General features: G+C 54.6%; 52 protein-coding genes and 2 riboswitches (1 of these 54 running past the window's edge). Of the genes, 39 read left to right on the forward strand and 13 right to left on the reverse strand.

Annotated features, from left to right (window positions below):
- Window positions 1–92: 92 nt before the first annotated feature.
- On the reverse strand, window positions 93–1,874 hold the full coding sequence (thiC, locus tag GQS10_RS16385) for a phosphomethylpyrimidine synthase ThiC (RefSeq protein ID WP_166244131.1): 1,782 nt from the start codon (window positions 1,872–1,874) through the stop codon (window positions 93–95).
- A gap of 240 nt (window positions 1,875–2,114) precedes the next feature.
- Window positions 2,115–2,225, reverse strand: a riboswitch (TPP riboswitch).
- A gap of 242 nt (window positions 2,226–2,467) precedes the next feature.
- On the opposite strand from thiC, the gene GQS10_RS16390 reads away from it, so the two are divergent.
- Window positions 2,468–4,180 carry a methyl-accepting chemotaxis protein gene (locus tag GQS10_RS16390; protein WP_166244133.1) on the forward strand — a complete coding sequence of 571 codons (1,713 nt, stop codon included), beginning with the start codon at window positions 2,468–2,470 and terminating at the stop codon, window positions 4,178–4,180.
- A 144-nt stretch (window positions 4,181–4,324) separates the two neighbouring features.
- Here GQS10_RS16390 and GQS10_RS16395 read toward each other — a convergent pair whose 3' ends face one another.
- On the reverse strand, window positions 4,325–4,870 hold the full coding sequence (locus GQS10_RS16395) for a pyridoxamine 5'-phosphate oxidase family protein (RefSeq protein ID WP_207952311.1): 546 nt from the start codon (window positions 4,868–4,870) through the stop codon (window positions 4,325–4,327).
- A gap of 194 nt (window positions 4,871–5,064) precedes the next feature.
- On the opposite strand from GQS10_RS16395, the gene pdxR (GQS10_RS16400) reads away from it, so the two are divergent.
- From pdxR (GQS10_RS16400) to hrpB, 11 genes are all read left to right on the forward strand, one after another.
- A complete protein-coding gene (gene pdxR / locus GQS10_RS16400) occupies window positions 5,065–6,537 on the forward strand; it encodes a MocR-like pyridoxine biosynthesis transcription factor PdxR (protein ID WP_166244135.1) in 1,473 nt (490 codons plus the stop codon).
- A gap of 126 nt (window positions 6,538–6,663) precedes the next feature.
- A complete protein-coding gene (locus tag GQS10_RS16405) occupies window positions 6,664–7,404 on the forward strand; it encodes a Na-translocating system protein MpsC family protein (protein WP_243735219.1) in 741 nt (246 codons plus the stop codon).
- A gap of 105 nt (window positions 7,405–7,509) precedes the next feature.
- Window positions 7,510–8,436 (forward strand): ATP-binding protein, encoded by a 927-nt coding sequence (locus tag GQS10_RS16410; protein ID WP_166244137.1) that lies wholly within the window; start codon window positions 7,510–7,512, stop codon window positions 8,434–8,436.
- 122 nt (window positions 8,437–8,558) lie between these two features.
- The gene (locus GQS10_RS16415; RefSeq protein WP_341805087.1) at window positions 8,559–9,356 is read left to right on the forward strand and encodes a Na-translocating system protein MpsC family protein; all 798 of its coding nucleotides are present in this window, start codon (window positions 8,559–8,561) and stop codon (window positions 9,354–9,356) included.
- A 77-nt stretch (window positions 9,357–9,433) separates the two neighbouring features.
- The gene (locus tag GQS10_RS16420; RefSeq protein WP_166244139.1) at window positions 9,434–9,895 is read left to right on the forward strand and encodes a 2-hydroxyacyl-CoA dehydratase; all 462 of its coding nucleotides are present in this window, start codon (window positions 9,434–9,436) and stop codon (window positions 9,893–9,895) included.
- 151 nt (window positions 9,896–10,046) lie between these two features.
- Window positions 10,047–10,237, forward strand: a riboswitch (cobalamin riboswitch).
- Between the two features lie 158 nt (window positions 10,238–10,395).
- On the forward strand, window positions 10,396–11,160 hold the full coding sequence (locus GQS10_RS16425) for an energy-coupling factor ABC transporter permease (protein WP_166244141.1): 765 nt from the start codon (window positions 10,396–10,398) through the stop codon (window positions 11,158–11,160).
- Entirely contained in the window at window positions 11,160–11,444 is a 285-nt protein-coding gene (locus GQS10_RS16430) for an energy-coupling factor ABC transporter substrate-binding protein (RefSeq protein ID WP_166244143.1), read from the forward strand. Before GQS10_RS16425 ends, GQS10_RS16430 begins: the two co-directional genes overlap by 1 nt.
- Window positions 11,441–12,262, forward strand: a complete 822-nt coding sequence (gene cbiQ / locus GQS10_RS16435; RefSeq protein ID WP_166244145.1) for a cobalt ECF transporter T component CbiQ — start codon at window positions 11,441–11,443, stop codon at window positions 12,260–12,262. Before GQS10_RS16430 ends, cbiQ begins: the two co-directional genes overlap by 4 nt.
- Window positions 12,247–13,083 carry an energy-coupling factor ABC transporter ATP-binding protein gene (locus GQS10_RS16440; RefSeq protein WP_166244147.1) on the forward strand — a complete coding sequence of 279 codons (837 nt, stop codon included), beginning with the start codon at window positions 12,247–12,249 and terminating at the stop codon, window positions 13,081–13,083. The genes cbiQ and GQS10_RS16440 overlap by 16 nt, the downstream gene beginning before the upstream one ends.
- A 154-nt stretch (window positions 13,084–13,237) precedes the next feature.
- Window positions 13,238–13,735: a DUF3052 domain-containing protein gene (locus tag GQS10_RS16445; protein ID WP_166244149.1), complete on the forward strand. Its 498-nt coding sequence runs from the start codon at window positions 13,238–13,240 to the stop codon at window positions 13,733–13,735.
- Window positions 13,732–16,224: an ATP-dependent helicase HrpB gene (gene hrpB / locus GQS10_RS16450; protein WP_166244151.1), complete on the forward strand. Its 2,493-nt coding sequence runs from the start codon at window positions 13,732–13,734 to the stop codon at window positions 16,222–16,224. Before GQS10_RS16445 ends, hrpB begins: the two co-directional genes overlap by 4 nt.
- 240 nt (window positions 16,225–16,464) lie before the next feature.
- Here the strand turns inward: hrpB and GQS10_RS16455 are convergent, their stop codons facing one another.
- On the reverse strand, window positions 16,465–17,760 hold the full coding sequence (locus tag GQS10_RS16455) for an L-lactate MFS transporter (protein ID WP_166244153.1): 1,296 nt from the start codon (window positions 17,758–17,760) through the stop codon (window positions 16,465–16,467).
- A gap of 324 nt (window positions 17,761–18,084) precedes the next feature.
- Between GQS10_RS16455 and GQS10_RS16460 the strand changes: the two genes are divergently transcribed.
- Genes GQS10_RS16460 through GQS10_RS16470 form a run of 3 tightly spaced genes read left to right on the forward strand, consistent with a single transcriptional unit; the run spans window position 18,085 to window position 20,043 of the window.
- The gene (locus tag GQS10_RS16460) at window positions 18,085–18,783 is read left to right on the forward strand and encodes a pirin family protein (protein ID WP_166244155.1); all 699 of its coding nucleotides are present in this window, start codon (window positions 18,085–18,087) and stop codon (window positions 18,781–18,783) included.
- 28 nt (window positions 18,784–18,811) lie between these two features.
- Window positions 18,812–19,141: a hypothetical protein gene (locus GQS10_RS16465; protein WP_166244157.1), complete on the forward strand. Its 330-nt coding sequence runs from the start codon at window positions 18,812–18,814 to the stop codon at window positions 19,139–19,141.
- Complete coding sequence (locus GQS10_RS16470) at window positions 19,141–20,043, forward strand: aromatic acid exporter family protein (protein ID WP_166244159.1); 903 nt, start codon at window positions 19,141–19,143, stop codon at window positions 20,041–20,043. The genes GQS10_RS16465 and GQS10_RS16470 overlap by 1 nt, the downstream gene beginning before the upstream one ends.
- A 169-nt stretch (window positions 20,044–20,212) precedes the next feature.
- On the opposite strand, the gene GQS10_RS16475 is transcribed toward GQS10_RS16470, so the two are convergent.
- Together GQS10_RS16475 and GQS10_RS16480 are read right to left on the reverse strand one after the other, a co-directional pair.
- Complete coding sequence (locus GQS10_RS16475) at window positions 20,213–21,535, reverse strand: hypothetical protein (RefSeq protein WP_166244161.1); 1,323 nt, start codon at window positions 21,533–21,535, stop codon at window positions 20,213–20,215.
- Window positions 21,516–21,947, reverse strand: a complete 432-nt coding sequence (locus GQS10_RS16480; protein WP_166244163.1) for a hypothetical protein — start codon at window positions 21,945–21,947, stop codon at window positions 21,516–21,518. The genes GQS10_RS16475 and GQS10_RS16480 overlap by 20 nt, the downstream gene beginning before the upstream one ends.
- Before the next feature lie 210 nt (window positions 21,948–22,157).
- Between GQS10_RS16480 and GQS10_RS16485 the strand changes: the two genes are divergently transcribed.
- A complete protein-coding gene (locus GQS10_RS16485; protein WP_166244165.1) occupies window positions 22,158–23,453 on the forward strand; it encodes a hypothetical protein in 1,296 nt (431 codons plus the stop codon).
- A gap of 153 nt (window positions 23,454–23,606) precedes the next feature.
- Here the strand turns inward: GQS10_RS16485 and GQS10_RS16490 are convergent, their stop codons facing one another.
- On the reverse strand, window positions 23,607–25,148 hold the full coding sequence (locus tag GQS10_RS16490; RefSeq protein ID WP_166244166.1) for an MGH1-like glycoside hydrolase domain-containing protein: 1,542 nt from the start codon (window positions 25,146–25,148) through the stop codon (window positions 23,607–23,609).
- 240 nt (window positions 25,149–25,388) lie between these two features.
- Here GQS10_RS16490 and GQS10_RS16495 point away from each other — a divergent pair, with 240 nt between their 5' ends.
- Window positions 25,389–26,288 (forward strand): AraC family transcriptional regulator, encoded by a 900-nt coding sequence (locus tag GQS10_RS16495; RefSeq protein ID WP_341805088.1) that lies wholly within the window; start codon window positions 25,389–25,391, stop codon window positions 26,286–26,288.
- A gap of 154 nt (window positions 26,289–26,442) precedes the next feature.
- Here the strand turns inward: GQS10_RS16495 and GQS10_RS16500 are convergent, their stop codons facing one another.
- Both GQS10_RS16500 and GQS10_RS16505 read right to left on the reverse strand, forming a co-directional pair.
- Window positions 26,443–27,540, reverse strand: coding sequence for a sensor histidine kinase (locus GQS10_RS16500; protein ID WP_166244170.1), 1,098 nt, complete (start codon window positions 27,538–27,540; stop codon window positions 26,443–26,445).
- Window positions 27,533–28,228, reverse strand: a complete 696-nt coding sequence (locus tag GQS10_RS16505) for a response regulator (protein WP_166244172.1) — start codon at window positions 28,226–28,228, stop codon at window positions 27,533–27,535. Before GQS10_RS16505 ends, GQS10_RS16500 begins: the two co-directional genes overlap by 8 nt.
- Before the next feature lie 322 nt (window positions 28,229–28,550).
- Between GQS10_RS16505 and GQS10_RS16510 the strand changes: the two genes are divergently transcribed.
- The 11 genes from GQS10_RS16510 (at window position 28,551) to GQS10_RS16560 (ending at window position 39,430) form a co-directional block, all read left to right on the forward strand.
- On the forward strand, window positions 28,551–28,916 hold the full coding sequence (locus GQS10_RS16510) for a P-II family nitrogen regulator (protein ID WP_166244174.1): 366 nt from the start codon (window positions 28,551–28,553) through the stop codon (window positions 28,914–28,916).
- Between the two features lie 2 nt (window positions 28,917–28,918).
- On the forward strand, window positions 28,919–30,223 hold the full coding sequence (locus GQS10_RS16515) for an ammonium transporter (RefSeq protein ID WP_166244176.1): 1,305 nt from the start codon (window positions 28,919–28,921) through the stop codon (window positions 30,221–30,223).
- Window positions 30,224–30,362: 139 nt separating this feature from the next.
- Window positions 30,363–30,638, forward strand: a complete 276-nt coding sequence (locus GQS10_RS16520; protein ID WP_166244178.1) for a hypothetical protein — start codon at window positions 30,363–30,365, stop codon at window positions 30,636–30,638.
- A gap of 286 nt (window positions 30,639–30,924) precedes the next feature.
- On the forward strand, window positions 30,925–31,233 hold the full coding sequence (locus GQS10_RS16525; protein WP_166244180.1) for a hypothetical protein: 309 nt from the start codon (window positions 30,925–30,927) through the stop codon (window positions 31,231–31,233).
- A gap of 9 nt (window positions 31,234–31,242) precedes the next feature.
- Window positions 31,243–32,088 carry a DUF72 domain-containing protein gene (locus tag GQS10_RS16530; protein WP_166244182.1) on the forward strand — a complete coding sequence of 282 codons (846 nt, stop codon included), beginning with the start codon at window positions 31,243–31,245 and terminating at the stop codon, window positions 32,086–32,088.
- 178 nt (window positions 32,089–32,266) lie between these two features.
- Entirely contained in the window at window positions 32,267–32,995 is a 729-nt protein-coding gene (locus tag GQS10_RS16535) for a hypothetical protein (RefSeq protein WP_166244184.1), read from the forward strand.
- A 268-nt stretch (window positions 32,996–33,263) separates the two neighbouring features.
- Window positions 33,264–34,283 (forward strand): 2-oxoacid:acceptor oxidoreductase family protein, encoded by a 1,020-nt coding sequence (locus GQS10_RS16540; RefSeq protein WP_166244186.1) that lies wholly within the window; start codon window positions 33,264–33,266, stop codon window positions 34,281–34,283.
- The gene (locus GQS10_RS16545; protein WP_207952313.1) at window positions 34,283–36,586 is read left to right on the forward strand and encodes a thiamine pyrophosphate-dependent enzyme; all 2,304 of its coding nucleotides are present in this window, start codon (window positions 34,283–34,285) and stop codon (window positions 36,584–36,586) included. Before GQS10_RS16540 ends, GQS10_RS16545 begins: the two co-directional genes overlap by 1 nt.
- A 16-nt stretch (window positions 36,587–36,602) precedes the next feature.
- The gene (gene hcp, locus GQS10_RS16550) at window positions 36,603–38,288 is read left to right on the forward strand and encodes a hydroxylamine reductase (protein ID WP_243735221.1); all 1,686 of its coding nucleotides are present in this window, start codon (window positions 36,603–36,605) and stop codon (window positions 38,286–38,288) included.
- Window positions 38,289–38,441: 153 nt separating this feature from the next.
- The gene (locus tag GQS10_RS16555; protein WP_166244188.1) at window positions 38,442–38,960 is read left to right on the forward strand and encodes a C40 family peptidase; all 519 of its coding nucleotides are present in this window, start codon (window positions 38,442–38,444) and stop codon (window positions 38,958–38,960) included.
- Between the two features lie 200 nt (window positions 38,961–39,160).
- Window positions 39,161–39,430, forward strand: coding sequence for a hypothetical protein (locus GQS10_RS16560; protein WP_166244190.1), 270 nt, complete (start codon window positions 39,161–39,163; stop codon window positions 39,428–39,430).
- Between the two features lie 137 nt (window positions 39,431–39,567).
- Here GQS10_RS16560 and GQS10_RS16565 read toward each other — a convergent pair whose 3' ends face one another.
- On the reverse strand, window positions 39,568–39,741 hold the full coding sequence (locus GQS10_RS16565) for a hypothetical protein (protein WP_166244192.1): 174 nt from the start codon (window positions 39,739–39,741) through the stop codon (window positions 39,568–39,570).
- Window positions 39,742–39,907: 166 nt separating this feature from the next.
- Here GQS10_RS16565 and GQS10_RS16570 point away from each other — a divergent pair, with 166 nt between their 5' ends.
- On the forward strand, window positions 39,908–40,318 hold the full coding sequence (locus GQS10_RS16570) for an immunity 22 family protein (protein WP_166244194.1): 411 nt from the start codon (window positions 39,908–39,910) through the stop codon (window positions 40,316–40,318).
- 90 nt (window positions 40,319–40,408) lie between these two features.
- Here GQS10_RS16570 and GQS10_RS16575 read toward each other — a convergent pair whose 3' ends face one another.
- On the reverse strand, window positions 40,409–40,963 hold the full coding sequence (locus GQS10_RS16575) for a GNAT family N-acetyltransferase (RefSeq protein WP_166244196.1): 555 nt from the start codon (window positions 40,961–40,963) through the stop codon (window positions 40,409–40,411).
- Between the two features lie 108 nt (window positions 40,964–41,071).
- On the opposite strand from GQS10_RS16575, the gene pdxR (GQS10_RS16580) reads away from it, so the two are divergent.
- The 7 genes from pdxR (GQS10_RS16580) (at window position 41,072) to GQS10_RS16610 (ending at window position 50,528) form a co-directional block, all read left to right on the forward strand.
- Window positions 41,072–42,520, forward strand: coding sequence for a MocR-like pyridoxine biosynthesis transcription factor PdxR (pdxR, locus tag GQS10_RS16580; RefSeq protein WP_166244198.1), 1,449 nt, complete (start codon window positions 41,072–41,074; stop codon window positions 42,518–42,520).
- Between the two features lie 66 nt (window positions 42,521–42,586).
- On the forward strand, window positions 42,587–43,456 hold the full coding sequence (locus GQS10_RS16585; protein ID WP_166244200.1) for a M23 family metallopeptidase: 870 nt from the start codon (window positions 42,587–42,589) through the stop codon (window positions 43,454–43,456).
- A 112-nt stretch (window positions 43,457–43,568) separates the two neighbouring features.
- Complete coding sequence (locus GQS10_RS16590; RefSeq protein WP_166244202.1) at window positions 43,569–44,399, forward strand: aldo/keto reductase; 831 nt, start codon at window positions 43,569–43,571, stop codon at window positions 44,397–44,399.
- A 152-nt stretch (window positions 44,400–44,551) separates the two neighbouring features.
- Window positions 44,552–45,691, forward strand: coding sequence for a Gfo/Idh/MocA family protein (locus tag GQS10_RS16595; protein ID WP_166244204.1), 1,140 nt, complete (start codon window positions 44,552–44,554; stop codon window positions 45,689–45,691).
- A gap of 87 nt (window positions 45,692–45,778) precedes the next feature.
- Window positions 45,779–46,852 (forward strand): Gfo/Idh/MocA family protein, encoded by a 1,074-nt coding sequence (locus GQS10_RS16600; RefSeq protein WP_166244206.1) that lies wholly within the window; start codon window positions 45,779–45,781, stop codon window positions 46,850–46,852.
- Between the two features lie 21 nt (window positions 46,853–46,873).
- On the forward strand, window positions 46,874–47,728 hold the full coding sequence (locus GQS10_RS16605) for a sugar phosphate isomerase/epimerase family protein (protein ID WP_166244208.1): 855 nt from the start codon (window positions 46,874–46,876) through the stop codon (window positions 47,726–47,728).
- 304 nt (window positions 47,729–48,032) lie between these two features.
- Complete coding sequence (locus GQS10_RS16610; RefSeq protein WP_166244210.1) at window positions 48,033–50,528, forward strand: S1C family serine protease; 2,496 nt, start codon at window positions 48,033–48,035, stop codon at window positions 50,526–50,528.
- Window positions 50,529–50,760: 232 nt separating this feature from the next.
- On the opposite strand, the gene GQS10_RS16615 is transcribed toward GQS10_RS16610, so the two are convergent.
- Entirely contained in the window at window positions 50,761–51,264 is a 504-nt protein-coding gene (locus GQS10_RS16615) for a hypothetical protein (protein ID WP_166244212.1), read from the reverse strand.
- Between GQS10_RS16615 and GQS10_RS16620 the strand changes: the two genes are divergently transcribed.
- On the forward strand, window positions 51,248–51,730 hold the full coding sequence (locus GQS10_RS16620; RefSeq protein ID WP_166244214.1) for a hypothetical protein: 483 nt from the start codon (window positions 51,248–51,250) through the stop codon (window positions 51,728–51,730). The genes GQS10_RS16615 and GQS10_RS16620 overlap by 17 nt on opposite strands.
- Window positions 51,731–51,866: 136 nt before the next feature.
- Here the strand turns inward: GQS10_RS16620 and GQS10_RS16625 are convergent, their stop codons facing one another.
- The gene (locus GQS10_RS16625; protein WP_424991798.1) at window positions 51,867–53,258 is read right to left on the reverse strand and encodes an aldehyde dehydrogenase; all 1,392 of its coding nucleotides are present in this window, start codon (window positions 53,256–53,258) and stop codon (window positions 51,867–51,869) included.
- Between the two features lie 141 nt (window positions 53,259–53,399).
- Between GQS10_RS16625 and GQS10_RS16630 the strand changes: the two genes are divergently transcribed.
- Window positions 53,400–55,226, forward strand: a complete 1,827-nt coding sequence (locus GQS10_RS16630) for an ABC transporter transmembrane domain-containing protein (RefSeq protein WP_166244216.1) — start codon at window positions 53,400–53,402, stop codon at window positions 55,224–55,226.
- Window positions 55,227–55,243: 17 nt separating this feature from the next.
- Window positions 55,244–57,382 (forward strand): ABC transporter ATP-binding protein, encoded by a 2,139-nt coding sequence (locus tag GQS10_RS16635; RefSeq protein ID WP_166244218.1) that lies wholly within the window; start codon window positions 55,244–55,246, stop codon window positions 57,380–57,382.
- Between the two features lie 27 nt (window positions 57,383–57,409).
- Here GQS10_RS16635 and GQS10_RS16640 read toward each other — a convergent pair whose 3' ends face one another.
- Window positions 57,410–57,671, reverse strand: partial view of a TetR/AcrR family transcriptional regulator gene (locus GQS10_RS16640; protein ID WP_166244220.1) — the 3' portion only. 317 nt of this gene lie beyond the right edge of the window; only the last 262 of its 579 coding nucleotides appear in the window; its start codon lies off the right edge, out of view; it ends in the stop codon at window positions 57,410–57,412.

The raw sequence follows: 57,671 nt of genomic DNA on the forward strand, positions 1-57,671 counted from the left end.
TGAAAACTTATACATTCTTTATCGTTAAAAAAAGCAGCCTTCTGTTTGGAAGACTGCTCTCAATATAAGTATAGAAACGTAGAATTTCGATTTTACACGTAGATACCGAGTCCGTTGTCTTTAAACTGCTGGGATTTTTCCTCCATGCCTTGCTGCATCGCCGATTCCTCGTCAAGGCCGTTGGTACGGGCATATTCGCGGATATCCTGCGTAATTTTCATGCTGCAAAATTTCGGCCCGCACATGGAGCAGAAATGTGCAGTTTTCGCCCCTTCTGCCGGCAGCGTCTCGTCGTGGTATTCCATAGCGCGCTCCGGATCGAGCGAAAGGTTAAACTGGTCGCGCCAGCGGAACTCAAAGCGCGCCTTGGACAGTGCGTTGTCGCGAACCTGCGCCCCCGGATGGCCTTTGGCAAGGTCGGCCGCATGGGCGGCGATTTTATAGGCGATAACGCCTTCGCGCACGTCGTTTTTATTCGGCAGACCGAGATGCTCTTTCGGTGTAACGTAGCAGAGCATGGCCGTTCCGAAGGAGCCGATCATCGCTGCGCCGATCGCCGAAGTAATGTGGTCGTAGCCGGGAGCGATATCGGTGGTCAGCGGGCCGAGCGTGTAGAACGGCGCCTCTTGGCACACTTCCATCTGCCGGTCGACGTTCTCTTTAATCAGGTGCATCGGCACATGGCCCGGACCTTCGATGATGACCTGCACATCATGCTTCCAAGCGATTTTCGTCAGCTCGCCCAAGGTATCCAGCTCAGCGAACTGCGCTTCGTCGTTGGCGTCGGCAATTGAGCCGGGACGCAGGCCGTCTCCTAAGGAGAAGGTAACATCGTAGGCTTTCATAATTTCGCAAATTTCCTCGAAGTGCGTGTAGAGGAAGTTTTCCTTGTGGTGCGCCAGGCACCATGCCGCCATAATCGAGCCGCCGCGGGAAACGATGCCTGTCGTTCTCTTTGCCGTCATCGGCACGTAACGCAGCAGCACGCCGGCATGAATCGTGAAGTAATCCACGCCCTGCTCTGCCTGCTCGATCAACGTATCGCGGAAAATTTCCCACGACAGCTCCTCAGCTTTGCCGCCGACCTTTTCCAGCGCCTGATAAATCGGTACCGTACCGACCGGCACAGGACAATTTCGCACAATCCATTCGCGTGTCGTATGTATGTTTTTTCCGGTGGATAAATCCATGATCGTATCGGATCCCCAGCGGATCGCCCAAGTCATCTTTTCAACTTCTTCTTCGATCGATGATGTGACAGCCGAATTGCCGATATTGGCATTCACCTTCACAAGGAAGTTGCGCCCGATAATCATCGGCTCGCTTTCCGGGTGATTAATGTTAGCCGGAATGACGGCGCGGCCAGCTGCCACCTCACTGCGCACGAACTCCGGGGTCACATTCTCGCGGATCGCGATATATTCCATCTCCGGTGTAATGATCCCTTTGCGCGCATAGTGCATCTGCGTCACGTTCTGACCCGGCTTCGCCCGGCGAGGCTTACGCTTCACTTGAAACCATTCCTGATGGTTTACGCTTGCCGCTTCGGAGGATTTGTAGCCGTTATCCTCCGGAAGAATTTGACGGCCCTCGTACTCTTCGGTATCGCCGCGCTCCAATACCCATGAATCGCGGTTGGCTGGAAGGCCTTCACGAATGTTGATTGAAACGCTAGGATCGGTATACGGCCCGCTCGTATCGTACACATCAACCGGTTCGTTATCTTCGATCCCCTGCGGGCTTTCCGTCTGCGAAAGCTGAATCCGGCGGACGGGAACGCGCACGTCCGGTCTGGTCCCCTCCAAGTATACCTTGCTGCTGCCAGGGAAAGGCTGAATGCCGCTGATTTGCGGCTGTTCATTGATTGATTTCATTGAAATCCTCCTTGTCTTGGTAAGGCTTTGGCCAAATGGCGCGCTTGTTCACAAGAACCAGGGTTGCTGCACAATCGAGAGCAGCTCATCTCATGCGGCCAGAGACAGAGGCCGGCATGAACGCTATGCAGGGAGGTATACAAGTAAAAAAGACCGCTTCGGGTTAGAAGCGGTCCTCTCAAACAAAGTCCGGACGAACACGAAGCGCAGCACGCAAAAATAGCGTCCGAATGCTAGTGTCGTAGACGATGAAGAAATTCCTCCGCTGGCATTACCCAGTTCAGGTTCAACGGTCGAGGACTCCAAGTCCTCCTCTCAGCCCGGTGCATCCGAGCTCCCGCTTTGCAAGATATTCCATTATATGTTACTCAGGGACGATTATAACAGGGGAAGCAGGGGGTGTCTACCCAAACGATCAAAATTTTTAACCAAGCAGCTTCTTCCTCCCTCTCTGGTGTCGTTTTATTTATGACCTTAACGAATTCGGGTGCTCTTTGTATGACATTGTCCTGGGCGGGCGAAATGTAATCTAAACAATAAGACGCGTTTTTCCGAAATAATAGAAGACCTATATTATTCTTGGGAGGACATCAATGGGAGTACTACGTAATTTAAAGGTCGTGCAAAAGCTGTTTATTATTATTTGCATGGCGGTCGTCTTTTTGGCGTTTGTAGGCGGGACGGGTTTTTTCTATCTTAATCAAAATAACAGTGAACTGAATGAGATGTACGAGGAAGGCTTGCTGCCCGTCAAATGGATAAACGCAGCTCGCGCGCACTCCCGCGCAATCGAAGCGCAGACATTCCGAATGATGCTGGCGGATGAAAAGGATGACCGTCAAAAGGCGATCAATGAAATTGCCAAACGAGTTAGTGAATATGACGAGATGATGACGAGTGTGAAGGAAACAAATCTCGACTCTCACTTGTCGGAACAAATTACAAAGCTGGAAGCGATCACGAAGGACTATCGATTAGAGCGTCAAAAGGTGATTGAGCTGACGCTGTCGGGAAAGCAGGACGAGGCCTACCAATATTTCATGCAGAAGGCGGTTGGCTATCTCGAGCAAAATAATGATCTGCTTAGCGAAATTGCCGATTACATTGCAAAGGATGCGGATGAGTCCAATCAGACGGCGCAATCCAATTACATGGAAGCGGTCGTAATCATTATCGCGGCGATTGCTGTGGCGATCGTGCTGTGCGGCGCGCTCGGCTACTGGATTGCCCGCACCATTACAAGGCCGCTTGCAGAGCTTGAGCGTGTGGCTGCGGCTGCAGCGGATAAGGATCTTACGGTACGGAGTACATACCGCTCTAAGGATGAGCTGGGCGCATTAGCGGCATCGTTCAACCGGATGCTGGAGGATACTTCGGCGGTGATCAAGCAAATTCACAGCGCTTCGGAGCAGGTTGCGGCATCGTCTGAGCAGCTGACGGCGAGTGCGGAGCAAACGGGACAAGCCAGCGAAAACATTGCGCTAGCTTCTCAGGAGGTTGCTGCCGGAGCGGCAGACCAGTCCAATAAGGTGCAGGAAGGCTTATCGATAGCGAGCAGCATTGCCGGGGACGCTTCGGTCGCCTCAAACAATGCCCAGGTGGCTACTGCGGCGGCGCTGCAAACCGCTGAGCTGGCACAATCCGGCCGAGAGAAGATCGGCAATGCGTCGCAGAAGATGGACTTTATTTATGAGACCGTAGAAGGCATGGCCGAAGTCATTCAGAAGCTGGGCAAGCAGTCGGAGCAGATCGGCGGTATTGTCGGCATGATGACGGAAATCGCCAACCAGACGAACCTGCTTGCTCTGAATGCTTCGATTGAAGCGGCACGTGCCGGCGAGCACGGTCTCGGCTTTGCCGTAGTCGCCCAGGAGGTGCGCAAGCTGGCGGATCAATCGATCCAAGCGGCGCAGCAGGTAAACGAGCTTGTCCAAGGGATTCAGCAGCAGACGAAGGCGGCTGTCACCTCCACGCAGCAGACGGCCGACGAGGTCAGCGGAGGTCTGCGGATTGTGCATGAGGCCGGCGAGTCGTTCCAGCAAATCGGCGGTTCCATTACCGAGCTGGCTGAACAAATGCAGCAGGTGACAGACAACGTGGTCCGTATGGCTTCGGGGACCGAGACGGTCGCGAGCCTGATCCGCGATATTCATAAAATTGCCGAGGAGGCTTCCTCGGGTACGCACAACGTATCTGCGGCAACTCAGGAGCAGCTGGCGACGATGGAGGAAATGTCGGCTTCGTCCGAATACCTCGCCCAAATGGCGCAGGAAATGCAGCAGCTGATCGGCCAGTTTAAGGTGTAACGAAGAGCAGGCAGATCGCCAGAATAACAGAAAAGCTGTCCCAGCCATGTCTGGTCACCGGGTTCAAACTCGGGTACAGACATTGGCGAGGGGCAGCTTTTTTCTTTCGTGGACGGAGCGGATCGAATGGATGAACTTTCACGATTAGGAATCGTGGCGAATGTTACGTCCGGGCACGAATTTCTTTTCATCAACCATTTCATTGCGCTTTGCGGACACGGTAACATCAGTAATTTTGTAAACGGCCGTGCGGCTTCCCATGGAGGAGCGGTATTTGTCCACATGGCTTGCGGCAAGAGGGTGGTTGTAGTAGCCGGGAACATACTTCTCCAGCAATTGCTGCATCGCGCGGGTGGCTTCCTCAAGGTCAGTCACCGCCTCGGCCCGGCCGAACAGGATGACGCTCATATAAGCCGTATCGGTTTCAGCGGGAACCGGATCGGCGATCGTGCCGTACTCTTCGCTGACGGTAAAGCAGGCCCGCGGATTGCGGCGCATCATTTGAATTTTGCGGCCTTCGTCCGCGCCGTGGAAATAGATGCTGTTGTCCATCCAGACGTAATTTAACGGGATGACGTACGGTACTCCTTCATCGGCTAGGCCCAGAAAGCCGGTTTTGGCATCCTGTAAAAAACGTTCGATCAATTCACGGTCTGTGCACTCGCGAGTCATTTTTCTCATCGGCATCATCATGGTTCTCTCCTTTCGTTCAGTAATGCGTTATAATGCAATTGTACGTTTCAATTGACCTCACGATAAGATCCAGTTTTCATCATCTTTATGGGGTCAGTTTATCAAGGTCATTGAGAGGATTCCATTAGAGGATTCGTAAGGGATTCTATAAAATAATCGAAGAGAACGCAGATCAAAGGACGGGCGACACGATGGAGATTACCTTTTTTATCGATAAAATGAATCCGGCTCCGTTGTATGCGCAGCTGTATCAAGCGCTCCGGGCGAAGCTGGAGCGGGGAGAGCTGGAGGCAGGCGCGCGTCTGCCCTCGGTGCGGGAAATGGCGCGTCTGCTCGGTGTAAGCCGCAACACCGTGGAAGGCGCCTACCAGCAGCTGATCGCGGAAGGCTACGTCGAAAGCAAGCCGCGAAGCGGGCTGCGCGTGCTGGCGCTGGAGGCGCCGCTGGCGGCTGCAGAGCCTACGCGCGCAGACCCGCAGCTGGGCGCGGGACGCGGTGCCGAGCGGCAAGCGCGTGACGGAGCCGGAGTGCCGGCGGCTGCGAGGGAAAGCGGAGCCGGCGAGCCGAAAGCCGCGCCGGTTCCGCTTATTGATTTCCGCTACGGCGACATTGACGCCGGGGCGTTCCCGCTGCGCGAGTGGAGGCGCTGTCTCCACGATGCGCTGGAGCTTACGGCCGGAGATGTGCTCATGTACGGCCAAGATCAAGGCGATGCCGACCTGCGGGCAGAGATCGCCAAATATCTGGAGCGGGCGCGCGGCGTGAAGACCGCTCCCGAGCTGATCCTGCTCTGCCCGGGGACGCAGCAGGCCATCGCCCTGCTCTGCCAGCTGCTATCGCTGCAGGGCGGCGCAGCCGCGATGGAGGATCCGGGTTATGCCGGGGTGCGCGCCGTCTTCGTCAACAACGGCTGCCGGGTGCAGCCGATCCCGCTTGACGCCGATGGGATCTGTACCGAAAGCGTGGAAGCTTGCGGCGCGCCGTTGCTGTATATCACCCCGTCACATCAGCTCCCTTTCGGGATGGTTCTTCCGATTCAAAAGCGATACAAGCTGCTTCAGTGGGCGAATCAGACCGGCAGCTATATTATTGAGGATGATTACGACAGCGAGTTTCGTTACATAGGACAGCCGATTCCGGCGCTCAAGGCATTGGATACGGGAGACCGCGTCATTTATTTGGGGACGTTCTCCAAATCGTTTCTGCCCTCGGCAAGAATGAGCTATCTCGTGCTGCCCGAGGAGCTGTACAGCCAGTATCGGGCGCGTTTCGCCGCCTATAACCAAGGAGTTTCTCCGCTTCTGCAAAAGGCAGTTTATCTCATGATGCAGGACGGCCGTTTCGAAAGGCATATTCGCAAGATGCGCAAGGTGTACCAGGAGAAGCACCGGGTGCTGCTGCAGGCGGTGGACCAACAATTAGGCGGATTTGCCGAGGTGGTTGGGGAGCGCGCGGGCTTGCATATTTTGCTGAAGCTGAAGCATGGAACAGAGCAGCTGCGCATTCAGCAAGCGGCCGAGCTAGGGGTGAAAATTTACGGTACAGCGAAATACTGGATCGAGCAGGAGCGCATGCCGGATCACCATGTTCTGCTTGGCTTTGGAGGCTTGACTGCCCCGCAGATTCAAGAGGGAATTCGCCTATTAAAGCAAGCGTGGAGCTAGACCGTCACTCGATTGCCGCTTCCACGCGTTTGAATACTTTTCCAGCGATTAGGGAAAACTAGGTATTACTACTTACTCGACCGAGGGCAATATGCTACAATAGGTATGGTTTGCGGCTGGAAGCCGTTGGCTATATTTGTGAACGCAGCTTATTCCCCGGGGCAGACAGGGGTATCCGAATTGGATGGAATCGATAAGCTTAAACATATCAGCAGCTATATCAGCAAGCTCCTTCGCCGAAATTTCGGGCGGGGGCCGGATGCTTGTTACGCTTCTGTAGGCAATCAATTTCTAGTGGTCTATGTACGCGGATTCTTATCGCCGATGGAAGATATTTTGGTGAAGAAAGATCCGCTTACGGTCAGTGTCGCCAGAAAGTCGATTATCGGAAGCGCATTGAATGAGCTGAAGGGTGTTATTCATCTAACGCTTGATGTAGAGGTGCTGGAGTTTTACCACGACTGGAATTTCCCCAATAATACGGGGATGATCGTAGCGCTGTTGGATCGAAAGCTGGAGCCGTTCGAGCCCGTCACTGACGGTCCGATTCCGGACTTTTCGATGCTGGAGGAAGAGGTTGCTCGGCTTAGCGCTCTTGTGCAGAAGGTTCCAGACCAAATGGAGATTGTGCCGATTCACTCCAGACTGTATATTGTTGTCCGGGAAGGAATACTCATTCCGATCGAGAAGGCATTGATCCATAGAGGGTTTGAGCAGGAGCTGCTGTTTGTTAAAGATGACCTGGAGAAAACGTATTTCCATCGGGACGGCCGTTTCCAGCAGTACTTTGGAAGAGATGTGCTCGACATTTTCTTTACTTGGAATCTGGCAAGGGACAAAAGCTATATTGGATTTATTTTAAAATAAGATAGCGGGTAAACACGAGAATCGGCAGAAGGCCGAAGTCGCCGTGTGGCCCGGCTCCTATGAAGGAGTCGGGCTTTTTTGCGTGAAAAGGGAGGCATGCATGGAATGAAACCGAGTAATCGGGGCATGGGAGAGGTTCCGTTATGGCGTTCGATGCCATGGAGACTTTCCTTGTGCGTTGTTTTGGGGATTGCCGTTGATCAAATAATGTATTGGCTGCTGGATGCAAAATTATTCGTAAGGGTGTGGGCGTTATTTTCGTGGACCGCAGTCGTTTTTCTCGGTGTCATGCTGTATAAGCTGCGAGAAAATCAAAAGCAGAAGCAGAAAGAGATTGAAAGAGAAATCGGGGCAGGGCAAGAGCTGCTGGAGCAGTCGGAGAAGCTGACGATGGTCGGAGTGCTTGCGGCGGGAATCGCGCATGAAATTCGCAACCCGCTCACCAGCCTTCGCGGATTTGTCCAGCTGACACAGGGGAATCACCCGGAGTACAGCAGAATCATGCTGTCGGAAATCGACCGGATTAATCAAATCGTAGGGGAGATGCTGGTGCTCGCTAAGCCGTCTTCCCCCACCTTCGAGCCGCAGCGAATCGATCGGGTGATGTGGCATGTGATGGCGCTGATGCGGGCGCAGGCGCTGCTCAAAAACGTCGAACTGAACATCTTTTACGATCGCGGCGCAGAAGCGAAGGTGATCCACTGCGAGGAAAATCGAATCAAGCAGGTCTTTATTAATATCATTAAGAACGGCATTGAGGCGATGCCGCAAGGTGGTCTCATCGAGGTGAAGGCTTCGGTAGAAGGAGGCTATGCGGTTATCCAGGTCTTGGACGAGGGAACGGGAATGACGAAGGAGCAGCTGGAGCAGGTGGGAAAGCCGTTTTTTTCGGGCAAAGAAAAGGGTACAGGGCTCGGAATTATGGTGTGCCAGCGAATTTTGGACGAGCATAGCGGGTTTCTCCGATTTGAGCCAAACCCGTCGGGAAAAGGCACGGCGGCGATCGTCGGGATTCCGCTTTTCCACAAATAACCGCCGAGTCAATCCGTTTACAGGGACGCAAAATTTTATTAAAATAGTGATACTTTCGGCTGCGCCCGTACATACTAAAGAAGAAAGGAAAATTAAGCCTTTCTTTTAAAGGTGGGAAGCGAGTGTCGCCGTTGCAAGAGTCAAAGCAGAGTCCAAGCCAGCCGCAGCTGATGATCGGAAGCTATATTGGAAAGCTTCTACGGGACAATTTCGGCAAAGGACCGGAGTCGGTTTATGTTTCCATGGGGTATACCTTTATTACGATTTATTTGCGTAACTTTCTTACGCCTTCGGAAAGGGTATTGCTCGAGCAGGATCAAGACATGATCATCTTGCAGATGCGGGAAAAGCTGATGGAAACGCTGGTTCCTGAAATGAAAACCTATATCTCGGTGGTTACCGGAATTCGTCCGCGCGAGATGTACTTTGATTGGAATTTGCACAATCGTTCCGGCATGATTGTTGGGATTACGTCGGAGCCGTTCAAAGAGGCGGCGGACATTCAGGAAGTTTACGAGAATAAGCAATTGCTGGAATATGAAATCGTGAAGATCAGCCAGCAGGCGCAGAAGGCGCCGGAGGAAATCTACTCCTGCCTGCTGAATCCGAGAACACTGGTTGTGGTTCGCAACGGGATTCTGGTTCGGATTGAAAAGGAACTCATTCGTCTGGGACACGCTGATCTGCTTAAACGGGTCAAGCGAAACCTGGAAAAAAGCTATCTTCATAACAATAGCGCTTTTGAATCGCTCTTATCGAAGAGAGTGATTGACATCTTAGTCGATTGGGACTTTGTTTTAGACAAAAGCGTAATTTTATTCATACTTAACCCTAAACCGCCTTCAGGTGGAAATGTCATGGACATGGTTGACACGGACTATGAGCCAAACATGAGCCGGAACGGGATGCAGGATCCTTAGCGATCTGCGCCTGTTTCGGTTTTTTTATGTAATTTTTTCATTCCATATTGCTTGATTTGCTACAGGAGGAGTATGTGATGCATCACCATTTCGATTTTTTGAACCGCGCAGCGATATTTGACGAACTGTCCGCTGCTGTCGCTTGGCAGCTTCGCAAAACCATCGATCATCTGCAGCAGGGGATCCATTTTAACTTTTCGGCCCACAAGCTGAAAAGGCGGCGGACGGAAAAACAAGCGCTGGATCATCTGTTTTCCCGAATTGAGAATTTGCTGCAGGCGCTGATGGATGAAGGGGATGAGGCTGCGGGGAAAATGGCTGCCCGGGTGCGCAAGCTGGAGACTGCTTACGAACTGCGCGATCTGCTTGAGGCACTAGAAAAAGAAATGGAGCTGTTCATCCGGAACATGGGCTATGAACAGCTGACTGCTATTTTCGTAGAGCGTGTCAATTACATGCAGGCGCTCTTGCGGGAGCTGCTGGCATTGTTCGCCACCTCACCCTCTAGAATTTCGAAGGGAGTCGCTTTTGTAGATTAGCTGAAAATGCTGTCGTTCCTCCCTCTTTGGTGTCGAATAATATCAACGTTTGACTAGCAGCGACGAAACTAAACCTCAATGATTTTGTTGGGCGCTATGAAGGAAATCTATGGATCTCGTCGAATTACCTACAAGCAAGTTGTCCATTCAACTTCATATTCGTAAATTAGGTGCCTTTGCGAGAGCAAAGGGTAACAGGGAATCGGGTGAAAATCCTGAGCGGTCCCGCCACTGTATACGGGGAGTGCGCTTCCACGAACGTCACTCGGGCGAAAGCCCGGGGAAGACGGAAGCCTGCGAAGATCCGAGAGCCAGGAGACCTACCTAGTTTATGTACCCAATTGCCTTCGCGGAAAGGAGAGGTATACGATGATGCATGAACTCACGATTAAGGTGATTCTACTATCTGACTACACGTACTCTTGACCATTCCCTATGAGGACTGGTCTTTTTTGTGTCGCCGTACATAGAAATAGGAATAGTTTATTAGGAGGATAAAAATGAATCGGAAAAAAAGACTCTCGTTGCTGCTCGTGGTGGCAGGCTTTGTCTTGTACTTTTTAATAAATGAGCCTCAAACGGCATATGCGATGCACATTATGGAAGGTTTCCTGCCAATCGGCTGGGCGGTTTTTTGGTGGGCAGCGTTCCTTCCTTTCTTCGTGCTCGGTCTGCGTTCATTGAATCGAATTGTAAAGGAGACGCCGGAGCTGAAAATTTTCCTCGGTTTGGCCGGAGCGTTTACGTTTGTGCTTTCCGCCCTGAAAATTCCTTCCGTGACCGGCAGCAGCTCGCATCCGACAGGTACAGGCCTTGGCACGGTTATGTTCGGACCGCTGCCGATGAGCGTGCTTGGCTCGATTGTCCTGCTCTTTCAAGCCGTGCTGCTTGCCCATGGAGGGTTGACAACGCTTGGGGCGAACGCATTTTCGATGGCGGTAGCAGGTCCGATGGTCGGTTATTTTGTATACCGCGGGCTGATGAAATCAACCGGCAGGCAAAAGCTTGCGATTTTTTCTGCGGCGGCTTTCGCTGACTTATCCACATATATTGTGACAGCAGTCCAGCTGTCTCTTGCCTTTCCGGCGGAATATGGCGGCTTCGCCGCATCCTTCGTCAAATTTGGAGGCATTTTCGGGCTAACCCAGATTCCGCTTGCGGTCAGTGAGGGGCTGCTCACGGTGCTGATTTGGAACTGGCTCCAGTCTTACAGCCCCAATGAGTTTTCGCTGCTTCAGCAAAAAATGAAAGGAGTCCGTTCGTGATGATCAGAACGAAAAATATAGTGATCCTGCTTGCAGTTATTGCGCTGGCCGTGCTGCCGCTGTTGTTTGTAGAGGGTGAATTCGGAGGCGCGGACGGAGCTGCGGAGGAAATGATAGTGACACTTGCTCCGCAGTACGAGCCGTGGTTTCAATCGTTTTTCGAGCCGCCTGCGGAGACGGAGAGCGCGCTGTTTGCGCTTCAGGCTGCGCTCGGAGCGGGCTTTATCGGGTATGTAATCGGCCTGTTTAAAGGCAGAGCGTCTAAATCCGCCGGAACCAAATGATACGGCTGCTTGATACCCTCTCGTATTCCAATAAGCTGCGGAGCGTTTCCCCGTTGTGGAAATGCAGCTTCGCAGCTGTTTTATTCGTTTTGGCGTATGCTTCACACGAGCTTGTGCAGCTGCTGATCACCGTATGGGTGCTGCGCTGGGTTGTCCGATACGGTGGGGTGTCGTTACGCAGCTATGCTCTGCTGCTGGTGCCTCCCTGTTTATTTTATGCGGTCAGCCTGCCCGCTCTGCTGTTGGAAGCGGCCCCGGCGGAAGAGGTGACGGACGCTGTCCGGACATTAGCTGCGGTTGGTCCGTGGAACGGTTGGACGGTTTATGTTTCGGAGGAGGGCGCGCAGCGGGCGTGGAGCTTGTTTTTCCGCATTGCGGCGTGCGGCTCCTGCTTGTTATTCGTCGTTGTGTCGACGCCGGTTTCGGAGCTTTTTCAGGTGATGAAGAAGCTCGGCATGCCGTCCTTAGTGCTGGAAATTATGCAAATCATGTACCGCTTTTTGTTTCTGCTTACGGACACGGCGGAGCAGCTGCTGATTGCGCAGCGGGCGCGGGGCGGACAGCTTGGCTTTAAGCGAAAAATAGCCGACACGGCGATCATCATCACGAAGCTGTTTGGGAAAACGATGCAGCGGTATACGGGCTTGACCTACGGGCTTACAGCAAGAGGCTTTATGGATGAACTTCGGCTGACGCCTTATGAAAAGAGGCCGATGCTACCTCGCCGCTACCGCTGGGAAAGCGCTGTGGGGGTGTTTATTTGCATCATCATCGAAATAGGGCTGCGTTGGAGGGAAGCGGGATGGAACCCATTGTAACGGCGGAAAATGTCAGCTTTGCGTACCCGGGTACGTCGCAATCGGCGCTGCGAAATGTAACGCTGCGGATTCCAGCAGGGAAAAGAACCGCGCTCTGCGGACACAACGGCTCCGGAAAGTCAACGTTTTTCCTTCAAGCGGCCGGTCTGCACCAGCCTTCCGAAGGCCGGATGCTTTGGGGGGATTCGCCCTATTCCTATCGATCCGCAGCGCTTAGAGAGCTGAGGCAACGAATCGGTCTTGTGCTGCAGGACCCGGAGCATCAGCTTATTTTAAATACGCCTCGCGAGGATATTTCATACGGGCTGCGCAATGCGGGCTTCAGCGAGCAGGAGATTGCCCGTCGCACCGCGCAGTCGCTTGCCGCTATGGGGCTCGAAGCGCTAGCCGATACGCCGCTGCATCATTTGAGCATCGGGTTGAAAAAGCGCGTTGCGCTGGCCGGCGTGCTTGTACTGGAGCCGAAGCTGCTGCTATTGGATGAGCCGACGGCATATTTGGACCGCGCGTCGGAGCGCCGCTTGGTGGATGAGCTGAACCGGGCGCATGACAGCGGCATTACGGTCGTGATGGCGACGCACGATATGGACTTAGCTTACGCTTGGGCCGATTGGGTCATCATAATGGACGGCGGCCGCGTCGTGATGGAGGGCGAGCCGACGGCGATCTTTCGCGACCGTGCGGCGCTGCTTGCGTTAGGGCTGGAGCAGCCGCTGCTGATGGAGCTGTGGCAATCGCTTCCGTCGGAAGCTGCAGGGGAAGGGGCTGCTCCGCGTACGAAGGAGCAGTTTAAACGTTTTTTGAGCGAGCGGGTTAGGTGAAAGGGAGGCGGTCACACAGATGTGGCCGTTTTTTTTATGGATAGATAGCCTCTAACTCAACAACCCGCCCCGCCACCAGTCCTTATTTTGAAGGCGAAGCGGGGGCGGGGTATACTAGATTTGGAGAAATATCTTTGAAGAAGGCGGGCATGGCATGTCGGAAAATCAATCGGTGTTGAAAAAGCTGCAGCTAAAAGATGAATCGGTTCCCATGTTAATAATAAATATGCCGGAGCAGCTGGTTGAGCTGAAGTCTGAGCTACCTTCAGACCTGCATACCGGAATTCATGAGGATACGGAATATGGGTTTGTGCTCGTGTTCGGCACCTCGAACGCAGCGCTGCGGGAGGCTGGTAAGGCGGCAGCCGGGGCGGTGGCGGACGATGGGCTGCTCTGGCTGTGCTACCCGAAAAAAACGTCGAAGCTTTACAAAGGGAGCGATTGCAGCCGCGATACGGTCGCCGGGCTGCTGGCGGAGGAAGGGTTTGAGCCTGTTAGACAAATAGCGATAGATGAAGACTGGTCGGCGCTGCGTTTCCGGCCGGTGGAACAGATCAAGACGATGACTCGCAAGTTTGCCGTGACGGCCAAGGGGCAGGAGCGGACCGGGCGTTCTGCTGCTGAGGCTGCGGAAAAAACGGAGCAGTCATGAGCAGGCTTCCGATCGAGGATGTAATCGGGGAGCTGCAGGAAGCGCTGCGTTCTCGTTCGTGTGCTGTACTTGTGGCCCCTCCGGGAGCGGGGAAGACGACGCGGGTGCCGCTTGCATTATTGGAGGAGCCGTGGCTGGCGGGCAAGCGCATCGTTATACTGGAACCGCGAAGATTGGCCGCCCGCAGTGCGGCGCGGTTTATGGCTGCTCTTCTCGGGGAGCAGGTCGGAGGGACCGTCGGGTACCGGGTTCGATCGGATACGAAGGTCGGACCTTCTACCCGCATAGAAGTCGTGACCGAGGGTGTGCTGACGCGTATGCTGCAGTCCGATCAGGCGCTGGAGCAGGTCGGTGCAGTGCTGTTTGACGAGTTTCATGAGCGGCATCTGCATGGGGACCTGGGGCTTGCGCTGTGCTTGCAGTCGCAGGAGCTGCTGCGGGAAGATCTGCGTCTCGTGGTCATGTCCGCTACGCTTGATGCGGAGCCGGTCGCACGGCTGCTGGGAGAAGCGCCGATTATTGTGAGTGAAGGGCGTATGTATCCGGTCGAAACTCGCTACGCGGAGCGCTCTATGCAGGAACGGGTGGAGACGGCGGCAGCACGTAAGGTAAGAGAGGCGCTGGCCGCGGAGCCCGGCGATGTGCTGGTCTTTTTGCCGGGGGCGGGAGAGATTCGCCGCACCGCGGAGGAGCTGCTGCGAGGCGGCGGGATGGCTGGGGTGCGCGTTGCGCAGCTGTACGGGAATATGCCGCTGGAGGAGCAGGATCGCGCGCTTGCGCCGTGTGCAAAGGGAGAGCGCAAGGTGGTTTTGGCGACGTCGATTGCAGAGACGAGCTTGACGGTAGAAGGCGTGCGTGTCGTGATCGACGCCGGATTGATGCGGGTGCAGCGGTTTTCGCCGCGCACGGGAATGTCGCGGCTGGAGACGGTGCCGGTCTCCAAGGCTTCGGCGGATCAACGGCGGGGCCGCGCAGGCCGGGTTGCACCGGGCGTGTGCTACCGTCTGTGGACGGAAGGTGAGCACCGCTTCCTGCCGGAGCATCATGCGCCGGAGATCGCCGAGGCGGATCTCGCGCCGCTGGCGCTGGAGCTGGCCGCCTGGGGCGCGAACGATCCGGCCGAGCTGCGCTGGCTGGACGAGCCGCCGCAAGCGGCCTACGCGCAGGCGCTGGAGCTGCTGCAGCGGCTCGGGGCGCTCGCAGCGGACGGCAGCCTGACGCCGTACGGCCGGCGCATGGCGGCGCTTGGCGCGCATCCGCGGCTGGCGCATATGCTGCTGCAGGCCGTTCCCCTTGGGCTGGGCGGGCTCGCGTGCGAGCTGGCCGCTCTGCTGGGGGAACGCGACGTGCTGCGCGGCGTGCACGACGCCGATATGCGCCTGCGGCTCGACGCGCTGCGCGGGGCGCCGCATCTGCGCGAGCGCGCCGACGAGGCCTCGCTGCGGCGGGCCGCGACGGAAGCGGCGCGCTGGCGGCGCGAGCTCGGCGTACCGGCGGGCGGGGCCTCGCCGGGGGACGCGGAGCGCAGCGGGCTGCTGCTCGCGTACGCGTTCCCCGACCGCGTCGGACAGCGCCGGGAGAGCGGCGGCCGCTTCCTGCTGTCGGGCGGGCGCGGCGCCGTGCTTCCCGGGCAGCAGCCGCTGGCCGCGGAGGAATATATCGTCGCGGTCGAGCTGGACGACAGCGGGACGGAGAGCCGCATCCAGCTCGCGGCGGCATGCCGTCTTGCCGAGCTGGAGGAGCATTTCGGCGCTGCCATACAGCGCAGCGACAGGGTGTTCTGGGACCGGGAGTCTCAGACGGTCCGGGGCAGGCGGCAGCATCGGCTGGGTGCGCTGCTGCTGAAGGATGCGCCGCTGCCCGAGCTGCCCCCGGAAGCGGCAGCCGAGGCGCTGCTGGAGGGCGTCGCCGCGGAAGGGCTCACGCTGCTCCAGTGGACGAAGGCGGCGCGGGCGCTGCAGGCGCGCCTCGTCTTTATGAAGCGGCAGGAGCCGGAGGAGTGGCCGGCCGCCGATGACGACAGCCTGCTGCGCAGCCTGCGGGAATGGCTGCTGCCGCAGCTTTACGGCATGAGAAGCCGTGCCGATTTGCAGCGCCTGAACCTGGCGCAGCTGCTGGAGGCGATGCTGCCCTGGGAGCAGCGCCGCAGACTTGACGACGAAGCGCCGACGCATCTCGTCATCCCAAGCGGCTCGCGCATCCCGATCGATTACAGCGATCCCGATGCGCCTGCGCTGAATGTGCGGCTGCAGGAGCTGTTCGGGTTAGCCGAAACGCCGAGAATCGGCGGAGGGCGGGTGCCGATCACCATGCACCTGCTGTCTCCGGCCCAACGGCCTGTACAGATTACGCGCGATTTACGCAGCTTTTGGAATCATACGTACTTTGAGATCAAGAAAGATTTAAAAGGGCGATATCCGAAGCATTACTGGCCGGATGACCCGTGGAATGCAGCGGCCACAAGCCGGGTGCGTCCGAAGCCGACTTAAACCGATCCTCCGATTGTGGAACAGACAGTCCCGCCATGATGGTATGCAGCTGTCGTTGTCGGGGCCTGCGGCAACTAAGCGTTCCTCTTCAATAAGGCTGTTATCAGTCATTGAGCAGGGACCTTCCATTGGCTAAAGCGAAAAAGACCTCAATCCCACCAGTCCGGTGATAGGGATTGAGGTCTTTTATTTTCCTTGTTACCGCTTTGCTGAGCGAGGCTTTGCTTCCCGCTCGCTTGATCATGCCTGCTGAACAGCCGTCTGCCTTTGGTTGTCCGGCGCTGCCGACTCGGCGGAGCGCATGCGGCGGATCTCTCGCTTCATCATAAGCGAGAGCACCAGTGCGGCCGCGATCGGACCGGCAAAGCTGTAAAACACCGCATCGTAGCTTTGCGTCGAATCGCGGATTGCGGCGGCTGCCATCGGTCCGGCCGCCCCTGCAAACGACCATGCGGTGAGCAGGTATCCGTTAATTTCGCTAAGATGCTTCATTCCGAACAAGTCGCTGACAAACGCCGAAAGGGAAGCGAAGCCGCCTCCATAGAAAGTGAGTATGATGAAAATGAAGGCCTGGAAAAGCACTGGATTCGTAATGGACGGCATGAGAAGGAACAGCACCACCTGCGCTGCAAAAAAGACAAGAAATACGTTGCCGCGCCCGATATAATCGGACAGCGTGCCCCAGCCGATCCGCCCTCCGCCGTTAAAAAGGCCCATCACGCCGACCATTGCGGCTGCGGAAACGGCGGTAAGGCCCACCTTCTCCTGAGCCATAGGCGAGGCGACGGAAATGAGCGTAATACCGGCCGAAATATTGACGAACATCATCGCCCATAACAGCCAAAACCGCTTTGTTCGGACCGCTTGACCCGGTGTCAGCGGCGCAGGCTCGAATCCGCGTGAATGGGCAGCTTTGCTGGACGCAGCCGTCGTCTTGCTGCCTCCGGGCGTCCAGCCTGCAGGCGGCTTTTCCAAATAAACCGAACCGCAGACAATGAGAAGGAAATAAACTCCGGCGAGCACCAAATAGGTTTGGGACAGACCGACCAGATCGATCAGCTTCACCGCGACCGGACTGCAAATAAGAGCGCCGGCGCCAAAGCCCATAACGGCGAGCCCGGTTGCCAAACCCTTACGGTCGGGAAACCAGGCCATCAGGGTTGAGACGGGGGCTAAATAACCGATCCCGAGTCCGATTCCGCTGACTACCCCGTACGTTGCATAAAACAATGCGAGCGAGCCGACGTCAACCGCCCAGCCCGCACCGGCAAGACCGGCGGCAAACAGCACAGCTGCGGCAAAAGCCGATTTGCGCGGACCAAGCTTCTCGACAAAGCGTCCAAATACAGCGGCGGACATCCCGAGGAAAAAAATCGCGATCGTAAAAGCAAAAGCGACCTGCGTACCGCTCCATCCAAGCTTTTCTTCCAGCGGGTGCTTAAATACGCTGTACGCGTAGGCAGACCCGATCGATAAATGGATGGCTACGGCTGAGACGGCAATGCCCCAACGGTTCTTCCTTACAGTTTTCTCCACGACGCTTCCACACCTTTTCCCGAAAATGTGTTATTCTCTCTACAGCTTTGCTCATGGCCTTGCGTAAGGATGCAGCGCAGCAGCCGATCGTAGCGGTGCCGCAGGACCTCCTGTTTCAACAAGTTTTTTCGTTAAAACGATGATGAAAAGAGCATGAGCACGCTTAGTGTATTTACTGTAACGCAATCTCGAGCTAAGTAATGTGATTATTTTCACAAGTAAATGAGTTTGTGTTATATTGTTGTCGGAAGGCATGGAAAATTGATGTTTTTCGAAATCGTTTAGTATACTGGAACGAGAAGAAGGCGGAATGGAGGACTGTTCATGATCCAAGTATATCCCGCATCGACGCGCCGATCGGTCGATCTCGGTTGGCTGCGCAGCAGCATGAGCTTTTCGTTTGGGGAGTACTATGACCCGGAAAATGATCGTTTTGGACCGATGCGCGTGTGCAATGACGATGTGGTTGATCCGGGGCGCGGCTTCGGTCCGCATCCGCACAGCGACATGGAAATCGTTTCTATTGTGCTGCGGGGGCAGCTCCGCCATGAGGACAGCGGAGGAAACGTCGCCGTAACCACGTTTGGTGAAATTCAAAGAATGTCCGCGGGAAGCGGAATCATTCATACGGAAGTGAATCCTTCCGAGACGGAACCGGTGGAGCTTTTGCAGCTTTGGTTTATGCCGGAGAAGCGCGGTTTGCCTCCGAGCTACGAGGTGAGCCGTTACGATCCGGAGGCGTTATCGAATACGCTTGTCCCGGTTGTGAGCGGAAAGGGAGTACCGGGTGCGGCCAAGGTGCATCAAGACATGACCCTTTATTTGTCCAAGCTGGAAAAAGGAAAAAGTCTTACGGTGGAGATTGGCACAGAGCGTCGGGCGTTTCTCATGACCATTGAAGGGGAAATGGCTTTGAATGGGGAAACGCTGGCGCGGCGCGATACGGCGAGGGTGACCGGGGAGAAGCAGCTGCAGCTTGCTGCGCTGGAAAACAGCTTCATTATGGTGATTGACCTGCCGTAAAATCGAGCGGAGAAAAGGAGTGGTCCGGATGGGGCGGCAGCGCCTGCTGATCAAGCATGCGGTTGGAGGGCGAACGTTTGTAGATTCGGTGCGGGACGGCGTAACGTTTACGCTGGAGCAGAAGGATGGCGGCTGGCTGATTACGGTTAGGGCCGAGGAGCTCCCGCAGCTTAGCGAGATGGTACGGCTGCAAACGGAGCTGAACGTGTTTATTTTTGATGAGGAAGCTGGAAAAGCGGTTCGCAAAACCTGGTATTATGTCCGGGAAGAAGGCGTGTCGGTAAACGGCGGTGACGGTGTGCTTCAGCTTTTCGCGGACTCGCGTATCGAGTATGACCCGGATGGGATGATGGGCTGATGGGAAAGCGAACGATCAAGACAACCCTCGCCGTCTTTGTGACGGCGGGGATTTGCACTTGGTTGAATTGGCCCGTCATCTTCGCTGTTATTGCCGCGATGGTTACGATCGAGCCGACGGTAGCGATGTCTGTACGCAAGGCGCGGACGCGGATTCCGGCCGCGGCGATCGGTGCAGCGTTCGCTATGAGCTTGGAGTTTTGGCTCGGACAGGCGCCGCTGACGTATGCGCTGTCGGCTTTGGCGACGATTATCGTGTGCAGCCGTTTTCACTGGAATGATGCGATCCTGGTTGCGACATTAACCGCAGTAAATATGATTGCGGTAACGCAGGATCATTTTTTGGCGTCGTTTGTGACGCGTCTCGGCACAACGGTGGTGGGCATCGGCGTATCGACGGTGATCAATTATGCGATCCTGCCGCCGGATTTCACCGGGGCCGCCCGGCAGAAGCTCGCGGAGGCGGCTTCCGGCATCGATGCTTGGCTCCGCTGGGCTGCGGTGCTGCCGCAATGCCGCAGGCGCGATGCGGAGCATCTGATGAGCGGAGCGGAGCCGATGCTGCGCAGCCTGCTGGAGGGCATTAAGCTGACGGAGTATCAGCGGGAGGAGTGCTTGTTCCACCGGAAGCGCCGCGGCAAGCTGAAGACGGCGCTGCGGCTCCAGCGCATGCTGCGGTTTTACTCGCTGACGCTGCATCGCCTTTCGGCCGTGCTGTCCTTGCGGCTGGATTGGGAGTCGCCGTACCACCGGGCGGTGCTCGATGATGCGATGAAGGCCTTGGCTGCCTTTGTGGAAGGCGGGGGGGCTTCGGCTTCGCACAGGCAGGAGAAACGACGGCGGGTCGTCATGGAATTGGCCCGCTTGGAGGCGCTGCCGCTGCGGCAGGAGGCGTTGGATTGAAGGGGAACGAAGTTGTGGGCGCAGCATGGCCTGGCTTCAATCCATGTGCTCGCAGCGCAACGTAAAAAAACGGTTGAAGGCTTCTCGTATAGGACGAGCTGCCTTCAACCGTTTTTAAATATGGAACGAGAATACGTTTAGGTTGATGCGTTCAAACCGTGCTTCCAAACTATGCGTTTGATTCGTTGTTCTCTACGGTCTGCCGCTCCGTATTTTTTGCCGAACGCCTTGGGATGAGCATCCATACCCCTGCACCGATCAACAGCACAGCGATAAACGCCGGGCGGATAAACCGATAAATCCAATAATCGAGATTGAAGTCCGGGAAAAATCGATGCACGAGACTCATCATGGCGCCGTCCAGCATCATGTATACGCCGGATATGAGCAGTGCCCAGCCGGCCCATTTGCGCCAGTGGATCGGCATCGCCGCATCCTCCTGCTCCGCCTGCGTCGTACCGCGCTGATTCAGCATGTCAAAAAAGCTGTAAAACCAAATGAGCGGCGCGGCGTAGCCGAGAATAGTAACGCGTACGGTATCGGAAAGGTAAAGCGCTGCGAAAAATAACGACATCAGCTCGATTCCGCGGCGTTGTCTGCCTATAAAGAGGTGCCCTGCGCCGGGAAGGAAAGATAGAATTATTGGGAGGAAGCCGACCAATCCGGTACCGCTGTTGCGATCCTTCAGCAGCAAATGAATCGGTGTATCTTCCATCGGCAGACCCTGCTGCTTTTCGTTCAGGCGCTGCATTGCATCCCAAATGCCTAAAATCCAAATGAACGGCAGTGCCAGGAAATAAATCAGAAACGATTCATTGTTCGTGACCGAGGTTAAAAAGATCGTCATCGCCGCCGTGCCGAAAAAGCTGAAAAACCACAGCAGGCCTCTCTGCTGAAGGCCAAGCTGGAAATGGCCGACCCCGGGGATGAACGATAGGAATAGAGTTGTGGCCTTCTCTTTTTCTACAGACGATTTGCTGTAGCTGTAAGGCGGCGGCGGGTACGCGCCTGCTTGCTGTCCGGCGTAATAATTGCCGGCTGCCGGGATAGACTGCTCTGGCGGAGTTCCGGCTGCATTGCTGCCGATCCCGCCGGCTGCTCCGCTGCTTGTGCTGGCCGCGGAAGCTGCCGCTCCTCCTGCATAGCTTGCACCGGCTGCGAACGAGCCGCTGCCGTGGTGCCCGATAGGGCCTGGAGCTCCCGGAGCGGGATATCCCCCGTAGGAAGCAGAGGGGGAGCGGAACAGCAGCGTAAAGATCATGTCGATCATGTTAATAAAGCCAACGACCAGCCAGAAAAAGGCCGTCGCCACGATATGTTCTTCTTCTAAATCATGCGTGACGCCTAAAATAAAGAGCAGCGGAAGCGGAAGCAGAATCAATCCCCCATAAATGATCCCTCTCACATATTTTCCTAAGTAAAGATGACCCAGTCCCGGAATTAAAGCTAGTGCCAACGCGGCGGCCGGGTGCTTATGTTGTTGCGTTTCCATGAGAAGATATTCCCCCTGATTGTTTTTTGAGCTCTAGGCAATACAGTGCTGCTGTTCGAAGCACCCGTTTGCTGCGCACTTCGTCGCAGTTACTATCGCAATTCCCTATAAAAGCTTGGTCTTGAAACAACTGAAGCAGTGTCTCCTGAGCAGCGGCGGCGGCCGCATTTTCATCCCCGAGCAAAAATAAGCAGTACGAGTAGCATTCCCTTTCGTACCGGTAAAGCACCGATATCTTTTCCGAAAAGGAGGACTCGGAAGGCTTGGGTTCTTTGGTTTTCTGCAGCGTCCTCGCATGAACGGAGTGCTTCGGCTGTTGTGCTTGAGATGCCTGTGGTCCCAGTGTGGTCTGACATGCAGCAGCAGCTTGCGAGGAGTGCGCTGCTTGCACAGACTGCGTGTTATACCGCATCACGGACTCCTTCATTGAGATATCGTTTATGAAGTCATTATATAGAACGCTTTTTAAGACGGGCTTAATGAATTCATAAGTTTTCTTAAGAATTTGGAAAATGGAGTAAATTGGGGTGCGGGGAAGCGAAGGATGAACTGTCTTTTTCGCGATAAAGAGGTAGATATTTGGGCACAAGTTGGATCATCTTAAAGGGAGGGGGGCCATTTTATGCTAAACGTTTGCAAGCTCAACGGGTTTTATGATCGTCGAATTTTTCGAATCCGGGCATATGAAGGTAGAAGCGCATATTTGATTGATGATGTAGCTGACGAGGAAATTAACGAAGGAATCGCAGGAAAATGCATTCTATTGCACGAGCCCTCTACAAATCGTTATGAAACGTATCATTTCCGGGAATCGGCTCATGGATTAGACCGATGGTTTCGCCGTAATGAGTCTATTATTTTTTATATCCGGTTTACAGAGGGCCAGCGTTTTTTGCACATACATAAGGTGGACTGCGGGCGCTGGACTCCAAGGGCTCAGCCTGCCGATGAATCAATCCAGACGAAGCGGATGACCAAAGCCGGAAATGAATTTGAATCAGCGCTAGAGGCGGAACCGGAGCTGGTTATTTTTTTGCCGGAGTATATTGGGCACGAACCTATTCTGCGGTACGAGCTTCGCCAAATCGACGAAAGATATTGTCTGTTTGGGGTCGCCACCGACCGCAATTACCAAATAAACAAGCTGCTGCTGATCGATTTTGCGGCACGGACGGTTTGCGAGGGTAATCCAGAACTTCCAGGGCAGGATTCGCTTTTCAGGGCTGAACATATTTTTAAAATGGACCACCGCGATAGACAGTGGATTGGGATCAAAACAACCTCCATCCATTGGCGAGAAAAATACGAGCTTTGGAACGATCCGGCGAAACGGGAAACGTACAAGGATGATTTGGTGGAGCAGCTATTGCTGTGCGAGCTGGAAGCCTACATATCAAGTGTGAAAAAGGGCGAGCCGTTCCCCATGGTAGCTGGACGCGTTGTAGAACGCTGTCCCCTGCATCAACATTTGCTCTGGTGGCAGGCTGATGAGAGGGGGTTGAATTATTGCTTGCACGATTTTGAACAGCATGAAACCATTTTGGTTACTTATGGCGTAGACCATGGATCAGAGGGCAGAACGGGCTTCGGTAAAAAGGAGCGGGTTGTTGTGGCCGGATCTCTTTTGGAGGAGGCGAGCTATCGCAACGGATCTGTATATGCTGTTGAAGCTTTGGAGCAGGGCGGCAGCGTCTTCCGAAATGTGACTTCAGGTAGGGTAATATTTGAAGCGTCCCCGCATGAGGGGCTTTTGTTTGCCGATGAGGATATGGCGATTACTTACGTATGGCTGCAGGATTCGAATCAGCAAATGATCTATTATTATGATTTGGCGGAAGGCGGGCGAGAGGGGCAGCTGCTGGGTATCGGTTTTGCCCAGTTTGATGATAGGGCAAAGGTGCTGACTATTTTTAGTTAGTCAGCGGCCCAGTTTGGGCGCCGCCCCGCCGGTGTCGTCTCCGGGCAACTCCTTGTTCGCTTCAACGATTGTACTTCGATTTACGCCGGGTTGTTCTGCAAACTTCCGTTCCGATTTACAGGGCTCTGCCAGAACGGCATCACGGGCAGTTTACTATTGATCTAATGCATGCACGACAAGACGATCCAATCCAGCTGAGTAAGCGGCCTTCACACCGTCGATATAAACGGCCAAGCCTGCGTCCTTGTTGTACTGTCGGCCGAGCTTATCATACATGATAGTAATGTTCTTACCACGATAGTACAGACGGTCCAAACAAAAATACTCCCATGTTCCTTCAGGAATAAGTGGGTTAACCTCAAAGCTGCCATCAGACCTCGTGCGGAATCCGATGAGACCGGTAATGATTAGATCGTTGAATGTGGAATGGTTGTAATCCTTTCCTCGTTCGCGGCCTCCCTTTCTTTCAGGCCAATTCCACTCCTCAAGTATCCGTCTGGACAGCCACTCGCCTGTATAAGGATCAATGTTTTCGTCTAACCAGGATACTCGCTTGCCATCAGCTCTTGTGCGGTAATGACAATGCGCGTAAGTGCTTAATAGGTTCCAGTAATCTTCTTTATTGACGACTTGTTGTTCGTAATCGTTTAATACGTTGGCCATCGCTGTTAACGTCTGGGAAGTTGCGAATGGCCATGATGGTCCATTCCACAAGCATTCGTGCTCATAGGAGAACATGAATCGGGTATGGCGCTGCTCCGCAGTTGTTGGCCCGAATGGAGCGTAGAAACCGGCAGGATCCATTAGCTGTGCCCATGCTTGTTCATAACCGACGTCGGGAAGGTGGAACGCCCAAGGGATATATCCAAGCTGCTCGCGTACGTTATGAGCGGGATCCATCTCTTGAAATTCCCATTGTTCTACAGTTTCTCTGGCGGACTTCAATGGGATGACCTTGAAAAACTGCGCTTGGTCGTCCCACAAATGTTCTTGGACAAGTTGTTTTAACCGATTCGCTTTTTCCTTAAACATTCTCTCCGTTTCAAAGTCCCCAGCCAGGCGTGCGATATTGGCAATCGCTATAGCATCGGCGTACATATAGGCATTCAGGGTTGGTCTAAGCCCTGAGCCGCTGATAGAAATTTCCATTGCGTCGCGGTCGTCAATGGACCAGAATAACCCGCTTGGGTTCAGATGTGTTTTTTCCCATTCTGTGTAGTTGGTGACCATATCCGGCAGTAAATCAATGGCAAGCTGGAAATCGCCGTCTACTTTGCAATAATTCCACACGGCATCTGCTATCCAACAGCTATAGGAGCGGAGACTTCCGTTTCTTTTGAACCAAAACAGGATATAGTCCTTGAGAAAATCCTGACGGTTTCGCAGCCAGCGTCCTTCACTTAAATGATGCCCGACAGCACAGTTGATCGTGTTATGCTTGCCCGCCCAAGGAACAGACGGATGAAACTCCGTGATCACGAATCCGTCTGGCGTCTGCTTAACGTGTTTACGGTAAACCCACCACCGAAAGTAGTAAGTCTCCTCCAGACGGCTGTCAGGACAATGGAATAAAGGAATCTGATCGCGCATCCATTCCCAAGCTGACGCATTATCAACATGCTGGATTACAGATTCTTCGTCATGCATATTAAAAGTTTCGAAGTGCTTTCTAAAATCGTCTGGGATTAACAACATGTTACGATCAACCTTTCTGATTATTTTGTAAGCCGCTAAAATACCAAAAACTTATACTTTTGTCGCTTGTCCCGTTTGATTTGAACAGGGGGATAAAGTCCTGGGATTCATCTCAATCGCTATCTTTTCATTCTGTTTTGATCATTTCATATCGATACTATCATGCTAAAATGTTTATTTACATGATCGAATCAGTTATGCTTTTGATCATATCCGACTTGAAAGAGGGGTGTGGTGACCATGGAGGTATATCCTGTGCTGTGTTTTACATCCAACCCGTTTCCAGCTTTTATTTCTTCGGGAAAGGTAGTTTATAAGAAGGGAGATAAGCATCCGGAGCGGATTTTTTCGACATTTGTGGCCATGTTTATCGAAGAAGGGACACTGTATTTCACAGAAGGCGGTATGGCACATACGCTCACAGCAGGGCAGTGGTTCATCCAGACACCGGGCATTCGGCATTATGGACATCAGGGGTGTGAAATGAGCACAGTCTTCCACTTTATCCACTTCATGCCGTTAGGGGAATGGCACATCGAATCCGACCACTTGACGCGGAAACAGACTGCTTATCCAGTAAATCTAATTGATAGCGGAGAAGGAGTTCGTGTTCCTAAGTTAGAAAACGAGCTGCCGATGCGGGGAGTCTATCCGCTTTCGAACTGGAGAGAGCTGTTCGAACGTCTTGAGCAAGAGCAGGAAGCAGGCAGATGGGCCATTGGTAAGCAAGCTTGCTTCTTGGAACTTCTTGAACGAATGGTATGGTTAGATACCGGGAGGGACACAGCGAATGTCATGGTCCGAAAAGTGATTGCCTATATTCAGATGCATTACGCGGAATCGCTGACCGTTTCAGGGATTGCTTCACATTTTCATTTCTCACCCGATTATTTAACTAGGCAGATGAAGCAGGTAACAGGTATGACACCATCGATGTTTCTTATCCAATATAGAATGGACAAAGCCAAGCATCTGCTTGTGCACACAAACTATTCCATTCAGCAAATTGGCCGTGAAACGGGATATCCTGATATTGCCGTGTTCAGCAGGATGTTTAAAAGGCATGCTGGTCTTTCTCCAGCGCAGTATCGAAAAGACCAATGGGGCACTTTATCCGTTGGACCCAAATCTCCCCGCTGATCCGAAGCATACTGTTTTTCCTTGAATAGAGATATTGCTTGGGTGTGCGTAATTAGCTTGTGCGTGGGGGAGAGGGGAAGTCTGCTGGCCCCGCGCCCGTACCCGCGCCCCGCGCCAAGCGCGGGCCAACCCGCCTGCCTGCGGCAGCGGCGGGTCAAGCCCCACCGCCTGCCCAGGGCAGGCGAATCGAAAAACATGTGCGCGACCAGTCGCTCTCGGCGGAGACCACGCCGCCATGCAGCTCCACGATATTCTTCGTGATCGCGAGCCCCAGCCCGGAGCCGCCGGAGTCGTCTCCGCGCGATTTATCGACCCGGTAGAACCGGTCGAAAATATACGGCAAATCCGCCGAAGGAATCGGCTCCCCGTAGTTCGTCACATCGACGACGACTGCGGTGCCGTCGCGATATGCCGAGATCTCCATCCGCTTCCCGTCCCGGCCATACGTGATCGCGTTCGAAAACAAATTTTCGAACACGCGAACCAGCTTGTTCGGGTCGCCGTTCACCATCAAGTTGCCCTCTTTTTGCTGGAAGGAAGCTTCAATCCCCGCCTCCTGCAGCTGCAGCCGGGACTGGACGAGCAGCTGGTTCAGCAGCTCTCCCAGATCCAGCGGGCAAAACTTCACGGGCAGCTTGGCATGCCGCATTCGTGTATACTCAAATAAATCGTTAATGAGCACGTGAAGCCGCTTGGATTTCTCGTAGGCAATGCTTACATAATGGCGCAGCTCCACCTCGTCGCGGTACCGGTCGCCATCAGCGAGCCCGAGATAGCCGAGAATCGACGTCAGCGGCGTACGCAGATCGTGGGACACGTTGGTGATCAGCTCATTTTTCGTCTGCTCCGCGTTCCGCTCCTCATCAAGGGATGTTTTCAGCCGCATGACCAAATAATTGATATACTCCGCCAAATCCCCCAGCTCATTTCGCTGCTTTATAGGCAGCTTTTCCTCAAAGTTGCCGTCGGCAATCCGGCGAATCGCGCCGAGCATACTGGCCAAATACCAATACCTTCGAATATTAAAAAGCACCATGTAGAGAATGAAGAAAAACAGCGCCAGCATCACAATCAGAACCTCATCGGGCACAAGTCTCGTAACCAGGTTTAAGATCTCCCGTATGACGGGGATTTCTTTGCCGACAATAGCGAGTAAAAACCCGGTTGCCAAAACGCTGACCAGCGTTAACAAGGAGCTTACGATCAGCTGTCCAATGAGACGAAACGTCATTCGCTGCACAATATTAGCCATCGATTTTATACCCCACGCCCCAAACCGTGGCAATCAGCTTGTCCCCGATTTCATGCTCAAGCTTGTCTCGCAGGTTGCTGATGTGCACCATCACGGTATTATTGGAATCAAAATATTTTTCCCGCCATACCTGTTGAAAAATTTCCTCCGCTTTAAACACTCTACCCCGATGCGAGGCGAGCAGCAGCAATATCCCAAACTCCGTCGACGTCAAATGCAGCGGCTTGCCGTCCGCTTCGGCCGTGTGAGTCGTTTTGTCGATCGTCAGTGCGCCGATGCGGATTTTATCCCCGCCGTCGCGTGAAGCCGTTTCGGTTTGCAGCTGGTAGGTACGCCGCAGCAGCGCCTTTACGCGGGCGATCAGCTCCAACGGATTAAACGGCTTAATCATATAGTCGTCCGCTCCGGTCATGAGGCCAAGAATTTTGTCCATATCCTCCGCCTTCGCGCTGAGCATTAGAATCGGCATTGGGTTATCCTCGCGGATTTTACGGCACAGCTCCAGTCCGTCCATGCCCGGCATCATCACATCGAGAATCGCTAAGTGGAAATCGTCCTCCCCCAGCTTCGCTAGAGCCTCTTTTCCATTGTGGGCTTTCCCGGTGTCATAACCTTCGTTGCGCAAGTAAATTTCGATTAATCCGGCAATCTCTTTATCATCATCCACGATTAAAATGCGGCGGTTCACAAAAGGCAGCTCCTTCAATAAAAGATCTCGTTCATTGCTACTATACCTTAACTTATCCGATTTGTGGGAGAGACAGGCATCGATTTAAGGAAGCTTATGAATTCTTAAGGTTTCTTAACGATGGCTAAAGAATGTCTTGAAAAAGGCCCTCCCAGCGAATGTTGTCATGTTAGGTTTATCCGTAGTTCGTGTGGAGTTGTGAAAAACCCGAATAATCGATTGACATAAACGAGATAATGTGAGATATTCTCACATAGTGGTGGTATAAAAACTTAACATTAATACATATAAATGAATCTATATTTCGAGATGAGGGGACCAAATGAAGAAAATAGAGGCTATTTTAAGACCGCAGAAGCTTCACGACACGATCAAATCACTTCATGTCATCGGGGTCACCGCCTTTACCGTTAGCCAAGTCGTGGGGCGCGGGCAGCAGAAGGACCAAACAGGCACCTACCGGGGCCATAACTATACGGTAAACCTTCATCCGAAGGTGAAAATGGAAATCGTCGTCTCCGACCATATGGTCGAGCGCACCGTACAAGCGATCATTGCCGCGGCGCAAACGGGCGAAGCGGGAGACGGCAAGATTTTCGTCACGACGATCGAGCAGGCTTACAACATTCGGACGGGTGTTGCCGACGAGACGATTGACGAGCTGCATCAGAGAAGGGAGGCGAACTAGCGATGGAAGCGATTCATGTAAATACGATATGGGTTGTAATGGCAGCCGCTATGGTGCTTTTCATGGAGGGAGGGTTCAGCCTTCTTGAGGCGGGGTTGGTTCGCACGAAAAACGCCGTCAACGTGACCATGAAAATTTTCGTCGACCTTACGGTGGGCGCACTCGCCTTCTGGGCGATTGGCTTCGGCCTGATGTTCGGAGACGGGGCGACGGGCTGGTTCGGAACCTCGCTTTTCGGCGCTCCGCAAAATATTCAGCTTTCCATTGATCTTCCTCCGGCCGCTTATGTGCTTTTTCAAATCGGCTTTGCGATTGCCTGTGTATCGATTATTTCCGGCGCGGTTGCGGAACGGATGAACTTTAAGGCGTACGTCATTACGGCGGCGCTGGTGACAATGCTGCTGTACCCGATTTCCGGGCATTGGATTTGGAATGCCGAGGGCTGGCTGGCGCAAATGGGCATGAAGGATTTCGCCGGCTCGGCGGTCATCCACGCGCTGGGCGGTTCGGCTGCGCTGGGGCTGGCTTGGAAGCTTGGACCGCGCCGCGGCCGTTACGCGGACGGCAGCGTGAACGTATTTGCGCCATCCAACATCCCGCTTGCATCGTGCGGCGTGTTCGTGCTTTGGTTCGGCTGGTTCGGTTTTAACGCAGGCAGCACCTTGAATGCGGCGGACGCGATGCTGTCCGACATTGCCCTGAACACAATGCTGGGTGCAGCGGCCGGCGGCATGTCCTCGATGCTGTACACGATGTTCCGCTACGGCAAAACGGACCCGAGCATGACGATGAACGGAGCGCTTTCCGGCCTTGTCGCTGTTACGGCAGGCTGTGCATTCATTACCCAGTGGAGTGCAATCGTGATCGGCCTGGTAGCCGGACTCATTGTAATCGCGGCGACATTATTGATCGACCGGATTCAGGTAGACGACCCGGTCGGCGCAGTAGCGGTTCACGGCTTTAACGGAATCTTCGGCACGATTGCTGTTGGCTTATTTGATAAAGAAGCGGGGCTGTTTACGGCGGGCCAATCAGGGCTTCTTCTCGTTCAGCTGATCGGGATCACGGCAATTTGTGTGTGGGGCTTTGTAGGCGGCCTGGCTATCGCGTATATTTGCAAAATTACGGTTGGTCTGCGTGCGTCCCAGTCCGATGAAGAGGAAGGGCTGGATATGGCGTACCACGGCATCCCGGCTTACAACGAATTGGACCGCTTCTCCGAAACCACGAAGGCGTTGTATGATTTTGAAATGTCAACGGGTGTGAGCATTAAGGAGACCGTGGCTTTTAAGGATCAGGTGAGTTAACGAACGGATCGGATAAGAAGGGCGGTGGCCGCGGAATGCGGCTGCTGTCCTTTTTGCATATAGGAATAAAATGGCGGCCGGCGCCGCATACTGAGACGGATGAATTCGAACTTTTGACGTCTCAGGAGGAACACGAGCTATGAATAATGAAACAAGCCTGCAAGCCCCAAATGTTGTTGCCCAGGCGCAAAATTCCGTTGATAAAGCGGAGCGCGCGGTAATGCAAGCGCAGACGCATCCGACAGAGGACGCGGTGGCGAACGCGAAGGACTCGATTGAAACGGCAGAGCACGCGCTGCGCAATGCTTATGAAGGACAAGAGCCGAATCAGGATCGTCCGATCGCAGAGGTTCAGGCTCAAATTGAAACGCTGCGCCGTCAAATTTCAGAGGTAGAAAGCCAGCTGCAAGGCTAGTAATCGGTTGTCGGGGGGCGTTGAGCCTCTTGCTCCAGGCTTCGGATACACCTTTTCCGCATGCATGCGGTCAAGCGGGGTTTGTACCGGGTCATGCAGCGGTATGAAAGGTATAGGAAACGCGGTCTCTTCAGGAGGCGGCGTTTTTTCTGTTATAAGGTTTTTTTTTTTAGGTGCGGAATAAGGGAAGCTTGTTGCGGAATTAGATGAACGAGTATACTTAGTAAAAAATACGCGTATCTCTGTCTGCAATAAGGAAAGGGCGGAGCTATGGAGGTGCTTTTTCATGAGTCAGCGCTATCGAATTACGAGAGAATATCAAGAGGGCGGAACGACTCCGCAAACGATAACGTTGGAGGAATGTAAGACGTATTTTGCCGCGAAGCCCGATTTTTCGTATACCTCGGTGTATACGGTAAAAGGCGCAACCACGATGTCGATTGAGGGAGATTTCTTCATGTGGAGCAGCGGCGATTCGCAGATTCCGTTCCGGCATTACGGCGGAGATCTGTATGTGTCCGGCACGAATCCGGCCGTAATCCCCAAAATGCTCGAGGTGGCCAGCGATCTGCGGGCGGATGTGGAGGAAGGGTAGGGTCGGGCGATGATTTGGATTGGATTAGCGGGATGGGGGGACCATCCGGAGCTGTATACGGACCGCGAAGCGGCCAAGCATAAGCTGGCGTCGTACGGGGCGCATTTTCCGGTGGTGGAGGTGGACACCTCTTTTTACGCGATCCAACCGGAGAGGAACTATGCCAAGTGGGCGGAAGAGACACCGGAGGGCTTCCGGTTTGTCGTGAAAGCCTACCAAGGCATGACGGGTCATGCCCGGGGCGGCACGCCCTATGCGGATGACGAGGAAATGTTCCGCGCTTTCCGGGAATCGATTCAGCCGCTGCAGCAGGCGGGCAAGCTGGAGATGGTGCTCTTCCAGTATCCGCCGTGGTTCGATTGCACTAAGGAGCATGTGGAACAGCTGCGGCGAGCGAAGGAGCGGATGGACGGAATCTCGTCGGCGCTGGAGTTCCGTAATCAGAGCTGGTTTACCGAGGAGCTGCGGGAGCGCACGTTAACGTTCATGCGCAAGGAGGGCTGGATTCACAGCGTCTGCGATGAACCGCAGGCAGGGGCAGGCTCGGTGCCGACCGTGCTGGCCGCCACGGACGAGAAGCGTACGCTGGTCCGGTTCCACGGACGCAACCGCGAAGGCTGGAACAGCAGCGGGGAAGCGAACTGGCGCGACGTCCGTTATCTGTACAATTACTCGGAAGTTGAGCTGATCGAGTGGAAGGAGCGGCTTGGGCAGCTGGAGCAGCAGAGCCGGGACATCTGCGTGATCTTCAACAACAATTCCGGCGGCCATGCTGCGGGAAATGCCAAGCAGCTGCAGAAGCTTCTCGGCCTCGAGTACGACGGGCTGCATCCCCGGCAGTTAGAGTGGTTTTGACGGAAGCGGAATGATGCGTTTGCTATTTCAATGGAAAGCAGTGTTGGACGAGAATTCAAAGTCCGGCACTGCTTTTTTGGTTGATTGGATTGATAGGGTCATTGTCCGCGAATAAATACAACTTCCCGCGTCATACGATTGGATGGAATATAAATAATAGGAAAGGAAGTGATTGGTTATGTGGTTTTCAGAAGATCGGCAGGCATGTTCGGTAGAGCAGATTGGATGGCCGCCCGTAAGTGACCCGTCCCCGCCTTTTTTTCCGAATCCTCCATCGTCTGTTTATGATTTGGATTTAGGCTGGGAGCACATTTGGATTCGAAGCAATCCGGTCGGGGACACGGCTTCTGCCGGGCCTGACCGCAAACTGTGGATCTTTATTACTTACCTTGATCCGGTTCGAGATCTCGTCTATGGATGCGTATTTGCCGGGCATACCTACAGGCTTGCGGCGATTCCGAGAAGCTGGATCACGATGCACGTACCGAATGTTGGAGAAACAGGCGCGGGACAGTTGGGGCAATTATCCCAGGGGCCGGCCGCTCTTCAACGAGCTTGGCTGCAAGCTCCGCAATTTCCTCCTCAGCAAGGCTTCCCCCAGTACCCGGGTTTCCCCGGAGAAAGGCGCTGCCAGGTCCAATTCATTGGATATCCGCCGACCTTTATCCCGTCGCTGCCGTTCATACCGAACCCGCCGTCCAATGTGCTTGAGCTTCGCTTGGGCTGGCTTTACCTGTGGTTACACCCTCGTCAATCGGGACAAGGCGGCCCAGAGGGATGGATCTATGTCACCTACTTAGACCCGCTGTTTGACGCGGTCATCGGATGTATATATGTCGGGGGCAGCTATTATCGCAGAGTGTGGATTCCAAGAAGAGCGATATATTCTTATATTCCGTTTGGATGAAAAAGCCCAGGACAGCAAAGTAAAAAGCTTCAAGGAAATTCCGGTGAGTTAGTCGCATATTGCTGTCAAAACGCGGTCTCTGCGGAGGCGGCGTTTTTTGCGTGGAGAGTAAGGACTCTTCGTTGAAGTGAAAATGTGAACGTTTGTTTAACGTGTGCATGATTCCCAGGAATAGGACAGGCTGCGGGTGATGTGCATCACATTTTGCCGGAAAACCCTGTGTTACAGTGGTCACGACAAAGATAAAAAGGGAATGAGGAGAAGCGACGTGTCTATTTTGCCTCAGAAAAACGAGTTGGGTTTCTATGAAATTCGTCTGGAGTCGATCGGAGGACTCGGCGCCAACCTAGCCGGCAAAATGCTGGCTGAATCCGGCGTCATCGGCCTTGGCCTGAACGGCTCCAATTTCTCGAGCTACGGCTCGGAGAAGAAGGGCTCGCCGGTAAAAAGCTTTATTCGTTTCTGCGATCCGGGGATCGAGATCCGTGACCATAGTCCGATTGAACAGCCGCATGTGATTGGCGTCTTTCATGAAACGCTGTATAAATCCGTCGACGTCGTTAACGGCTTGCGGCCGGGCGGGATCGTGCTGGTAAACTCGATCCGCGGCTTCGAGGAGGTGGCGAAGGACCTTGGGATGCAGCGCGGCACTTTGGCGATCCTCGATGCGCTGAAAATTGCGGTAGAGGAAAAGACGAAGGTCAACACCGCGATGCTGGGCGGGCTGTTCCGCATTTGCGGCTTCCTTGATCCGGATGCGATGAGAGACATCATCCGCAAGACGTTCGAGAAGAAGCTTCCTCACTTGGTGGAACCGAATTTGCGCACCTTTAACCGGGGCTACGAGGAGGTTCAATTTTTGACGCTGGACAGCGGCGAATTGGAGGAGGACGCGGGTTTTGTGCGGGCGGAGGCGATGCTCGGGTATGAGACGCAGGAGCCCGGCGGCGTGCTTACCGTGACCGGCAACAGTGTGCTGAAGGACTTGAGCGGCTCCAGACAAGGCTATCTTCCGGAATTCCACAGCGATAAATGCATTAGCTGCGCGGCCTGTGACACGGTGTGCCCTGACTACTGTTTTGTATGGGAAAAGGCTCCGGACAAACGCGGCAATCTCCAAATGTTTTTGCGGGGGATCGATTATCAGTACTGCAAGGGCTGCCTGAAATGCGTGGAGGCGTGTCCGACGGACGCACTAAGCGAAAGGCTGGAGGAGTATCAGTTTGCGGAGCTGCACCGGGTGAAGCAGCAATTTCCGATGGCGAATGCAGCAGGGGGGAAAGCGTAATGACCATTCCGGCGGAACAACAACGGCAGGAGCAAGCATTTTCAAAGCCTGCCGAGCAGAAAATGGTTTTTGAATCGGGCAATGAGATGGCGGCCATGGCAGCCGCGCAAATTAACTATCATGTAATGGGGTATTTCCCGATCACTCCTTCAACGGAAATTGCCCAGTATCTCGATATGATGAAAACGCGTGGCGAGCATGATATCCAGCTCATCGCAGCGGACGGCGAGCATGGCTCGGCAGGGATCTGCTACGGCGCGGCGGCTGCAGGGGCGCGTGTATTTAACGCAACGAGCGCCAACGGCTTTTTATATATGATTGAGCAATTGCCTGTGCAGTCGGGAACACGGTTTCCGATGGTTATGAATTTAGTGACCCGTGCCGTCAGCGGCCCGCTCGACATTCGCGGCGATCACTCGGACCTCTATTACGGGCTGAATACCGGCTGGGTCATTCTCACGGCCCGTTCGCCGCAGGCCGTCTACGACATGAACATCATGGCGCTGCGCATCGCCGAGCATTCCGAGGTGCGTCTGCCGGTCATTGTCGCCTACGACGGCTTCTTCACTTCGCACCAGAAGCGGAAGGTGCAGGTGTTCCAGCACCGGCAAACCGTGCAGCAGTTCGTCGGTGAAAAACCGCCGGCGCCGCATGTGCTCGACCTGGAGCATCCGATCGTGGTAGGCGCTTATATGAACGGCGACGACCTGATGAATAACCATTACCAGCAGGCGAAGGCGATTTTGCGCGCAGGCGAGGTATTCCAAGAGGTCGCGCAGGAATACGCGGCCTTGTCCGGCCGCACCTACGGTGTGCTGGATCTGTACCGCATGGAGGACGCGGAGGTTGCGCTGTTCCTGCTCAACTCAGCCGCTGAATCCGCCAAGGACGTCGTTGACCGTCTGCGGGAGCAGGGCATTCGGGCCGGGGTGATCAGCCCGAATATCATCCGCCCGTTCCCGGCGGAAGCGATCCGCGATGCGCTGCGAGGCGTGAAGGCGGTGCTTGTCGGCGAGCGTGCCGATTCCTACGGAGCGAACGGCGCGAACCTCACGCACGAGGTGAAGTCCGCGCTGCAGGACATTCGCGGCCCGCAGCCGATTGTGCTTACGCGGATTTTCGGCATGGGCGGTAAGGATTTCTACGCGGACGATGCGGAAGCGTTCTTCCGGCTGGCGCTGGACGCGGCGGAGAAGGGATACGCCGAGCAGCCGTTCGATTACTACGGTCAGACGCCGGGCGCCCCGGAGAAAAAGCTGACGCCGGTGCTGGCCCCGATGCACGGGGACACGTTCAAATCCGGCCTCATTACCGTGAAGCAGAACGAAGAGACCGGCAAGCTTTCCGTCAGAGTGCCGCCGCTGCGCAGCTTAACGGGTAAGCCGAAGCGGATCGCTTCCGGCCACGGCGCTTGTCCGGGCTGCGGCATTTTCCCGGCGCTGGAGCTGTTCTTTAAAGGCATTGAGGGCAATGTGGTGACGCTGTTCCACACCGGCTGCGCCTATATTACGACAACGGGGTATCCGTACAATTCTCATAAACAAAGCTTCATTCATAACCTGTTCCAAAATGGCCCGGCTACGCTGTCGGGTACGGTGGAAGCCTTTTTCGAGCGCAAGCGGCGCGGGGAGATCGACGTTCCGGAGGATTTCACCTTCGTCATGATTACCGGGGACGGCGGCATGGATATTGGCATGGGCTCGGCAATCGGTACGGCGCTTCGCAATCATAAAATGATCATTTTGGAGTATGACAACGAGGGCTACATGAATACGGGCGCGCAGCTCTCCTATTCAACGCCGCTCGGCCATATGACGAGCACCTCCGGCGTCGGCAAGAAGCAGCAGGGCAAGGCGTTCCACCACAAGGATACGGCGCAAATTATGGCGGCGACCCATATCCCGTACGTGTTTACGGCGACGGAGGCGTTCCCGCAGGACCTTGTGGCGAAAGCGGCAAAGGCGCAGTGGTACGCCCAGAACGAAGGGCTCGTCTACGGTAAAATGCTGATCACCTGCCCGCTGAACTGGAAATCCGAAGACCGCGACGGGGAAAAGATCGTAGGCGCCGCCGTGAACTCCTGCTTCTTCCCGCTGTACGAGGTGGAGCATGGGCAGACGAACATTACGTATGACCCGGAGGCGAAAAACAAGCGTGTGCCGCTGACCGAGTGGCTGAAGTACATGGGGAAATCGAAGCATTTGCTCCGTCAGGAAAATGAAACGATGCTGCTGGAGTTTGAGCGCGAGGTCCAGCGCCGCTGGGCGATCCTGAAAGCCAAGCACGAGCATCCACTTTTATAAAAGGGAGGACGTAACCATGATTACAGAACCAACGAACGGAAAACCTCAGCTGCCGTCCATGTTTTGCTTTCAATGCCAAGAAGCGGCGAAAGGCACCGGCTGCACCATTGTCGGCGTGTGCGGAAAGCCGCATGACGTGGCGAACCTTCAGGATCTGCTGGTCTATCTACTGAAAGGGATCTCCTACTGTAGTAATCACGCCGAGCTTCCGGAGGCTTTGGAGCAGCGGGTGTCCGTCTTCATCATGGACGCTTTATTTGCAACGATTACGAATGCCAACTTTGACCGTGACGTCTTTATTCAAAAAATTCATGAGGCGTTGGCACTTCGCAGTGAGGTGCGCAGCGTCCTGGAGGAGCAGTACAGTGTGGATGCTTCCAAGCTGCCTGACGCGGCGGTTTGGTATGCGGATACGGAAGCTGCGTTTGACGCGAAGGCGAAGCTCGTTGGTGTGCTTTCCACGGTAGACGAGGATATCCGTTCGTTGCGGGAGCTGCTGACGTACGGGCTGAAGGGGATGGCGGCGTACGCTTATCATGCGCTGCACCTCGACTACGCAAGCACCGAAGTAAACCGGTTTATGCGGCGCGCGCTTGCGGCTACCCTGAACGATTCGCTGGGGGCGCAGGAGCTGATCGCTCTCAATATGGAGGCCGGTAAGGTCGGCGTCGAAGCGATGGCGCTACTCGATCAGGCAAACACGAGCACCTACGGCAATCCGGAGATTACGAAGGTGAATATCGGAGTACGCAATCGTCCTGGCATTTTGATCAGCGGCCATGACCTCAAGGACATGGAGGAGCTGCTGAAGCAAACGGAGGGCACCGGCGTTGACGTGTATACGCACAGCGAGATGCTTCCGGCGCACTACTACCCGGCGTTTAAGAAATATGAGCATTTCGTCGGCAACTATGGCAATGCCTGGTGGAAGCAGAACACGGAGTTTGCATCGTTTAACGGGCCGATTCTCATGACCACGAACTGCATCGTGCCGCCAAAGGACAGCTATAAGGATCGTATCTACACGACCGGAAATACCGGCTTCCCGGGACTGCAGCATATTCCGGAGGGCAAGGACGGCAAGCCGAAGGACTTCTCGGTGCTGATTGAGCATGCGAAGCGGTGCCAGCCGCCGACCGAGATCGAGAGCGGCGAAATCATCGGCGGCTTCGCCCATGCGGCGGTGATGGGCGTGGCGGATCAAGTCGTGGATGCGGTGAAAACCGGCGCGATCAAACGCTTCTTCGTTATGGCAGGCTGCGACGGACGGATGAAGTCGCGGGAATACTACACCGATTTTGCCGAGCAGCTTCCTCAGGATACGGTCATCTTGACCGCAGGCTGCGCGAAGTACAAGTACAATAAGCTTGATCTGGGCGCCATCGGCGGAATTCCGCGCGTCCTCGACGCCGGACAGTGCAATGACTCCTACTCTTTGGCGATCATTGCGCTGAAGCTGAAGGAAGTATTCGGCCTGCAGGATATTAACGAGCTGCCGATTTCCTACAACATTGCGTGGTACGAGCAAAAAGCGGTGATTGTGCTGCTGGCGCTGCTTTATCTTGGCGTAAAGAACATTCATCTCGGTCCAACGCTTCCGGCGTTCCTTTCCCCGAATGTAGCGAAGGTGCTGGTGGAGAATTTTGGGATCGGCGGTATTACGAATGTAGAGGACGATATGCGGATGTTCCTTGGGGCGTAAGTTTCCATACAATCCGGGCATAACGCTCAGGTTTTACAGGGCTGCTTTGAACCCTCGGAAGGGGGCGAAGCAGCCTTTTCCTTTGGTAATGTATTGGTACTGGCATGCTCCGCCCGGTCGCGAATATATTTAGCTTTGGGTGGTGATATGCAGATGACACAAGCAAACGGTTTTCAGCCTGGCGATATTTTAGTCGCCTGCGATAATGAATTAAATGTGCCGACAGGGATACTCGGACATGCGGCTATCGTGGTCAGCCCGACCCAGATCGTCGAGGCGGTCATTACGTACCCGTATGTTCAACTATCGGTGATTGAGTCGTTTCGGCGTATACACCCGAAGCATGCGGTGTACCGTCCGAATACTCCCAAGCTTGGGGAGGCGGCGGCCCAATTCGCGGTGTGGTATTTGCAGCAAAGCAATGCGTATAAAAAGCAGGGGTATAATGTGCCTCCGTTTTCTTTCTCATCCGCGATTCCGCTGCAGGATGCATGGACCTCGACGTACTGCTCCAAGCTGGTGTGGCTGAGCTATTTTTACGGGGCGGGCATTTCGTTTTACAACGATTTTTACTTATTTACTCCGGAGGATTTGGACACGGGATTGAAAAACGACCCGCAATTTACCCTGTTGTATAAACATCCGGAATTCCAGTTTCTCATTAATACGTAGGATTACGAAGGAGTCCCCGGTTAATCAAAGCTTTCCAGACTGACGTAGTCGAACCCATCGCTACACTCCGCACCTACCCAATTTCGCCCGCTCTAGGCGGATTGCCGATTCCGCCAATGCACCCTCCACATATGATGACATTGTGTTAACGCACAGGAACAACAAACCATAATGAAGACATAAGGAGTGTGTTAAATATCATGGTAGGATTGGGTAACGGAGCTTTCGGTGCAGGTTTGAACGCAGGTCTTAACGCGGGTGTAAATGCAGACGCTCATGTGAATGCAAACGTTGGTCTGGGTGCAGGCGTAGGCGCAGGTTACGGTGCAGGCTATGGCGCGGCTAACCCTGGTTTCTATGCAGCAGCAGGCTACGGTAAGCCGGCAGCGGCAGCGGCGTATTCCACAACAGGCGCGATCCTTGTGCTGTTCATCCTTCTCGTTATCATCTCCCGTTCCTTCCGCGTGTAAGGAGCGAGGAAGAGCGTTTATGATGAAGCGTTGAATCCGAGTAAGCTCGGGTCAATTGTAAAAAAGCGGCTTCGCTGAGTATAGGCTCAGGCGTAAGCCGCTTTTTGTGGTGCTTTGCCTTTGTACAGCAGGGCTGTTTACTTTTCTTGGTTTTTGTTTTGCTCGGCGTTATCGTTATCCGGTACGTTGTTAAAGGACGTCACCGTATCCGCTGCCTCAACCGTATCGTTGACGAAAGCCATATCCTGGTTTTCGGCGTTCATGTTTGTTGTGCCGGTGTAGTTGCCGCGGTGTACTTTGTTTTCGGACATGCGGGCACCTCCTCTCCTCATTCTTCTTAGATAAGATTTGCTGGAAAAGGGTGGTTTATACGGACGGGCAGTAATAAGTAGGCAACCTTCAATGGATAACAAACGTTATATAGGAAGAGAAGATGAAGCGTCACCATAATATAATCGATCGTGCAGGGGTGTTGATATGAGTAATCTTGATGAAACGGATTTATCCTGGGACCATCCTGGCGAGGCGTCACTTTGGATCGGGAGGTTTGAATCGGAAGAACATCTGAATAGCTATTTGGAGTTCTGTTATGGAGATGATGATGAAACCATCAAGCCTCCATTTTGCAAGGATTTTGCCATTTACCATTTTGATGAGGACTTTCGTGAGGCTTACATAGTGGAGGAAAGCAGCAATAATCTTGCAGATTTATTGTCCGGCTGTTCCTATGATGAAGAGCTCATCCAGCAATTTATCGATGCAGGAGAATTGGAAGAAGCGATGAATACCGTGATTCTATTATTTAATTATAAGTATCATGGTAGATGTAAAGAAATACGTAGTGATGGCTATAGTTTAAGATACATTGGGAACGTCAGGTACGAGTAACCGTGTTAATGTCGGAACCCAAGGCTTGGATAACAGGCTGCCGGACGATGAGCCGAGCAGCCTATCTCCGTTTTACGGACCGATGACGACCTAACAATGCCCCCGCGACGCACGATATTCATCCTCAAGAATACTCATGATAATCGCATCGTGAAACTGATGATCGTAGAACAAAACCTCCCGCTGCACACCCTCGCGCTTAAAGCCGATGTTTTCATAAACGCGGGCAGCCCGCTCGTTATATGAAAATACATTCAGCTCGATTCGATGCAAATGGAGTACGCCGAAGCCGTAATCCAGCATTAAGCGCAGCGCTTCGGTTCCATATCCCTTGTTTTGATGCTCCTCGCTCGAAATGGCAATTCGGATGTTGGCGTTACGATTGACCGGATCGATGCTTTGGATGGCAATATCTCCAATCAATTCATCAGAATCCCGTAAAGCGATTAAGAGAAGCACAGTGGACGCATCTTGAGACTTGCCCTCAATGTATCGCAAAATTTGCTCGCGGTTGAAGTGCTTCTGCGTACCGGTCAGCTTTCTCGTATTCGGCTGATAGAGGGATGCGAGATACCAGTCTGTATCCGCAATTTCGATCGGCCGTAAGTAGACTTGTTGGCCTTCCAAAAAACGTACAGGTGTCATATGAGCTCAGCTCCTTGGCATGTTTACAGTATCTAAAACTAACATATCCCTGTATATTAAAAAATGTACAGTTTTTGATATTTTAAGATGACAGCTAGGAGTAAGGCCATGTTATATATTCCACAATTTCATCATGCTTCAGCGTTGCCTTATTACATTGCGCTGTATGAAGCGATCAAACGCGACATTATGGAGGGGAGATTGCGTCCGAATGACGCTCTGCCCTCAATTCGTAAGCTTGCTGCGGGTTTATCGATCAGCACGACCCCGGTAGAGGTCGCCTATCAGCAGCTGATTGCTGAAGGCTTTGTAGAAAGCCGCCCCCGGCAGGGCTTTTTCGTTGTTTCTCTGCCGGTCTCCTACGGAGAGCTTAAGCTTGGGGGGCCGCAGCTAGAGCCTGCACAGCTTGACGAGACTGCAGCCGCCTCAGAGCAGGTCTACATATATGATTTTCATATGGCCAAGAACGACAATGAGCATTTTCCGATCCGGGTTTGGAAAAAGCTGTTCAGCCAGGTATTACGCGAGGATTATGAAGAATTGTTGTTTTACGGCGATGCCCAAGGCGAAAAGGAGCTGCGCGAGCAAATCGCGACATACTTGGGGCGTCTTAGAGGGGTAATTTGCAGGCCGGAGCAGATCGTGATCGGCGCGGAGCAGCATCTTCTTATGCATTATTTGGCGCTGCTTCTGAGGGATGTATCCTCTGTGATAGCGGCTGAGCAGCCAAGCTACCCGCTCATTCCTTCCACGTTTGAGTCAGAGGGTTACGAGGTATATACGATCCCGCCAGCGGACCACGGCGGTATTTCTGTGCCTCATCTGGAGCAAAGCTCTGCGCGTATACTCTTCGTATCCCCTTCCCATCGTTTCCCGGACGGCAGAGTGATGCCTTTTTCCGAGAGGCTGGAATTGCTGGAATGGGCGAAGCGCAGAGAAGCCTATATTTTGGAGGACGATTATGGCCGAGAGCTGCGCTATCAAGGCCAGTCCATTCCTGCACTGCAAGGAGTAGATTCCAGGGCGAACGTGATTTACCTCGGGGGCTTCTCGCAAATTCTTGCACCCGACCTATGCATTCATTATATGGTGCTTCCGGAGACGTTACTGCCGCGCTATCACAGTCTGCGCCGGACATTGCTGTTTGAATCCTCCTGCTCCAGAATCGTTCAGCGGGCACTCCGGCGTTTTATGGAGGAAGGGCATTTCGAGCGGCATGTCAGCAAAATGAGAAATGTGTACCGCCAAAAGAATAACGTCATGGTGCAATCGCTTCGGGCGTTATTCGGCGAATGGGGGGAGATCGTTAATCCCGAAGCGGGATTGCACGTAATATTGAAGCTCCATTCTGCAGTTAGCGAGCGGGAGATGGTTCGGATTGCGCGGGAAAACGGCGTGTTTGTGGCTGCGGCTTCCCCGTATTATCCGGGACTGTCTGACCGCAACCGGGAGAGGCAGTTTATGATCGGCTTCGGCGGAGTGCCGGAGGAGCGGATTCACGAGGGCTTGCTTCGGCTGAAGGAGCTTTGGGCGCCATCCCTCTTTCCAATATTTTGATATGGATTCTCCCCTCTCAAATTACGATGATAGAAAGGAGCTTACTAGAAGAAAGGGGAGATCCGAATGAAGAAAGCGGTTGTAGCTGCTGCCGGCGCGTTGCTTGGCATGACGCTCATAGCTCAGACGGCTTTCGGAGCATCCTATACGGTTCAGGCCGGGGACTCCGTTTGGAAAATTGCAACGAAGCACGGACTTAGCACGGGACAGCTCGTAGAAATGAATGGACTGGCTTCCGACATGATTATGCCGGGGCAAGTGTTAAAGGTACCGGGTCCGGAAACGTATTCGGTGAAAAAAGGCGAGACACTTTGGATCATTACGCAAAAGCTGGGGATTACTTTGGAAGCGCTTTTGGAGGCAAATCCGGGTGTCCAACCGACCAATATTTACGAGGGTCTTACCCTGCAACTGCCGGAAGGCGTGGAAGTGTCCAAGGAGCTGCTTGCTCCAGCGAAGCCGGCGGAATATCTTAACGGTGTGTTCCCGGTTGCCAAGGGTCAGTACCAGCCGATGATTAACACGTACGCAGACGCGAGAACGTGGACACCAAACGGACCGGCGGTTCGTACGCATGAGGGTGTAGACATTATGGCAGCCGAAGGGGTGCCGGTGTATAACGCCGTTGAAGGCACGGTCATCAATTATGGCTGGAACCAGATGGGCGGCTGGCGTTTAACCGTGCGCGTCGATGATTCGACGGCATTTTATTACGCGCATCTCAGCGGCTACGCACCGGGCATCGGCCCAGGGGTGAAGGTACAGGCCGGACAGCTGATCGGTTATGTCGGCGATACGGGTTATGGGCCAGTAGGGACGAAAGGAAAGTTCGATCCGCATCTGCACTTCGGCATTTACAAAACGAATGGCAAGTGGCAGAGCATGGATCCGTTCGAATATTTAAAATGGTGGGAGTTCAATAACGCCAAACCATAAGTGAAAAAGGTTCTTTTCCGCATGCTGGGGAAAGGAGCCTTTTTTGCGCGCCGTGCCGTTTTGACTTCCGATTTATTTTTGGGTAAGGTAGGGCGTAGGAGGATGATGCAAAATGACCTTTAGTCAACTATCGGATTATACGGTTTTACATAATGGAGTAAAGATGCCTTGGCTCGGCCTCGGCGTATGGCGCGTCAATGAAGGCAATGAGGTGGAGCATGCGGTAAAAGCGGCGATTCAGACCGGATACCGCAGCATTGACACGGCCGCCGTTTACGGCAACGAAGAGGGAGTCGGCAAAGCGATTAAAGAAAGCGGAGCCAAGCGCGAGGACCTGTTTATTACAACGAAGGTGTGGAATGCCGATCAAGGCTACGACCAAACCCTTCAAGCCTTTGAAGACAGCCGCAAGAAGCTGGGCTTGGAATACCTTGATTTGTATCTGGTGCACTGGCCGGTAAAAGGTAAATACAAGGACACATACCGCGCTCTGGAGAAGCTGTACAAGGACGGCGTTGTGCGCGCGATCGGCGTAAGCAACTTCCAAGTGCATCATCTGCAGGATGTAATAAATGACTGCGAAGTGAAGCCGATGGTCAATCAGGTGGAATACCACCCGCTGTTGACGCAGAAGCCGCTTCTTTCGTTCTGTAAGGAAAACGGCATCCAGCTGGAGGCGTGGAGCCCGCTGATGCAGGGCAATCTGGACCAGCAGGTGCTGCAGACCATCGCGCAGAAGTACAGCAAATCGGTGGCCCAGGTCATCCTGCGCTGGGATTTGCAAAATGGCGTCGTTACGATTCCGAAATCGATTACACCGTCCCGGATTGAAGAAAACTCGAAGGTATTCGATTTCGAGCTTTCCGACGACGATATGGAAGCAATCGATGGACTGAACCAAAATCATCGTTTCGGCCCGGACCCGGACAATTTCAATTTCTAAAACAAAATAAACGACAACAAGGAAGAGCATCCGGTGGAAGGGTGCTCTTCTTTTTATCAAAATCTCAAAGGAGAAGGTAAAATAAAGCGCTTGCACATATGGTAAAATGGATTGGTAAAAGGTGGAGGACAAAACAAGGAAGGGGATTCGCCATGTCCAAGGTGCGCGTCGGAGTGATCGGATTAGGCAATATGGGTACCCAGCATTCCAAGTATTTGTTTGAGAACGAGGTCGCCGGGGCGGAGCTTTCCGCCGTATGTGATGGAAGACCGGAGCGGCTCAAGTGGGCAAGAGAGCAGTTTGGCGAAAAGGTAGCTCTATTCGATAATGTGGAAGCGCTTTTAAGCTCGGGTGTGATCGACGGGGTGCTGGTGGCGACGCCGCACTATGACCATCCCGATTTAGCCATTCGCGCCTTCACGCATGGGCTGCATGTACTGATCGAAAAGCCGGCGGGCGTGTATACGAAGCAGGTGCGCGAAATGAACGAAGCCGCGGCCAAGTCCGGCAAGGTGTTCAGCATCATGTACAATCAGCGCACCAATCCGCTCTATGCGAAGCTGAAGGAATTGATCGATTCCGGTGAGCTTGGCGAGGTGAAGCGGACGAACTGGATCATTACGAATTGGTACCGCCCGCAAAGCTATTACGATTCGGGCGGCTGGCGCGCAACCTGGGCCGGCGAAGGCGGCGGGGTGCTGATTAATCAGGTGCCGCATCAGCTGGATTTGTGGCAGTGGACGTCAGGGCTGATGCCGAAGCGGATCCGCGCGTTTTGTTATTTCGGCAAGCATCGCGACATTGAGGTTGAAGATGACGTTACGGCTTTTGTGGAATACGAAAATGGCGCAACCGGCGTTTTCGTCGCTACGACGGGGGAGGCGCCGGGAACGAACCGGTTTGAAGTGGCAGGGGATCGCGGCAAAATCGTCATCGAAAATGATCAGCTCAGCTTTTGGCGGCTGCGGGTGCCGGAATCGGAGTTTAACCGCTCGTTTACGGGCAGCTTCGGCTCGCCGGAATGCTGGAAGGTCGATGTGCCGATTCCAAGCGGCGGGGTCCAGCATAAAGGCATCACGCAGGACTGGGTGAATGCGATTGTGAAAGGCACGCCGCTGCTGGCGCCCGGCGAGGAAGGCATCCATGGGCTGACGCTGTCTAATGCGATGCTGCTGTCGACGTGGACCGACAGCTGGGTGGAGCTGCCGATGGATGAGGACTTGTTCGTGGAACTGCTGCAGGAGCGGATTCGCAGCTCGAAGACGACGAAGCAGGCGGGAACCTATAAATAGCAAGGATAAGCACACGAACGGAAGAATGAAGGTCAAATAAACGTAAGGGTAAGTATACTAGGGGTCGAAAAGGAGGAACAGCAGCTCATGCAGACGAAGGACGGAATGAATTACGCCCCGCAGGGAAAGCCGCAGCCGGTTGTAGGCAGCGGGGAGTTTGTATTTGCGGCGATGGCGCTGGATCACGGTCATATTTATGGGATGTGCAACGGCTTGCAGGAAGCGGGCGGCACGCTGAAATGGGTGTACGATCCGGATGAAGCGAAGGTCGCTGCGTTTCTGGCCAAATATCCGGGGGTGCGGGCTGCCTCGTCGGAGCAGGAAATTTTGCAGGATGCGGAGGTGCAGCTTGTTGCGGCGGCCGCCGTCCCGAATTTGAGGGGGCCGCTCGGCGTGAAGGTCATGGAGCATGGCAAGCATTATTTCACCGACAAAACGCCGTTTACAGCGCTGGAGCAGCTGGAAGAGGCGCGGGAGGCGGTTGTGCGAACCGGGCGCAAGTACGCGGTATACTACAGTGAGCGTCTGCATGTAGAGAGCGCGGTGTTCGCCGGGCAGCTGATCGCAGACGGGGCAATCGGCCGCGTCGTGCAGGTGCTCGGACTTGGACCGCATCGCTTGAATGCGCCGTCGCGTCCGTCGTGGTTTTTCGAGCGGGAGAAATACGGCGGGATTTTATGCGATATCGGGAGCCACCAGATTGAGCAGTTTTTGTTTTTCGCCGGCTGCAAGGATGCCAAGGTGCTGCACAGCAAGGTGGGCAACTACCGCAGCAAGGAGTACCCGGAGCTGGAGGATTTCGGCGATGCGACGCTCGTTGGGGATAACGGCGCGACGAATTACTTTCGCGTCGATTGGCTGACGCCGGACGGGCTCAGCACGTGGGGCGACGGACGGATGACGATTCTCGGCACGGACGGCTACATCGAGCTGCGCAAGTATGTGGATATCGCCCGCGATGCGAGCGGCGATCATGTGTATTTGGTGAACGGCGAGGGCGAGCGCCATCTTCACGTGAAGGGCCAAGTCGGCTACCCGTTCTTCGGGCAGCTGATCTTGGATTGCCTGAACGGGACGGAGAAGGCGATGACGCAGGCGCATACGTTTAAGGCGGCGGAGCTGTGCCTTCGGGCGCAGCTGCAGGCGGAGCGGGTCGAATAGGCGATAAGGGAGATGAGGCGGATGAAGCTTTCCGTGTTTACAGCGGCAACACCGGACATGGAGCCCGAGCAGCTGGCCGCTGCTGCGGCGGCAGCCGGGCTGGACGGCATCGAATGGCGGTACAAGGAAACGCCGGAGGAGCTCCGGCAGGAGCCGCCCTCGTATTGGCGCAATAACCTGTGCACCATCCCTCCATCGGAGGCGCCGGAGCGGATGCTTCGTTTTCGGCAGGCTGCGGAGAAGCACAAGCTCGCCATCGTTAGTGTCACGCCGTATTTAACGGTGGGTGACCTGGAAGGAACGGAGAAGGCGCTGCAGGCGGCCAAACTGCTTGGCGCGTCTTTCATCCGGTTGGCCGTTCCCGGATATCACCGTACGGAAAACGCACGGGTCTTATTCGACCGGGAGCTCGCCTATTTGCGTGAGGTTGAGCCGCTTTGCAGGCAGTACGGCGTTAAAGGGCTGCTGGAGACGCATCACATGACGATCGCCGCCAGCGCAAGCGCGGCCTACCGTCTGTGCGAGGGCTTCGACCCAGACTGGATCGGCGTGCTTTACGATCCGGGCAATATGGTGCACGAGGGGTTCGAAAATTACCGGATGGGCCTAGAGATATTAGGTCCGTATCTGACACATGTGCATGTGAAGAATGCCGGCTGGCGGCCAGAAGCGGCGAACGATGGAAGTATCGCATGGAAGGCAGAATGGCAGTCGTTAAAGCAAGGCATGGTGCCGTGGCGGCAGGTTATCGATGACTTGAAGGCGGTCGGGTATACCGGCTATTTGGGGGTAGAAGACTTCAGCGGCGTTTATGGAACGGAAGAAATGCTGCGGCAGTTTGCGTCTTACATGAAAGAGCTGCTTTACGTGGAATAAGGATGGCCTAGTGCTCAACGCCCGCCGAAACGTCCGGATTTGGCGGTCTTTGAGCTGCATTTTTAAGTGCTTGAAGACTATTACTTTGGGGGGTTGTTTTTAGCAGAATATAGATCAATAGACTGTAAATGTTGCCAATTTAACATTGTATCCCAATCTACGGCTGTGTTAGATTGAAATTAGGAGATTCCTAGAATGAGAGGCTTACGGACGGCTTTTGTATCTGTGATTTTGCGGAGCGTTTGGGCGATACCAGAAGGAATCAACGATATTATGCTGTACCCAATGGGAGGGTCACAAGGAAATGGAGAAACGGAAACAAGGCTTGGGACGCGGGGCGGCCGCAGTACGGACAATCGTACTCGCTGCTGTTTTACTGTTAGCAGTACCCGTCGGACCTGCCGCTGCAGCATCGGCAACACTGACCGTACCGGAAATCATGGAGAAGACGAGTCCTTCCGTTGTGGCGATCATCGGACGCCCGCAGGAGCAGGAGGAGTACAGCGCGTTCGGGGGGCTGAGCCGGTTTGATTTGGCGCATGGCACCGGGGTAATCATTAAATCGGATGGCTGGATTGTTACCAATGCACACGTTGTTCAAGAAATGAAGAACTTAATCGTTGTTACCTCAGACGGAAAAGCATATAACGCGAAAGCAACACATCTGGATGAGGACACGGATTTGGCCCTTGTGAAAATTGAGGCTGCCGGTCTTCGCGAGGCTGAATTTGCCGAGATTGAGGATGTGAAGGCGGGACAAAGCGTAGTCGCGATCGGTACGCCGATCTCGTTCGCGCTTCGCAATTCGGTAACCGGCGGGATGATCAGCGGAATGGAGCGGACGATTAGCTCCAAGTATCAGCTGATTCAAACCGATGCGGCGATTAACCCGGGCAACAGCGGGGGGCCGCTCGTGAACATGAACGGCGAGGTTGTCGGCATTAACTCGATGAAGTTTGTGGAGTACGGGGTGGACAATCTCGGCTTTGCGATCCCGGTCGATACCGTTAAGCACGTCATTGCACAGTTTTTTGAAAATGGCGAGGTGAAACGTCCGTACCTGGGTGTAGAGCTGGAGGAAAGCTGGGAGGCGCTTGTCGGTTTGCCGACAACGAATCCGCTGACCGTTATCTATGTGGATCCGGATTCGGCTGCAGGTAAAGCGGGGCTGAAGGATGGCGACCAAATTTCGGCGATCGACGGCAAGACGGTTACAACCCTGGTTGGTTACAACGAGCTGCTCAAGCTGTATAAGCCGGGACAGCAGGTGTCTTTGACGGTCATAAAGGGGACTGAGGCGGGCACATCGGTAACGGTGACGCTCGGCGAAGAAGAAAGCAGCAGCGATTGGGAGCCGGGAGAGGACGACGGCGATCTGGATGCGGATCGCGGCAAAACGAAAATCGGCGACAGCCATTTTGACTGGTCGATGAAGTATCCGACGGGACTCGTCAAATCGTTCCAAACCGAAGAGGGCCGCAGAGTCATGTTCGGCAACACGAACGGCGAGTATTCCATCATTGTTAACGTGGATGAAAACGAAAGCTTGAATCTGTCTCCGGCAGCGTTATTGAAAAAGCTGGGCGGGGAATCAGCGAGCACGGTGCTTGAAAAAGGATACGTGAAGGACGCGGAATACCCCTACGCGAAAATGACGATCGAAGGGGAGTACGGCGGTTATCAGGAAGCGCGGGCATTCCAGAAGGGTTCGAATGTTTATCGCGTTGCGCTGAACGTATCGGATCCGAGCAATGTACAGAATAAAGTGAAATTCAACAGCTACCTTGATGTACTGGGAAGCTTTAAGCCGGAATATGACGGAGACAGCGATTCCGTAAAGGATATTTCCGTGTTTAAGACGGGCAACAGCAAGTATACGAATGCTTACGGTCTTGGCTTCGAGCTCCCGGCGGAATGGGAATCCGACAGCTTAGAGGGCGGCTCGTACTTTACAAATGAGGACTATACGCAGAGCGTTTCCGTTCGTGTAACCTCCTTATCGTCGGGAGATTCGCTAGCGAAATGGATCGAGCGGGACGCTGACTATTTAAAACGGACGTATGTAGAATCGTCCCGTGAGATCGGTGAAGCGAAGCCTTTTGGCGAAGGTGAAATCGGTCATGAAGTACGTTATGCTTCGACGCTGGGCGATACCTGGGAGGTTCTGCACATTTTCTATGTGGTGAAGGACCGTTACAAGTACGAGATCGCTGTACAGTTTATGAAGGACGATGCGAAGGAAGCGGAAGAGATTGTGGATCTGCTCCGTAAGACGATTGCGATCGATAAGGATGAAATGAACCCGCTGGTCGGCTTTATTCAAGATGACCAGGAATGGATCGACCCGAATCGGTACCAGAAGGTGACAAACGAGAAATACGGATATACGGTCTCGGTGCCGGAGACGTGGGAGAACTACTCGGACTATTACTCTTATCGCGATAGCGGCAGTGATTCCGATTACATCAGCTACGAATTCGTAGGCGGTACCTTTGATGTAAGTGCAGAGAAGGAAACGTTGGACGATATCCTGAAAAATCGCGAAACGTACCATAAGGAAAGCGCCGAAGCCGATATGGAATACAAGTATACGGTCGAGGATGCCGAGCTTTATGGGCTGAAAGGCAAGAAAATCTCGGTCCGTTACAACGCGGATACCCCATATGAGCTAACCGAGTATTTGTTTGAAAAGGATAAAACAACGTATACGGTATCCGTACAGGTGCATGACGCCGTAGCTACGGATGTGCTGAAAGCACAAGTGAAAGCCGTGCTGGAGTCGTTTAAATTAACCAAATAGGGAAAAGGAAATCGCCGCCCGGCAAGGGGCGGCGATTTTTTGTGGTGCCGGAATGTGTGATGAAGGCTGTCGCTGATCCTGAATTCCGGTCAATCACGATATGGTGCGTAACATCGAATAATGAGCTATCCCTGCGAAAATGTGGAGCTTCCGTGGTCTTCACCCCATACGGCATGCTGCGCTGTACATGGGCAAGCCCTGTAAGAGGTTTTCTTAGGATCAGATTGGCGATTTACTTGATGCGGAGGTTTTCGTCCGTATTAACGAGTCCTTTGACCGCTCCGCTTGGATTAAAATCGACGCGGGATTTGCCGTAATGCCAGCTGCTCCCGGCTTTGCGGTAATCGAGAATGGAATCCGGCGTACCCATGGCATCGACGACCTGCTGTTTGGTGGAGCCGACCTGGATGCGGTCGGCCTTCGGCTTGGCTTCGCCTACGGAAACCTTCAAGGCTCCCTTCGGGTTGTTCCATCCGATGACATTGCCGTCGGCGTCAAAATAGATGGAGGCATCGCCCGAATAGAGCCATTCATCCTTCGTGTAGCGGTAATTGATGCGCTGCTCGGGCTCGCCGAGCCGGGCTTCGACGTCGCTGGACGGCGTGCCTAGGGTGACGACGCCGTCGGGAATGCCGGCCGGGTCGATATAGGCGGCCGATTCGGTTTTGGCGGCCGCAGGCGCTGGCTGCGGCGCGGCGGCTTGGGCCGGTGCGGCGTCGGTGCCGCTGGGCTGCAAGGCCGGCGTATCGCCGCCGGCAGGGGCGCCAGCGCTTGGCGCCGGGCTGGCGGAGCCGGCAGGCACTGCCGCTGGGCCGGCTCCGCCGTGGGATTCGCCAGCCGCCGCAGTGCCGGCGGGCGGCGCACTTGAAGCGGCAGGCGCGGAGGCTTCCGCGCTGCCGGATGCTGCCGCCCCGTCAGGCTGGGCGGCTTGGCTTTGCTCGGCCGGCGCCTGCCCGGCCTGTGCCGCAGCTTGGCCCGCGACGGCAGCGACTTCGCTGCTCGCAGCGAGGGGCTGCTCCTGCGCGGGCGCGGACTCCCGCGGCCATACCGCAAAGGCGATCGCTGCCGCGGACAGCGCGGCGCCGACGGCAATGGCTATGCGCATGCCGTTTTTCGGCGGTTTGGAGCGTCCATGCCGTTCACTTCGTCTCGATTCAACTCGGGATAATGTCATGATGATTCCACCTGCTTTTATGTTTTAGATCGGTATGGGTCTTGCAATCTCCAGCGCGCTCTCCATTCCTTCTCCGGAGGACTTCTCAATTTCCGGGGGGGAGAAGGAAAGGGAGCTGCTGGTCGGGAGGGTAGAACTTTTTTGCCCTAAGAATTATTAAAAACTTACTTCAAGAAACGTTTCATCCACTGCAGCGCATTTTTTGCATTTGGATAGCGGAACGGTATGTCAAAGCGCGACGTTTGGCGCAGCACACTTTTGCGATGCGAGAACAGATCAAAGCTCGCTTTGCCGTGATAGCTGCCGATGCCGCTTGCGCCTACGCCGCCGAAAGGCAGGTACGGCGAAGCGATATGCATAATCGTATCGTTGACGCAGCCGCCGCCGAACGAGACCGTATCGGTAACGCGGCGCTGAACCGCATCGCTCTCCGTAAACACATAGAGCGCCAGCGGCTTCGGGCGGGAACGAATCATCGCGAGCGCCTCCTCCAGCTCGTCATATACGACGACAGGCAGGATCGGCCCGAACAGCTCGTCCTCCATCAGCGGGTCGTCCCAGCCGACCTCGTCGACGATCGTCGGCGCCAGCACGCGCGCTTCCGCGTCCCCGCTGCCGCCGTAAACAATGCGCCCGCGCGTCGCCGCGAGCAGCCCCGTCAGCCGCGCATAGTGCCCTTCGCTGACGATGCCGGCAAAGCGGCTGCCGTCGCGCAGCACATCCGCGCCGTACAGCTCCGCCGCGTGCCGCGCCAGCGCCTCCAGCAGCTTCGGCTTAACGCCGCGCTGCACGAACAAATAATCCGGGGCCACGCACGTCTGCCCCGCATTCAAAAACTTCCCCCAAGCAATCCGCTTGGCGGAAAGCTCCAGCTGCGCATCGCCGTGCACAAGGCACGGGCTCTTGCCGCCGAGCTCCAGCGTCACCGGCGTCAGCTGCTTCGCCGCCGCTTCCATCACCAGCTGCCCGATCCGCGTGCTGCCGGTGAAAAAAATATAATCGAACCGCTCGCGCAGCAGCGCCTGGCTCGTCTCCGCATCACCCTGCACGACACAAACGTGCTCCGGCTCGAACGCGTCCCGGCAAAGCTCCGCAACCACCTCCGAGGTGTGCGGCGTCAGCTCGGACGGCTTCAGTACGACGCAATTGCCGGCGGCAATCGCGCCGATCACCGGCCCGAGCGACAAATTGACCGGGTAATTCCAAGGCGCAATCACCAGCACAACGCCGAAAGGCTCCGAGTGTATGTAACTCGCCGATCCAAAGTGGGTCACCGGCGTTTTCACCTTGACAGGCCTGCTCCACTCGTCCAGATGCTTCAGCGCATGGCGTATCTCCGATAACAAAAAGCCGATTTCCGTGGCATAGGTTTCAAACTCCGGCTTACGAAAATCTTGGCGCATCGCTTCAATAATCGCAGCCTCATGACGGCGGACCGCTTCGGCAAGACGCTCCAGCGCCCGCCTGCGATAAGAGATCTCCCGTGCGGCGCCGCCGGCGAGAAACTGCCGCTGCCGCTCCAGCACGGAAGGAATCGTCGGTTCCATAGCTTCCATCACAAACTCCTTTTCATCGGGCGTGGGTCATGCTGTACTACCGTTAATTATACAATTTTTTTAAAGCAATACTATCCGTTGACATGCGCTTGTCCCCATTGATAGACTTGGCTTGCTTCGATATGCGAGGAGGTGGCATCGGTGCTTGCGGTGCTGGGAAAATTAAAATGGTTTTTTGTGAATGAGAAAAAACGGTACGCCATCGCGATATCGCTGCTCATTCTAGGCGGGATTCTGGAAATTCTTCCGCCGAAGCTGATCGGAGATGCGATCGATGCAATCCATCTCGGACAGCTGACCGGGCCTGAAATGTGGAGGACAATCCTCGGCTACAGTGTACTTCTTCTGCTTACATACTTCATTAACTACATTTGGTCCTACCAGCTGTTTGGCGCGGCTCACTTGGTTGAACGGAAGCTGCGCACCTCTTTCATGGGACACCTGCTTAAGATGACACCAACCTTTTACGAGAAAAACCGAACGGGTGACCTGATGGCGCGTGCGACGAACGACCTGAAGGCCGTCTCGGCGACTGCTGGCTTCGGTATTCTAACACTGGTCGATTCCACGGTGTGGATGACGGTGCTGCTCGTAACGATGAGCACGCTCATTTCCTGGAAGCTGACGCTTGCGTCACTGCTGCCTTTGCCGTTGATCGCACTCATGATGAGCATCTACGGGAAGATCATTCATGAGCGGTTTACCGCAGCGCAAAATGCGTTCGGCGAAATGAACGACGGGGTACTGGAGACGGTATCCGGTGTTCGGGTAGTGCGCGCATATGTGCAGGAGGAAGCCGAGCAGCGACGTTTTCGCCAAACGACAGAGGAAGTGTATGGGAAAAATATGGCCGTTGCCCGCATCGAATCGCTCTTTGAGCCAACGATGAAGGTGATGGTGGGCGCCAGCTACCTCATTGGATTAGGGTACGGCGCGTATTTGGTGTTCAAGGGAGAAATCACGCTTGGGAAGCTGGTTTCGTTTAACGTGTACTTAGGGATGCTCATATGGCCGATGTTTGCGATCGGCGAGCTGATCAACATTATGCAGCGGGGCAGCGCTTCGTTGGATCGCGTGAACGAGACGCTGAATTACAAGGCGGACGTAGCGGATGCTGCGGACGCAGGCTCCACAGATCGTGGCGCAGCGAATAGTTCGCCAGCCGAAACGTCCGCCGCACCAAAGACGGCACAGGCGGCCGCGCAGATGAAGCCGGGAATACTCCGCTTCGAGGACGTCGCCTTCCGTTATCCTTCCTCAACGACGGATAATCTGAAGGACATTCACTTTACGCTGGAGCCGGGCCAGACGCTGGGCATCGTAGGACGAACGGGCAGCGGCAAAACGACGCTGCTCAAGCAGCTCATCCGCGAATATCCGTACCCATCGGAAGGCAGCATCACGCTTGGAGACTTGCCGCTGAACCGCATTCCGCTGGAGCGGCTGCACGGGTGGATCGGGTACGTGCCGCAGGAGCAAATTTTGTTCTCCAAGACGGTGCGCGAAAATATCCGCTTCGGCAAGCCGGACGCCACGGAGGGAGAAATTGAACGGGCGCTTGGGTTAGCCGCCTTCCTACAGGATTTGAACACGCTGCCGAAGGGGCTGGATACCCTTGTCGGGGAAAAAGGCGTCGCTCTCTCGGGCGGCCAAAAGCAGCGCATTTCCATTGCCCGCGCCATGATTGCCGATCCGGAGCTGCTGATTCTCGACGATGCGATGTCGGCCGTCGATGCGAAGACGGAGTCGGCGATTATTGAGGGCATCCGGCGGGAACGGAAGGGCAAGACGACGCTCATCTCGACGCATCGCTTATCGGCTGTGCAGCACGCGGATGTAATTCTTGTGCTGGATGAAGGCCGGATCGTGCAGCGGGGAACACATGCGGTGCTGGCCCAACAGCCGGGCTGGTACCAGGAGCAATACATCCGGCAGCAGTCGGAAGAAACGCTTGGGACTCGCTCCTGAGCCGGGGGTGTTGAACGATGCAAGTCATGAAACGATTGCTGCGTTACGCGGCATTAGAGAAGTCGACCTTCTTTTGGGCGCTGCTGCTGCTGACCGCTGCTGTAGCGGCGGAGCTGGCGGGACCGTTTATCGGAAAGACGATGATCGATAAGCATATTTTGGGCATTGAGCAGCCGTGGTACGAAACGGTGAAGGGAACCGACACGCAAGAGGTGGATTCGGAGGCGGTGCTGTACAACGGCACGTACTACAAACGAGCCGACCGCTTTGCGCCCGGCGAGGAGAAGGGGCGTGAGGTTCGCCTGCTGCAGGTCGGCGTGAAGTTTTACTTCGTGAACGGCCCGATCGCCTTTGACGGTCAGCGCACGGTTTCCGGCGACACGCTTACGATCCGCCGTGTCGGCGGCGAGCAACCCGCAGCCGCGGATCCGTCCGCGCAAGTCGTGCCCTCCGCACAAGCGGCATCGGCGGCCTCCGGCGCGCAGGCTGCTTCGGCTGGTGAGCAGACCGCGCAGTACCGCGTAGAGGCGCTGTCCGCGGAGCAGCTATTCGCCTTTTACCGGCCTGAAACGCCGTATTTGATACGCTTGGCCGGGCTATATTTTGCGCTGCTGGTCGTGTCGGCGATCTTCACCTTCGGCCAGCGCTTCTATTTACTGAAGGGCTCCAACCGGGTCATTCTGCGGCTGCGCAACGCGGTGTTTGCACAAATTCACCGGCTGCCGATCCATTATTTTGACAACCTGCCGGCAGGCAAGGTCGTTTCCCGTGTCACCAACGACACGGAGGCGATCCGTGAGCTGTTCGTGACGGTGCTGTCCAATGTGGTGACGACGGTCATTTATATGATCGGCATTTTTACAGCGCTGTTTATCTTGGATTACCGCATGGGGCTGCTTGCGATGACGCTCGTTCCTGTGCTCGCCGTGTGGATTTGGGTGTATCGTAAGTTCGCATCGCAGTACAACGAGCGGATTCGCTCGCTGCTGAGCGATATTAACGGCATGATAAACGAGTCGATTCAAGGGATGCCGATCATCCGCATTTTCCGCAGGCAGAAGGAGACGGCGGCAGAATTCGAGCGAATGAACGAGGAGCATTTTACGTACCAAAACAAGCTGCTCAGCCTGAACTCGATCACTTCCTTTAACCTCGTTAACGTAATCCGTAACTTTATTTTTGTCGGGGTGATCGGGTACTTCGGCTTAACCTCGATCGGCGGCGCGGCGGCCATTTCCGTCGGCGTGCTGTACGCCTTCGTGGATTACATGAACCGGTTGTTCCAGCCGATCACGGGGATGGTCAATCAGCTGGCGAATCTGGATACCGCGCTGGTGTCCGGCAGACGCGTGTTTGAGCTGATGGATGAGCCGGGGACCGATGTGGCGCAAGGGACGATTCCGCGTTACCGCGGGGATGTAGCTTTCCGCGACGTGACGTTTGCTTATAAAGAAGGGGAGCCGGTGCTGCGGGGAATCAGCTTTGAGGCGAAGCAGGGGCAGACGGTGGCGCTTGTAGGCCACACGGGCTCGGGCAAAAGCTCGATACTCAACCTGCTGTTCCGTTTTTACGATCCGCAGCAGGGCGAGATTACGATCGACGGCATGCCGATCCGCGACATTCCGAAGCAGCAGCTTCGCAAGCATATGGGCATCGTGCTGCAGGATCCGTTTTTGTTTACCGGCACGATTGCATCCAACGTGAGCTTGGGAGAGCCATCGATTCCGCGTGAAAAGGTTGCGGCATCGCTGCAGGCAGTCGGCGCGGACCGGATTTTACAGCATTTACCGCAGGGCCTTGATGAGCCGGTTATTGAAAAAGGCAGCACGCTTTCCGCAGGCGAGCGTCAGCTGATTTCGTTTGCGCGGGCGCTGGCGTTCGACCCGGCGATCTTGATTTTGGATGAAGCGACGGCGAATATCGATACGGAAACGGAAGCGGAAATTCAGCAGGCGCTGGAGGTGGTGAAGCGGGGACGGACGACGTTTATTATCGCCCACCGGCTTTCCACGATCCGGCAGGCGGATCAAATCCTTGTACTGCATCGCGGAGAAATTGTGGAGGCAGGCAGCCATGAGGCGCTAATGCAGAAGCAGGGACGCTATTATCAGATGGTGCAGCTGCAGCAGGGTGTGCCCGTTGCAACGACGCCGTAACGGTTCGGAACACAAACGCAGTCAGGCTTAGGCTTTGATCCCGGAGAAGAATACATCGAAGGTGATATTCAACTGCTGGCCAAGTTCGTCCTCGCCGATTTCCAAAGCATGCAAGGACAACGCTCCGAAGAAGGTTTGCAGCGTTAAATAGGATAAAAATTCGGGGGATACGTCTTTACGGTATTCCCCTCTTTCTTGTCCAAGGCGGTAAATCGGAGAGAGCAGCCCTGCCATCTCCATAATATCCTGCTGCTGCTGGGCGAGCGAATTGGAGCTCGACATCATGCAT

Source organism: Paenibacillus turpanensis (assembly GCF_011421635.1).
Classification (GTDB): Bacteria; Bacillota; Bacilli; order Paenibacillales; family YIM-B00363; genus Paenibacillus_AK; species Paenibacillus_AK turpanensis.

Coding starts and splice junctions, on each gene's coding strand:
- pdxR (WP_166244198.1), top strand. CDS start 41,072: ATGTTATATATTCCACAATTTCATCATGCTTCAGCGTTGCCTTATTAC.
- GQS10_RS16535 (WP_166244184.1), top strand. CDS start 32,267: ATGTGGTTTTCAGAAGATCGGCAGGCATGTTCGGTAGAGCAGATTGGA.
- pdxR (WP_166244135.1), top strand. CDS start 5,065: ATGGAGATTACCTTTTTTATCGATAAAATGAATCCGGCTCCGTTGTAT.
- GQS10_RS16430 (WP_166244143.1), top strand. CDS start 11,160: ATGATCAGAACGAAAAATATAGTGATCCTGCTTGCAGTTATTGCGCTG.
- GQS10_RS16420 (WP_166244139.1), top strand. CDS start 9,434: ATGCATCACCATTTCGATTTTTTGAACCGCGCAGCGATATTTGACGAA.
- thiC (WP_166244131.1), bottom strand. CDS start 1,874: ATGAAATCAATCAATGAACAGCCGCAAATCAGCGGCATTCAGCCTTTC.
- GQS10_RS16525 (WP_166244180.1), top strand. CDS start 30,925: ATGAGTCAGCGCTATCGAATTACGAGAGAATATCAAGAGGGCGGAACG.
- GQS10_RS16470 (WP_166244159.1), top strand. CDS start 19,141: ATGGGAAAGCGAACGATCAAGACAACCCTCGCCGTCTTTGTGACGGCG.
- GQS10_RS16515 (WP_166244176.1), top strand. CDS start 28,919: ATGGAAGCGATTCATGTAAATACGATATGGGTTGTAATGGCAGCCGCT.
- hrpB (WP_166244151.1), top strand. CDS start 13,732: ATGAGCAGGCTTCCGATCGAGGATGTAATCGGGGAGCTGCAGGAAGCG.
- hcp (WP_243735221.1), top strand. CDS start 36,603: ATGATTACAGAACCAACGAACGGAAAACCTCAGCTGCCGTCCATGTTT.
- GQS10_RS16445 (WP_166244149.1), top strand. CDS start 13,238: ATGTCGGAAAATCAATCGGTGTTGAAAAAGCTGCAGCTAAAAGATGAA.
- GQS10_RS16480 (WP_166244163.1), bottom strand. CDS start 21,947: ATGCGGTATAACACGCAGTCTGTGCAAGCAGCGCACTCCTCGCAAGCT.
- GQS10_RS16555 (WP_166244188.1), top strand. CDS start 38,442: ATGACACAAGCAAACGGTTTTCAGCCTGGCGATATTTTAGTCGCCTGC.
- GQS10_RS16410 (WP_166244137.1), top strand. CDS start 7,510: ATGAAACCGAGTAATCGGGGCATGGGAGAGGTTCCGTTATGGCGTTCG.
- GQS10_RS16575 (WP_166244196.1), bottom strand. CDS start 40,963: ATGACACCTGTACGTTTTTTGGAAGGCCAACAAGTCTACTTACGGCCG.
- GQS10_RS16565 (WP_166244192.1), bottom strand. CDS start 39,741: ATGTCCGAAAACAAAGTACACCGCGGCAACTACACCGGCACAACAAAC.
- GQS10_RS16475 (WP_166244161.1), bottom strand. CDS start 21,535: ATGGAAACGCAACAACATAAGCACCCGGCCGCCGCGTTGGCACTAGCT.
- GQS10_RS16465 (WP_166244157.1), top strand. CDS start 18,812: ATGGGGCGGCAGCGCCTGCTGATCAAGCATGCGGTTGGAGGGCGAACG.
- GQS10_RS16600 (WP_166244206.1), top strand. CDS start 45,779: ATGCAGACGAAGGACGGAATGAATTACGCCCCGCAGGGAAAGCCGCAG.
- GQS10_RS16545 (WP_207952313.1), top strand. CDS start 34,283: ATGACCATTCCGGCGGAACAACAACGGCAGGAGCAAGCATTTTCAAAG.
- cbiQ (WP_166244145.1), top strand. CDS start 11,441: ATGATACGGCTGCTTGATACCCTCTCGTATTCCAATAAGCTGCGGAGC.
- GQS10_RS16570 (WP_166244194.1), top strand. CDS start 39,908: ATGAGTAATCTTGATGAAACGGATTTATCCTGGGACCATCCTGGCGAG.
- GQS10_RS16635 (WP_166244218.1), top strand. CDS start 55,244: ATGCAAGTCATGAAACGATTGCTGCGTTACGCGGCATTAGAGAAGTCG.
- GQS10_RS16485 (WP_166244165.1), top strand. CDS start 22,158: ATGCTAAACGTTTGCAAGCTCAACGGGTTTTATGATCGTCGAATTTTT.
- GQS10_RS16610 (WP_166244210.1), top strand. CDS start 48,033: ATGGAGAAACGGAAACAAGGCTTGGGACGCGGGGCGGCCGCAGTACGG.
- GQS10_RS16490 (WP_166244166.1), bottom strand. CDS start 25,148: ATGTTGTTAATCCCAGACGATTTTAGAAAGCACTTCGAAACTTTTAAT.
- GQS10_RS16530 (WP_166244182.1), top strand. CDS start 31,243: ATGATTTGGATTGGATTAGCGGGATGGGGGGACCATCCGGAGCTGTAT.
- GQS10_RS16520 (WP_166244178.1), top strand. CDS start 30,363: ATGAATAATGAAACAAGCCTGCAAGCCCCAAATGTTGTTGCCCAGGCG.
- GQS10_RS16395 (WP_207952311.1), bottom strand. CDS start 4,870: ATGATGCCGATGAGAAAAATGACTCGCGAGTGCACAGACCGTGAATTG.
- GQS10_RS16560 (WP_166244190.1), top strand. CDS start 39,161: ATGGTAGGATTGGGTAACGGAGCTTTCGGTGCAGGTTTGAACGCAGGT.
- GQS10_RS16460 (WP_166244155.1), top strand. CDS start 18,085: ATGATCCAAGTATATCCCGCATCGACGCGCCGATCGGTCGATCTCGGT.
- GQS10_RS16590 (WP_166244202.1), top strand. CDS start 43,569: ATGACCTTTAGTCAACTATCGGATTATACGGTTTTACATAATGGAGTA.
- GQS10_RS16595 (WP_166244204.1), top strand. CDS start 44,552: ATGTCCAAGGTGCGCGTCGGAGTGATCGGATTAGGCAATATGGGTACC.
- GQS10_RS16495 (WP_341805088.1), top strand. CDS start 25,389: ATGGAGGTATATCCTGTGCTGTGTTTTACATCCAACCCGTTTCCAGCT.
- GQS10_RS16510 (WP_166244174.1), top strand. CDS start 28,551: ATGAAGAAAATAGAGGCTATTTTAAGACCGCAGAAGCTTCACGACACG.
- GQS10_RS16605 (WP_166244208.1), top strand. CDS start 46,874: ATGAAGCTTTCCGTGTTTACAGCGGCAACACCGGACATGGAGCCCGAG.
- GQS10_RS16440 (WP_166244147.1), top strand. CDS start 12,247: ATGGAACCCATTGTAACGGCGGAAAATGTCAGCTTTGCGTACCCGGGT.
- GQS10_RS16425 (WP_166244141.1), top strand. CDS start 10,396: ATGAATCGGAAAAAAAGACTCTCGTTGCTGCTCGTGGTGGCAGGCTTT.
- GQS10_RS16390 (WP_166244133.1), top strand. CDS start 2,468: ATGGGAGTACTACGTAATTTAAAGGTCGTGCAAAAGCTGTTTATTATT.
- GQS10_RS16585 (WP_166244200.1), top strand. CDS start 42,587: ATGAAGAAAGCGGTTGTAGCTGCTGCCGGCGCGTTGCTTGGCATGACG.
- GQS10_RS16500 (WP_166244170.1), bottom strand. CDS start 27,540: ATGGCTAATATTGTGCAGCGAATGACGTTTCGTCTCATTGGACAGCTG.
- GQS10_RS16625 (WP_424991798.1), bottom strand. CDS start 53,258: ATGGAAGCTATGGAACCGACGATTCCTTCCGTGCTGGAGCGGCAGCGG.